General features: G+C 32.7%; 53 protein-coding genes (2 of these 53 only partly in view). 22 read left to right on the forward strand and 31 right to left on the reverse strand.

The window, feature by feature from the left end; genetic code table 11:
- A protein-coding gene (locus tag C1S72_RS01350; protein WP_104733884.1) for a S9 family peptidase crosses the window boundary here: on the reverse strand, positions 1–1,941 show its 5' portion. It extends 117 nt beyond the left edge of the window; only the first 1,941 of its 2,058 coding nucleotides appear in the window; the start codon lies at positions 1,939–1,941; its stop codon lies off the left edge, out of view.
- A 71-nt stretch (positions 1,942–2,012) separates the two neighbouring features.
- On the opposite strand from C1S72_RS01350, the gene C1S72_RS01355 reads away from it, so the two are divergent.
- Together C1S72_RS01355 and C1S72_RS01360 are read left to right on the forward strand one after the other, a co-directional pair.
- Positions 2,013–2,336, forward strand: coding sequence for a YbaB/EbfC family nucleoid-associated protein (locus C1S72_RS01355; RefSeq protein ID WP_104733885.1), 324 nt, complete (start codon positions 2,013–2,015; stop codon positions 2,334–2,336).
- 104 nt (positions 2,337–2,440) lie between these two features.
- Positions 2,441–2,770 (forward strand): YegP family protein, encoded by a 330-nt coding sequence (locus C1S72_RS01360; protein WP_104733886.1) that lies wholly within the window; start codon positions 2,441–2,443, stop codon positions 2,768–2,770.
- Between the two features lie 55 nt (positions 2,771–2,825).
- Here C1S72_RS01360 and C1S72_RS01365 read toward each other — a convergent pair whose 3' ends face one another.
- Positions 2,826–3,848: a threonine aldolase family protein gene (locus C1S72_RS01365; RefSeq protein WP_104733887.1), complete on the reverse strand. Its 1,023-nt coding sequence runs from the start codon at positions 3,846–3,848 to the stop codon at positions 2,826–2,828.
- Positions 3,849–3,939: 91 nt separating this feature from the next.
- Between C1S72_RS01365 and prfB the strand changes: the two genes are divergently transcribed.
- The 3 genes from prfB (at position 3,940) to C1S72_RS01380 (ending at position 7,979) form a co-directional block, all read left to right on the forward strand.
- Positions 3,940–5,050 (forward strand): peptide chain release factor 2 gene (gene prfB, locus C1S72_RS01370; RefSeq protein ID WP_121495514.1). Its coding sequence is split into 2 segments (ribosomal slippage): positions 3,940–4,002 and positions 4,004–5,050, totalling 1,110 coding nucleotides; the frame shifts between segments, so codons are not numbered across the junction.
- Positions 5,051–5,059: 9 nt separating this feature from the next.
- Positions 5,060–5,401, forward strand: coding sequence for an arsenate reductase (glutaredoxin) (gene arsC, locus C1S72_RS01375; protein ID WP_104733889.1), 342 nt, complete (start codon positions 5,060–5,062; stop codon positions 5,399–5,401).
- Between the two features lie 115 nt (positions 5,402–5,516).
- Entirely contained in the window at positions 5,517–7,979 is a 2,463-nt protein-coding gene (locus C1S72_RS01380) for a TonB-dependent receptor domain-containing protein (protein ID WP_104733890.1), read from the forward strand.
- 68 nt (positions 7,980–8,047) lie between these two features.
- Here C1S72_RS01380 and C1S72_RS14375 read toward each other — a convergent pair whose 3' ends face one another.
- A complete protein-coding gene (locus C1S72_RS14375) occupies positions 8,048–8,221 on the reverse strand; it encodes a hypothetical protein (protein WP_162919898.1) in 174 nt (57 codons plus the stop codon).
- Between the two features lie 96 nt (positions 8,222–8,317).
- Positions 8,318–8,920, reverse strand: coding sequence for a YrbL family protein (locus C1S72_RS01385; RefSeq protein WP_104733891.1), 603 nt, complete (start codon positions 8,918–8,920; stop codon positions 8,318–8,320).
- A 157-nt stretch (positions 8,921–9,077) separates the two neighbouring features.
- Between C1S72_RS01385 and fumC the strand changes: the two genes are divergently transcribed.
- The 3 genes from fumC (at position 9,078) to hutI (ending at position 13,320) form a co-directional block, all read left to right on the forward strand.
- On the forward strand, positions 9,078–10,475 hold the full coding sequence (fumC, locus tag C1S72_RS01390; protein ID WP_104733892.1) for a class II fumarate hydratase: 1,398 nt from the start codon (positions 9,078–9,080) through the stop codon (positions 10,473–10,475).
- A 79-nt stretch (positions 10,476–10,554) separates the two neighbouring features.
- Positions 10,555–11,991, forward strand: a complete 1,437-nt coding sequence (locus C1S72_RS01395; protein WP_104733893.1) for a T9SS type A sorting domain-containing protein — start codon at positions 10,555–10,557, stop codon at positions 11,989–11,991.
- A 93-nt stretch (positions 11,992–12,084) separates the two neighbouring features.
- On the forward strand, positions 12,085–13,320 hold the full coding sequence (hutI, locus tag C1S72_RS01400; protein ID WP_104733894.1) for an imidazolonepropionase: 1,236 nt from the start codon (positions 12,085–12,087) through the stop codon (positions 13,318–13,320).
- Between the two features lie 117 nt (positions 13,321–13,437).
- On the opposite strand, the gene C1S72_RS01405 is transcribed toward hutI, so the two are convergent.
- The gene (locus C1S72_RS01405; protein ID WP_104733895.1) at positions 13,438–14,322 is read right to left on the reverse strand and encodes a chromosome partitioning protein ParA; all 885 of its coding nucleotides are present in this window, start codon (positions 14,320–14,322) and stop codon (positions 13,438–13,440) included.
- 107 nt (positions 14,323–14,429) lie between these two features.
- Here C1S72_RS01405 and C1S72_RS01410 point away from each other — a divergent pair, with 107 nt between their 5' ends.
- The 4 genes from C1S72_RS01410 to C1S72_RS01425 all read left to right on the forward strand — a co-directional run bounded on the left by C1S72_RS01410 (position 14,430) and on the right by C1S72_RS01425 (position 17,178).
- Entirely contained in the window at positions 14,430–15,449 is a 1,020-nt protein-coding gene (locus tag C1S72_RS01410; RefSeq protein ID WP_104733896.1) for a formimidoylglutamase, read from the forward strand.
- Positions 15,439–15,918 (forward strand): GNAT family N-acetyltransferase, encoded by a 480-nt coding sequence (locus tag C1S72_RS01415; RefSeq protein ID WP_104733897.1) that lies wholly within the window; start codon positions 15,439–15,441, stop codon positions 15,916–15,918. Before C1S72_RS01410 ends, C1S72_RS01415 begins: the two co-directional genes overlap by 11 nt.
- 3 nt (positions 15,919–15,921) lie before the next feature.
- A complete protein-coding gene (locus C1S72_RS01420) occupies positions 15,922–16,845 on the forward strand; it encodes an MBL fold metallo-hydrolase (protein ID WP_230401555.1) in 924 nt (307 codons plus the stop codon).
- Positions 16,846–16,989: 144 nt separating this feature from the next.
- Positions 16,990–17,178: a hypothetical protein gene (locus C1S72_RS01425; RefSeq protein WP_230401556.1), complete on the forward strand. Its 189-nt coding sequence runs from the start codon at positions 16,990–16,992 to the stop codon at positions 17,176–17,178.
- 28 nt (positions 17,179–17,206) lie between these two features.
- On the opposite strand, the gene ettA is transcribed toward C1S72_RS01425, so the two are convergent.
- From ettA to C1S72_RS01465, 8 genes are all read right to left on the reverse strand, one after another.
- Positions 17,207–18,898, reverse strand: a complete 1,692-nt coding sequence (gene ettA / locus C1S72_RS01430; protein WP_104733899.1) for an energy-dependent translational throttle protein EttA — start codon at positions 18,896–18,898, stop codon at positions 17,207–17,209.
- Positions 18,898–19,080, reverse strand: a complete 183-nt coding sequence (locus C1S72_RS01435) for a CAL67264 family membrane protein (RefSeq protein ID WP_103052245.1) — start codon at positions 19,078–19,080, stop codon at positions 18,898–18,900. Before C1S72_RS01435 ends, ettA begins: the two co-directional genes overlap by 1 nt.
- A gap of 110 nt (positions 19,081–19,190) precedes the next feature.
- Positions 19,191–19,907 carry a pirin family protein gene (locus C1S72_RS01440; protein ID WP_104733900.1) on the reverse strand — a complete coding sequence of 239 codons (717 nt, stop codon included), beginning with the start codon at positions 19,905–19,907 and terminating at the stop codon, positions 19,191–19,193.
- A gap of 10 nt (positions 19,908–19,917) precedes the next feature.
- Positions 19,918–20,790 carry a pirin family protein gene (locus tag C1S72_RS01445; RefSeq protein ID WP_104733901.1) on the reverse strand — a complete coding sequence of 291 codons (873 nt, stop codon included), beginning with the start codon at positions 20,788–20,790 and terminating at the stop codon, positions 19,918–19,920.
- Positions 20,791–20,821: 31 nt separating this feature from the next.
- Positions 20,822–21,259 (reverse strand): MarR family winged helix-turn-helix transcriptional regulator, encoded by a 438-nt coding sequence (locus C1S72_RS01450; RefSeq protein ID WP_104733902.1) that lies wholly within the window; start codon positions 21,257–21,259, stop codon positions 20,822–20,824.
- A 10-nt stretch (positions 21,260–21,269) separates the two neighbouring features.
- Positions 21,270–21,551, reverse strand: coding sequence for a GNAT family N-acetyltransferase (locus tag C1S72_RS01455; RefSeq protein WP_104733903.1), 282 nt, complete (start codon positions 21,549–21,551; stop codon positions 21,270–21,272).
- A gap of 1 nt (position 21,552) precedes the next feature.
- Positions 21,553–22,083, reverse strand: a complete 531-nt coding sequence (locus C1S72_RS01460; RefSeq protein WP_104735746.1) for an NADPH-dependent FMN reductase — start codon at positions 22,081–22,083, stop codon at positions 21,553–21,555.
- A gap of 1 nt (position 22,084) precedes the next feature.
- Positions 22,085–22,441, reverse strand: coding sequence for a DoxX family protein (locus C1S72_RS01465; RefSeq protein ID WP_104733904.1), 357 nt, complete (start codon positions 22,439–22,441; stop codon positions 22,085–22,087).
- Between the two features lie 142 nt (positions 22,442–22,583).
- Between C1S72_RS01465 and C1S72_RS01470 the strand changes: the two genes are divergently transcribed.
- Genes C1S72_RS01470 through C1S72_RS01480 form a run of 3 tightly spaced genes read left to right on the forward strand, consistent with a single transcriptional unit; the run spans position 22,584 to position 25,954 of the window.
- Entirely contained in the window at positions 22,584–24,227 is a 1,644-nt protein-coding gene (locus C1S72_RS01470) for an acyl-CoA carboxylase subunit beta (protein ID WP_104733905.1), read from the forward strand.
- A gap of 3 nt (positions 24,228–24,230) precedes the next feature.
- The gene (locus tag C1S72_RS01475; protein ID WP_104733906.1) at positions 24,231–25,073 is read left to right on the forward strand and encodes a hypothetical protein; all 843 of its coding nucleotides are present in this window, start codon (positions 24,231–24,233) and stop codon (positions 25,071–25,073) included.
- Positions 25,073–25,954, forward strand: a complete 882-nt coding sequence (locus tag C1S72_RS01480) for a hypothetical protein (RefSeq protein ID WP_104733907.1) — start codon at positions 25,073–25,075, stop codon at positions 25,952–25,954. The genes C1S72_RS01475 and C1S72_RS01480 overlap by 1 nt, the downstream gene beginning before the upstream one ends.
- Before the next feature lie 32 nt (positions 25,955–25,986).
- Here the strand turns inward: C1S72_RS01480 and C1S72_RS01485 are convergent, their stop codons facing one another.
- From C1S72_RS01485 to C1S72_RS01505, 5 genes are all read right to left on the reverse strand, one after another.
- Complete coding sequence (locus C1S72_RS01485; RefSeq protein ID WP_104733908.1) at positions 25,987–28,053, reverse strand: vWA domain-containing protein; 2,067 nt, start codon at positions 28,051–28,053, stop codon at positions 25,987–25,989.
- 96 nt (positions 28,054–28,149) lie between these two features.
- Entirely contained in the window at positions 28,150–29,247 is a 1,098-nt protein-coding gene (locus C1S72_RS01490) for an AMP-binding protein (RefSeq protein WP_230401557.1), read from the reverse strand.
- A complete protein-coding gene (locus tag C1S72_RS01495) occupies positions 29,219–30,178 on the reverse strand; it encodes a CPBP family intramembrane glutamic endopeptidase (RefSeq protein ID WP_104733909.1) in 960 nt (319 codons plus the stop codon). Before C1S72_RS01495 ends, C1S72_RS01490 begins: the two co-directional genes overlap by 29 nt.
- A gap of 1 nt (position 30,179) precedes the next feature.
- Complete coding sequence (locus tag C1S72_RS01500; protein WP_104733910.1) at positions 30,180–31,217, reverse strand: o-succinylbenzoate synthase; 1,038 nt, start codon at positions 31,215–31,217, stop codon at positions 30,180–30,182.
- 145 nt (positions 31,218–31,362) lie between these two features.
- Positions 31,363–32,064 (reverse strand): DUF2490 domain-containing protein, encoded by a 702-nt coding sequence (locus C1S72_RS01505; RefSeq protein ID WP_104733911.1) that lies wholly within the window; start codon positions 32,062–32,064, stop codon positions 31,363–31,365.
- A gap of 86 nt (positions 32,065–32,150) precedes the next feature.
- On the opposite strand from C1S72_RS01505, the gene C1S72_RS01510 reads away from it, so the two are divergent.
- Positions 32,151–33,065 carry a sterol desaturase family protein gene (locus C1S72_RS01510; protein ID WP_104733912.1) on the forward strand — a complete coding sequence of 305 codons (915 nt, stop codon included), beginning with the start codon at positions 32,151–32,153 and terminating at the stop codon, positions 33,063–33,065.
- Here the strand turns inward: C1S72_RS01510 and C1S72_RS01515 are convergent.
- The 4 genes from C1S72_RS01515 to C1S72_RS01530 form a co-directional block, all read right to left on the reverse strand.
- Positions 33,057–33,497 carry an SRPBCC family protein gene (locus C1S72_RS01515; RefSeq protein WP_104733913.1) on the reverse strand — a complete coding sequence of 147 codons (441 nt, stop codon included), beginning with the start codon at positions 33,495–33,497 and terminating at the stop codon, positions 33,057–33,059. The two genes, C1S72_RS01510 and C1S72_RS01515, sit on opposite strands and share 9 nt — an antisense overlap.
- A gap of 9 nt (positions 33,498–33,506) precedes the next feature.
- Complete coding sequence (locus tag C1S72_RS01520) at positions 33,507–34,184, reverse strand: metal-dependent hydrolase (protein WP_104733914.1); 678 nt, start codon at positions 34,182–34,184, stop codon at positions 33,507–33,509.
- A gap of 193 nt (positions 34,185–34,377) precedes the next feature.
- On the reverse strand, positions 34,378–35,280 hold the full coding sequence (menA, locus tag C1S72_RS01525; protein ID WP_104733915.1) for a 1,4-dihydroxy-2-naphthoate octaprenyltransferase: 903 nt from the start codon (positions 35,278–35,280) through the stop codon (positions 34,378–34,380).
- Between the two features lie 9 nt (positions 35,281–35,289).
- Positions 35,290–36,129: a 1,4-dihydroxy-2-naphthoyl-CoA synthase gene (locus C1S72_RS01530; protein WP_104733916.1), complete on the reverse strand. Its 840-nt coding sequence runs from the start codon at positions 36,127–36,129 to the stop codon at positions 35,290–35,292.
- Positions 36,130–36,180: 51 nt separating this feature from the next.
- Between C1S72_RS01530 and C1S72_RS01535 the strand changes: the two genes are divergently transcribed.
- Positions 36,181–37,299, forward strand: a complete 1,119-nt coding sequence (locus C1S72_RS01535; RefSeq protein ID WP_104733917.1) for a C1 family peptidase — start codon at positions 36,181–36,183, stop codon at positions 37,297–37,299.
- On the opposite strand, the gene C1S72_RS01540 is transcribed toward C1S72_RS01535, so the two are convergent.
- The 4 genes from C1S72_RS01540 to C1S72_RS01555 are packed head-to-tail and all read right to left on the reverse strand — an operon-like array spanning position 37,294 to position 41,519.
- Positions 37,294–38,124: a CvfB family protein gene (locus C1S72_RS01540; protein WP_104733918.1), complete on the reverse strand. Its 831-nt coding sequence runs from the start codon at positions 38,122–38,124 to the stop codon at positions 37,294–37,296. The genes C1S72_RS01535 and C1S72_RS01540 overlap by 6 nt on opposite strands.
- Positions 38,125–38,160: 36 nt before the next feature.
- Positions 38,161–39,921 (reverse strand): 2-succinyl-5-enolpyruvyl-6-hydroxy-3-cyclohexene-1-carboxylate synthase, encoded by a 1,761-nt coding sequence (gene menD, locus C1S72_RS01545; RefSeq protein ID WP_104733919.1) that lies wholly within the window; start codon positions 39,919–39,921, stop codon positions 38,161–38,163.
- Positions 39,922–39,970: 49 nt separating this feature from the next.
- On the reverse strand, positions 39,971–41,092 hold the full coding sequence (locus C1S72_RS01550) for a chorismate-binding protein (protein WP_104733920.1): 1,122 nt from the start codon (positions 41,090–41,092) through the stop codon (positions 39,971–39,973).
- A gap of 1 nt (position 41,093) precedes the next feature.
- Positions 41,094–41,519, reverse strand: coding sequence for a PaaI family thioesterase (locus C1S72_RS01555; RefSeq protein ID WP_104733921.1), 426 nt, complete (start codon positions 41,517–41,519; stop codon positions 41,094–41,096).
- A gap of 53 nt (positions 41,520–41,572) precedes the next feature.
- Between C1S72_RS01555 and C1S72_RS01560 the strand changes: the two genes are divergently transcribed.
- From C1S72_RS01560 to C1S72_RS01570, 3 genes are all read left to right on the forward strand, one after another.
- On the forward strand, positions 41,573–42,217 hold the full coding sequence (locus C1S72_RS01560; protein WP_104733922.1) for an alpha/beta hydrolase: 645 nt from the start codon (positions 41,573–41,575) through the stop codon (positions 42,215–42,217).
- 14 nt (positions 42,218–42,231) lie between these two features.
- A complete protein-coding gene (locus C1S72_RS01565; RefSeq protein WP_104733923.1) occupies positions 42,232–42,795 on the forward strand; it encodes a GNAT family N-acetyltransferase in 564 nt (187 codons plus the stop codon).
- Between the two features lie 113 nt (positions 42,796–42,908).
- Positions 42,909–44,981 (forward strand): DUF3857 domain-containing transglutaminase family protein, encoded by a 2,073-nt coding sequence (locus C1S72_RS01570; RefSeq protein WP_104733924.1) that lies wholly within the window; start codon positions 42,909–42,911, stop codon positions 44,979–44,981.
- A 3-nt stretch (positions 44,982–44,984) separates the two neighbouring features.
- On the opposite strand, the gene C1S72_RS01575 is transcribed toward C1S72_RS01570, so the two are convergent.
- From C1S72_RS01575 to dnaK, 5 genes are all read right to left on the reverse strand, one after another.
- On the reverse strand, positions 44,985–45,923 hold the full coding sequence (locus tag C1S72_RS01575) for an NAD(P)H-dependent flavin oxidoreductase (protein WP_394338513.1): 939 nt from the start codon (positions 45,921–45,923) through the stop codon (positions 44,985–44,987).
- A 133-nt stretch (positions 45,924–46,056) separates the two neighbouring features.
- Complete coding sequence (locus tag C1S72_RS01580) at positions 46,057–50,694, reverse strand: T9SS type A sorting domain-containing protein (protein ID WP_104733926.1); 4,638 nt, start codon at positions 50,692–50,694, stop codon at positions 46,057–46,059.
- A 388-nt stretch (positions 50,695–51,082) separates the two neighbouring features.
- Entirely contained in the window at positions 51,083–51,883 is an 801-nt protein-coding gene (locus C1S72_RS01585) for a T9SS type A sorting domain-containing protein (RefSeq protein WP_104733927.1), read from the reverse strand.
- Positions 51,884–52,071: 188 nt separating this feature from the next.
- Positions 52,072–54,384, reverse strand: a complete 2,313-nt coding sequence (locus C1S72_RS01590) for a BspA family leucine-rich repeat surface protein (RefSeq protein WP_104733928.1) — start codon at positions 54,382–54,384, stop codon at positions 52,072–52,074.
- Positions 54,385–54,488: 104 nt separating this feature from the next.
- A complete protein-coding gene (gene dnaK, locus C1S72_RS01595) occupies positions 54,489–56,396 on the reverse strand; it encodes a molecular chaperone DnaK (protein WP_104733929.1) in 1,908 nt (635 codons plus the stop codon).
- A 190-nt stretch (positions 56,397–56,586) separates the two neighbouring features.
- Here dnaK and C1S72_RS01600 point away from each other — a divergent pair, with 190 nt between their 5' ends.
- Together C1S72_RS01600 and C1S72_RS01605 are read left to right on the forward strand one after the other, a co-directional pair.
- Positions 56,587–57,075 carry a hypothetical protein gene (locus C1S72_RS01600; protein WP_104733930.1) on the forward strand — a complete coding sequence of 163 codons (489 nt, stop codon included), beginning with the start codon at positions 56,587–56,589 and terminating at the stop codon, positions 57,073–57,075.
- Between the two features lie 79 nt (positions 57,076–57,154).
- Positions 57,155–57,671, forward strand: partial view of an L-serine ammonia-lyase gene (locus C1S72_RS01605; protein WP_104733931.1) — the 5' end (the start) only. Its footprint extends 908 nt past the window's final position; 517 of the gene's 1,425 nt are visible here — the first part of the coding sequence; its start codon is at positions 57,155–57,157; its stop codon lies off the right edge, out of view.

Consider the following 57,671-nt stretch of genomic DNA (forward strand, 5'->3'; position numbering starts at 1 on the left):
AAGTAAGTTGTTGTTAGTTTTTTTATCTCTCAATTTTGCCACCCACTTTGCAGGCTCCCAATACTGAACTTGGGAATCATGAATGCCAGTAGTCACCAATAAGTTAGGATAGTCTTGGGATTTTACATTGTCATATGGAGAATAAGATAACATATAATCATAATATGTCTTGTCATTGGGATTTCCCCACTCATCATATTCACCAGTAGTTAATGGAATAGAATCGTCGAGCATGGTAGTTACAACATCAACAAAAGGAACGGCTGCTATAACGCCTTTGTAGAGTTTAGGTTCTAAATTAATAACAGTTCCCATAAGTAAACCACCAGCTGATCCGCCGTAAGCAAATAACTTATTGTTTGACGTATAATTCTTGTCGATTAAAAACTTTGAGCAATCAATAAAATCAAAAAATGTATTTTTTTTATTTAATAATTTCCCACTTTCATACCATGATCTTCCAAGGTATTCACCGCCTCTAATGTGAGCAATGGCATAAACAAAACCTCTATTTAATAAACTTAATCTAATGGTTGAAAAATAAGGGTCTATTGTTGAGCCATAAGAACCGTATGCATATAGAAGCAATGGGCTTGAACCATCCTTTTTAATACCTTTTTTATAAACTAGTGAAACCGGGACTTTTACACCATCACGAACCGTAACCCAAACACGTTCAGATGTATAATCATTTTTATCAAACGTGCCTAAAACCTCTTGTTCTTTTTGAATAGTTAGTTCTTTAGTTTTAAAATTATAATCGATTACAGAACTAGGCGTGGTAAGTGAATTAAATGTATAACGCAATATATCACTATCAAATTCAGGATTGTTTCCTACATAAGCCGTATAGGTTTCACTATCAAATGGTAAATAATAGTCTTCATTACCATCCCAACTTATGATTCTTAATTTGTTTAAACCATTTTCTCTTTCATTGAGTACAAAATAATCCTTAAAAATTTCAATATCTTCAATAAGAACATGTTCACGATAAGGCAACACATCCTTCCAATGCTCAATTTCAGTAACGTTCTCACTTGTTTTTTGTAATTTAAAATTACTACAATTATCACGATTGGTAATAATATAAAAAGCATCATTATAATGTGAAATAGCATATTCTAAACCCCTTATGCGTTCTTGAAATACTTTAAAATCGGCATATGGTTTATCCGCATTTAAAAATCTATATTCAGACGTTAAGGTGCTTGAAGAACCAATAACTATATATTTTCGAGACTTTGTTTTATAAACATAGGTGTTGAAAGTCTCATCAGTTTCATGAAACACTACCACATCAGTATTAGGGTTAGTATCTAACTTATGCCTATAAATTTTATGAGCCCGAAGTGTCACAGCATCCTTACGAGAGTAAAATAAGGTTTCATTATCATTCGCCCAAGTGCTCCCTCCGGTTGTGTTTTTTATTTTATTGGCGTAAATCTCACCTGTTTCCAAGTTTTTTATTTGAATAGTATATTGACGCCTACTTATTTTATCAACTGAAAAAGCAGCCAACTTATTATTAGGGCTTATGGATATACCTCCCAACTTAAAATAAGCATGTCCTTTTGCCATTTGATTGCAATCGAACATAACTTCTTCTTGAGAATCTAAACTTCCTTTTTTTCGTGAGTAAATGGGATAATCTTTTCCTTTTTCATATCTGGTAATATACCAGTAACCATTGTAAAAATAAGGTACTGATGAATCATCTTCTTTGATTCGCGCTTTCATTTCCTCAAAAAGAGCTTCCTGAAGTGGTTTCGTATGCTGTAATACAGATTCAGTATAAGCATTTTCAGCTTCTAAATAAGATAAGACTTCTGGATTTTCTCTTTCATTGAGCCAGAAATAATCATCAATACGCACATCACCATGTTTCTCAAGTCTATGCGGTTTTTTTTTGGCAACAGGTAGTTTTAGTGATTTTTTCAAAAAAAGAAATTTACAAGGTGTCAAAAATATAAAAATTAAATAGCTTTGTACTGAATAAAAACAATATAATTATGTTTGGAGATTTAATGGGAATGATGGGTAAATTGAAAGAAACCCAGAAGAAAGTTGAAGAAACTAAAGAGCGTCTAAATTCTGTTTTAATTGATGAATCTAGTAGCGATAACAAACTACAAGTTACCATTACCGCGAATAGAACCATTAAGAATATTTCAATAAATGAAGAACTTCTTCAAGACAAAGAACAACTAGAAGACTATTTAATCCTCACAATTAACAAAGCCATTGAAAGAGCAACCGAAGTAAATGAAACTGAAATTGCAGCAGTAGCCAAAGACGGCATGCCAAATATTCCAGGAATGGATATGTTTAAGTAGTGGTTTCCTCATAAATTAGTTAATATTTGAATTGATTCCGTTAAAGAATTATTAATAGATTTAGTAGAATGTAGATTGAAAATTAACCTTAAATTTAATAAACTATGTTCGAATTATTTCAAAGTGAAAACAATCAAAAATTTTATTTCAATTTAAAAGCTAAAAACGGTCAAGTAATCTTATCTAGTCAAGGCTATACAGATAAATCTAGTGCCAAAAATGGTATTGAATCGATTAAATCTAATTGTGGTGACGACAGCAAATTTGAACGCAAAACTGCTTCAAATGGTAAATTTCATTTTAATTTGAAGGCTGGAAATGGTCAAATTATAGGAAGTAGTCAAATGTATGCTGGTGAATCTGGGATGGAGAATGGTATTCAATCCGTTAAAACTAATGCACCAAGTGCAGAACTTGTTGATAAAACGGCTTAATTAATAATTACTAATAATAAAGGAAAGCATCAGGAAATCTGATGCTTTTTTTACGTCAAAGCTTAAAATTTTTAAGAATGCTAATGAATTTATCATGCATAACATCTGTATAATCCATATGCGTAACTAACCGCAGCTTACCACTTCCCATACCAATTAATTTGATGTCTTTTTGTGATAATTTTAAAATGAATAGTGATTCGTCAACATCGGCTTGTAACTCAAATATAATGATGTTAGTCTCAATAGGCTCAACTGTTTTAATAAAGGTAAGTTTGCTTAAGACTTCTCCTATTTCTTTAGCGCGTTTATGATCCTCGGTTAAACGATTCAAATTATTATCTAATGCGTATAACCCAGCAGCTGCCAAATAACCAACTTGACGCATATTTCCTCCAAAAACTTTTCTAATTCGGACCGCATCTTTCATGATAGCGGTATTTCCTATCAATACAGAGCCAATTGGGCAGCCTAACCCTTTACTCAAACACACTGAAATACTATCAAACAATTCACCATACTGCTTGGGAGTTTCATTTTTCTCCACAAGCGCATTCCAAAGTCGTGCACCATCCAAATGATAACCTAATTCGTGAGCGTTACAAACGGTTTTAATTTTTTTTAGCTCTTCGAAATCCCAAAGTGAACCTCCTCCTCTATTCGCTGTGTTTTCAACTTCTACCAAAGTGGTTTTTGCATAATAAAAGGCATCAGGATTAATAGCTGCTTCAACTTGGTTAGCAGTAAACATACCTCGATTGCCATCAATTAACTTGCAGGATATACCACTATTAAACGAAGCACCTCCAGCTTCATAATTATAAATATGAGCAAACTTATCACATATAACTTGCTCACCTGGGTTTGTGTGTAATTTCAAAGCTGTTTGATTAGCCATACTACCGCTAGGAAAAAACAAAGCTTTCGATTTTCCAAACATATCAGCTAATCGTTCTTCCAACAATTTAACTGTTGGATCTTCATCAAACACATCGTCACCAACTTGGGCAGATAGCATAGCGTCCAACATGCCTTTAGAAGGTTTCGTGACTGTATCACTTCGTAAATCTATAATCATGACAATATTTTAGTTTATAAAACTATAAAATTAAATGATGTTATATTTTAAGAGACTAATAATAATTTTATTTTTGTTGAAAATTAATTCTATGATTACTTCAGATCACATTAAAGATCTTAATACACGCCTAGTCAAGCTACGGCACTATCTTTGACATAGATGCCAAATTGATAGAAATTCAAAACGAAGAAGAACAAACCTTTGATCCTAATTTTTGGAATGACTCTAAAGCTGCAGAAGCTGTCATGCAATCCTTACGAAGCAAAAAGAAATGGGTTGAAGATTACAATGAAGCGAAAATTTTAGTTGAAGATTTAGAAGTTATTTACGAATTCTTTAAAGAAGGTGAATCTACTGCTGAAGATGTTGAAAATCGTTATGAAAAAGCTGAAACACTAATTGAAGATTTAGAATTCAAAAACATGCTTTCAGAAGAAGGTGACAGTTTAAGTGCTGTTCTACAAATTACAGCTGGTGCTGGAGGTACTGAAAGTTGCGATTGGGCAAGCATGCTCATGCGTATGTATTTGATGTATGCTGAAAAAAGTGGTTTTAAAGTTAAAGAACTTAACCTCCAAGATGGTGATGTTGCTGGAATTAAAACCGTTACTTTAGAAATTGAAGGTGAGTTTGCATTCGGTTGGCTCAAAGGTGAAAATGGTGTACATCGCTTGGTTCGTATTTCACCTTTTGATAGTAATGCAAAGCGTCATACCAGTTTTGCTTCTGTATATGTATATCCTTTGGTTGATGACTCTATTGAGATTGAAATAAATCCAGCTGATATTGAAATTACCACAGCACGTTCTAGTGGTGCTGGTGGTCAGAATGTTAATAAAGTAGAAACCAAAGTACAATTATTACACAAGCCATCAGGTATTCAAATTCAATGTTCAGAAACACGTTCACAACACGATAATAGAGCACGTGCCTTACAAATGTTAAAATCACAGCTGTATGAGATTGAACTTCAAAAACAGATGTCACAACGTGATGATATTGAGGCAGAAAAAATGAAGATTGAATGGGGAAGTCAAATTAGAAACTATGTCATGCATCCCTATAAATTAGTTAAAGATGTTCGTTCAGGTCATGAAACAGGAAATGTTGATGCCGTCATGGATGGCAACATCCAACCTTTTTTAAAAGCATATCTTATGATGATGGGACAAAAAGAATCCGAATCAGAAAGCTTATAATTAAAAAACATGATTACAATTTATCACAACAGCCGCTGTAGGAAATCACGCGAAGGATTAGAAATATTAGAAAATTCTGGTAAACCATTTGAAATACGAAAATACCTTGAAGATGTTCCAACTGTAAATGAATTAGAAGAATTAATTGATAAACTAGATATTCAACCTATTGAACTCGTTAGAAAGAACGAAACTATCTGGAAAGACAATTTCAAAGGTAAAGAGTTATCAGACACACAAATTATTGAGGCCATGGTTGAAAACCCAAAGCTCATTGAACGACCAATAGTCATTAATGGTAACAAAGCCATTATTGGCAGACCTCCTGAAATGATTATAGAAATTATCTAAATTGCCAAGCTTCAACCTCTTATGATTGAAGCTTTTTTATTTAACATAGTTTTAACCAAAGCCCCTTAAACCATAGATTATTTTTGCTGTCTTAAAATGAAAAATAACATTTAAGATGCACAAATTTTTATTAGCCCTACTATTAGTTGGAACAACATTTTTATCATTTTCTCAAAATTCAAAAGAAATAACAATTACGGGTAACGTTTTTGACAAAACAACCAATCAGCCATTAGAATATGCAACAGTAGCTTTTGTAAATAAGGCTGAAAATCGTATTGAAACTGGTGGTATAACTGATATGGATGGTGCCTTTAGTATTCCAATCCCTTCTGGAACTTATGATATTACGGTTGAATTTATTGGTTTTGAAAAATTGACCATTCCAAATCAAGAATTATCAGCTGATAGAAATTTAGGTAAAATTGGTTTAGCTGAAGGTGCTGAAGCTCTAGAGGAAGTAGAAATTATTGCCGAAACAACAACCGTTGAAATAAAACTAGATAAAAAAATATACAATGTTGGTAAAGATTTAACTGTAAGAGGTGGAACCGTTAGTGACGTATTGGATAATGTCCCGTCAGTGGCTGTAGATGTTGAAGGGAATGTGTCGTTAAGAGGTAATGATAACGTTCGTATTTTAATAAATGGAAAACCCTCTGGATTAGTAGGTTTAAATTCTACAGATGCTTTACGCCAATTACCAGCTGAATCCATAGAACGTGTTGAAGTGATTACCTCACCTTCTGCTAGATACGATGCCGAAGGCACAGCAGGTATTTTAAATATTATTTTAAGAAGAAGTAAATTACAAGGTTTTAATGGTGCTGTAACTGCAAGTGCAGGTTATCCTAAAGCAGCAGGTATTTCAGGAAATGTTAATTATAGGACAGGTGATGTAAATATTTTCAATACCACTAGTTATAATTATCGCGAAGTACCGGGAAATTCATCGTCTTACACGCAATATTTTAACAACGATTTTGATGAAAATGGTAATGAAATAGCTGATGACCCAGATACTTACGCTAACGAAACTAATGATTATGATCGCGTTAGAAAAGGGTTAAGTACAAACTTTGGTGTAGAGTGGTATGTTACAGATTCAGCTTCGTTAACTGGTGCTATTTCATATCGTGATGGCAATAATGAAAGCAATACAACTAATGTCTTAACCCAATATGATTCAAACGGTAACTTCGAATCTGAAAGTAACCGATTTGATCCAGAATTGGAAGAAGATAAGGTTATTCAATACTCATTAAATTTCCAGAAGAATTTTGATGATGGTGGTCATACGCTCACCATGGATTTTCAGTATGAGGATAATTCTGAAGATGAGTTTTCTGAAGTTCTGCTTGAAGGTGTTAACACAGAAAGAGTTTCTACTCTAGATGACCAACAACGCATATTATTACAAGCAGATTATGTATTACCCATAGGAGAAAAAAGTCAGTTTGAAGCTGGATATCGTGGTAACTTTAATGATCAAGATACAGATTATAAAGTTTGGTTTTTAGATCAGAACAGTAATGAATTTGAATTGAGTACTGGCCTATCAAATTTTTTAAATTATAGAGAATACATTAATGCGGCATACACACAATTTGGAAGTAAAATAGGAGATAAATTTTCTTACTTGTTAGGATTGCGTCTTGAGGAAACAAGAATTACTATAGATCAACCTACAAGCGGAGATTTCAATCAAAATAACTATTTAGGGTTATTCCCAACTGTAAATTTAAGCTATGAAATTAGTGAAAATGAAAATATTACTTTGGGTTACAGTAGGAGAATTCGGAGACCACGTTCTTGGTTTATTAACCCATTTCCATCACGCTCAAGTGTAACCAGCATTTTTAGAGGAAACCCAGAATTAGCGCCTAGCTATTCAGGTTTGTTCGACGTTGGGTATTACAAGAAATTTGGCAAGGTGTCTTTAAATACTTCTGCTTATTACCAACGAGCAACTGATGCCTTTAGTTTTGTAAGTTATGATACCGGTCAAACTGTTATTGTAGGAGGTCAGGAGCTTCCAATTATTGAACGTTCGCCAATTAATCTTGCAGAGGAAGACCGTTTTGGATTTGAATTTACATTAACATACAACCAATCTCGTAAATGGAACGTAAACGCTAATTTTAACATATTCCAACAATCTACAACAGGTACAACACCAAATGGTTTATCATTAGATAATGACAATACCAGTTGGTTTGCAAGAATAAACAATAAATTAACGCTTCCTTGGAGTATAGAATGGCAAACAAGTTTGAATTACAGAGGCCCATCTGCCGATGCTCAAAATAAAAGAGAGGGTGTTTTCTCATCCAACATGGCTTTTAGCAAAGATTTCTTAAATGATAACGCGTCAATAGCTCTTAACATAAGTGACCTATTAAACAGTAGAAAGCGAATTTCAGAAACTAATACACCAACCTTCAGGAGTGATTCAGAATTTCAATGGCGTGAACGTAGCTTAATGCTATCATTAACTTACAGATTTAATCAGCAAAAACAAAGACAGGATAGAAATCGTGGCGAAAATGGTGGAGGCGATTTTGATTTTGAAGGATAATTAAAAATTAAGGACATAAAAAAAGGAAGCCATAAAGCTTCCTTTTTTTATATTTAAAACTAACAAAATTAGTTAGTATGTTTTGCTTTTCTTTCTTCGCGCATTTCTTTCATACGCTCAATTAATGCTCCACCAATCCAATAAGGGATTACAAATGTGATTAAAAATATCATTAACCAAAATCCAATGGTTAAAATGGTTAAAAACGCTAAAAATCCTAAATATTGGTCAAAATCAAACATAAGTTGGTTGCATTTACTATTAATTATGGCAAAGATATAATAAACAGTTTTGTTTTACAACAGTGAATTCTTTTTTATTAACAAGATATTAAAAATTTATTCTACTAAATTTTGTAGATAGGTTCTTTGTGCTTGTATATCATATAACTTATGTTTTATCAATCGTCTTTCTATTTTCTTTTTAGCAAAATAACTAGACCATTCTACAATAGGTATGAAATCTCGATGCCCTATGCCATCTACAATAATCATTTTCATACTTTCATCCTTAAATATCTTACAACATATATTTTTTGAGCGCAAGTCATTAGCTATAATTCTATGTTTTACCATCAAATTTATTAAATCATCAAATGCCTTACGCAAAATATCATCGGTTATTTTTGGATTTGGATTTAAAATATAATATTTCATGGTACGTGAAATTTGACTCGTTGTTTCGTCAGTAATTAAATCAAACACATATCCAATCCCAAGATTTGTATCTACTTGACCATGATATTTTGTGAAAAACATATAGTCGAACTTGTTATAGTTCCTTTTACTTATTTTTTTAAAATGTTTTAATTCGTTTAACAATCGAGATTTACTTAATTCTAGTTTACTGATTTTAATACATAATTTTTTGTTTTCTGGGTGACGATAACAAGCTTGATAAGTCCCATCCTGTATGAAATGTGTGTCTTTAATTTCTATCATTTAAACCTGTAATTATACTTCATTAAACGTAGATTGGTATTAATGATTTAGTGCAATGAGTTTTTTTAAATATAAGTAAAAAATTTAAAGTTAGAATAATTAAACAATTACTCTCAAAATCATAACTTTGTATTTCATTAAAATTATACAATTGATTATGACTTTTAGAATAGAAAAAGATACTATGGGCGAAGTTAAAGTCCCATCAAATAAGCTTTGGGGAGCACAAACTGAGCGTTCAAGAAATAATTTTAAAATTGGTGCACCAGCATCAATGCCATTAGAGATAGTATATGGTTTTGCATATCTAAAAAAAGCTGCAGCCTATACTAATTGTGACCTTGGTGTTCTTTCAGAAGATAAACGTGATTTAATTGCTCAAGTATGCGAGGAAATTTTAGAAGGAAAGCACGATGACCAGTTTCCTCTAGTAATTTGGCAAACTGGTTCTGGTACGCAAAGCAATATGAATGTTAATGAAGTTATTGCAAATAGAGCTCATCAATTAGCAGGAAAAGTTATTGGTGAAGGTGAAAAAACCATACAACCAAATGATGATGTTAATAAATCACAATCATCTAATGATACGTTTCCTACTGGTATGCACATTGCAGCTTATAAAAAGATAGTTGAGACTACTATTCCAGGAATTATTCAATTGCGCAATACGTTACATAATAAATCAATTGAATTTAAAGAGGTTGTAAAAATTGGAAGAACGCATTTAATGGATGCGACGCCATTAACGTTGGGTCAAGAATTTTCAGGTTATGTATCCCAATTAGATCATGGTTTGAAAGCACTTGAAAATACCTTACCACACCTATCGGAATTAGCATTAGGCGGAACTGCTGTTGGAACAGGATTAAATACACCAGAAGGTTATGCTGAATTAGTAGCTGAATTTATTGCTGAATTTACAGGTTTACCATTTATAACTGCTAAAAATAAATTTGAAGCTCTAGCGGCTCATGACGCTCTTGTTGAAACTCATGGTGCTCTTAAACAATTAGCCGTTTCATTAAACAAAATAGCCAATGATATTCGTATGATGGCTTCTGGACCACGCTCTGGTATTGGTGAAATCATTATTCCGGCAAATGAACCTGGAAGTTCTATAATGCCTGGTAAAGTAAATCCAACTCAATGTGAAGCATTAACCATGGTTTGTGCACAAGTAATGGGTAATGATGTAGCCGTAACTGTTGGAGGAACTCAAGGTCACTACGAGTTAAATGTTTTTAAACCTATGATGGCAGCAAACCTATTGCAGTCTGCTCAACTATTGGGCGATGCCTGTGTAAGTTTTGACGAGCATTGCGCATCTGGTATTGAACCAAATCACGACGTAATTAAACAACTTTTAAATAATTCATTAATGTTAGTAACAGCATTAAACACGAAAATTGGTTATTACAAAGCTGCAGAAATTGCCAACACAGCACATAAAAATGGCACTACTTTAAAAGAAGAAGCTATTAATCTAGGTTATGTTACGGCCGAAGAATATGATGAATGGGTAAGACCAGAAAATATGGTTGGCAGTCTAAAATAACGACGAAACGCACAAAAATATCGATATAATACGTTTTTTCATTTAAAAAGTATATATTTGATAATCAAACTTTAAGATTATGAAAAAAACATTACTCGCTTTATTTACAATTATTTCGTTTAGCCATATAGGCATCTCGCAAACAACATTTGTAACACCAATTCAAAATATTGATCCCAATACAGGGGAAGAACCTTACGAATTAGCGTCAGGTGATTTAGACAATGATGGTGATATTGACCTAGTTATGGCTACCTATTGGTTTACTGGTTTTGGTACACCAACTCAAGATTACATTAAATGGTACGAAAATGATGGTTCTGGAAATTTTTCTATTCCCACATCATCTGTGGTTTCTTCAACAATTCGTTATGTTGATGGACTGACAGTAGCAAACATTGACAAACAATTTGGTCTAGATATTGTTGCCACTTCGGCAGATCAAAGCAAATTGGTTTATTACTTAAGTGATGGTTCGGGGGGTTTTGGTTCTGAAGTTGTTGTAAGTAGCTCCATAACTGGTGCAGGTCAAGTTTTTGCAGCTGACATTAATAATGATGGTCATATAGATTTAGCAACAGTTGCTTATGATGATAACAAAGCTGTATGGTTTGCTGGTGATGGAACTGGTGGTTTTGGAACGGAACAAATTATTGAAAATGGAAATACCGATGGCCCTTTTACAATTGAATTGGATGATTTTGATGGAGATACCGATATGGATGTTGTTATTGGGTTTTATAATACTGGTACTATTGAAATATACTATAATCAATATATAGAAAGTGGTACTAGTACAGTTTCCTGGATTAAAGATGCCGTAACTGTTGATTCTGGTAATGTATATTTTTTAGCCACAAAATTTGCTGACGTCAATAATGATGGTACCATGGATGTTGTAAAAGTAGATAATAGTACTGGTGATGTAGAATGGTTTAATAAAATAAAGAATGGCGCCTCTACTGCTAATACTATTTCTAATTCTAGTATAATTGACAGACCGGGTGCTATTGCCATTGCTGACATTGATGGAGATACTTTTAATGATGTTATTTTAACGGATTCAGGAGTTGCAGATGATGCCATTATATGGTTTAAAGGTGCTAATAATGCAAGTCCAAGTGCTACACCAACATTAATTGAAGATCACAACTACCAAAATTTTGCGATAACTGTCGATGATTATGATGGCGATGGTGATTTAGATATTGCCTTCCTAGGAAACCAAAATGATACGTTAGGGTGGTATGAAAATGAATTGATCACTTTAGGAATAGAAGATAATGCTTTATCAAAAATTAGTGTATTCCCAAATCCAGCTAATGATGTACTAAACTTCAAAACTCCAAATTCAGAAAATATAAGTTTAAAAATTTATGATGTACTTGGAAAAGAAATAATTTCAGAATCAATCAATGGAACTAATGCGCAATTGAATGTTTCTGAATTAGCTAATGGTATTTATACCATAAGAATTGACAATAGTAATGAATCTATAAAGTTTATCAAACAGTAATTCTTATTTAAAACTTAATGAAACGTCTTCAAGTTCTTTTGTAGGCGTTTTTTTATTCCCAAAAAAATAAGCAACTTTGAAAAAATTACAGTTTTGACAACACTTATTACCAACATTAAAGAATTAATACAAGTAAGAGAAACCAATCATACTCTAGTTAGCGGACAAGACATGAAAGTTTTACCAACTATCAAAAATGCCTTTTTGTTAATTGACCATGATACCATTGTTGATTATGGTAAAATGTCAGATTCTGTTGGTTTAAAAGCTGATAATATCATTGATGCAAACAACAAATTGGTATTACCTACTTGGTGTGATTCTCATACCCATATTGTTTATGCAGGTAACCGAGAACAAGAATTTGTTGACAGAATAAACGGCTTAAGTTATGAAGATATTGCCAATCGCGGTGGTGGTATTTTGAATTCAGCTGAAAAACTACAGAATACGAGTGAAGATGATTTGTATGAACAATCTGCAGAACGATTACAAAGCGTTATAAATCTGGGTACTGGAGCTATTGAAATTAAATCTGGTTATGGATTAACCGTAGCAGCTGAACTAAAAATGCTACGTATAATTAAACGCCTAAAGAAAAATTTTCCAATTAAAGTCAAAGGCACTTTATTGGCAGCGCATGCAGTACCTAAAGATTTTAAGAATAATAAAGAAGCTTTTGTTGATTTAGTAATCAATGAATTGATACCTGAAGTTTCTAAATTACAATTAGCTAATTACATCGATGTATTTTGTGAAAAAGGTTATTTTGATTTAAAAGACACTGAACGTATTTTGGAATGTGCCTCTCAATTCGGGCTTGTTCCAAAAATTCATGTCAATCAATTTAATGCTTTTGGTGGTGTGGCCTTGGGAGTAAAATTCGGTGCGTTGTCTGTAGATCATCTTGAGGAACTTAATAATGAAGATATTGAGGCACTTAAAAACAGTAGAACCATACCGGTAGCGCTTCCCTCCTGTTCTTATTTTTTAAGTATTCCATACACACCAGCTAGAAGATTAATTGATGCTGGTTTACCTCTCGCATTAGCGACTGATTACAATCCAGGTTCAACACCGAGTGGTAATATGAATTTTGTAATTAGTACGGCATGTATAAAAATGAAAATGACTCCAGAAGAAGCAATAAATGCCGCCACAATAAATGGCGCCTATGCAATGGGTATCAGCAACATGTATGGAAGCATTACTAAAGGAAAAAAAGCTAATGTAATTATAACGAAGCCTGTACCTAGCTATAACTATTTACCTTATGCGTTTGGTGATAACCATATTGATTCTGTAATAATCAATGGACAGGTTCAATAGTGAAATAATTATTTAAACAGCTTACTATTATTAAAAGTTTTAAACAATAAAAACCCGAAAGTTATACTTTCGGGTTTTTCATTATGATAGTTCTATGGATATACTAAAATAATGTACTTATCTTAACGTGAATTCAGATGTAGATACTAAATCTTTTTCATTGTAAACATTAACAATGTAACGTCCCTTCTCAAAATCACTGTCACCTTTGGCCAATACAAATTCACAGATGTTTAAGTTAGCATTTTCATAATTAAACTTACTAACCAAGCTGTAATTAAGCACTTTATCACCAAACTCTACTTGCTCATTAACTCCCAATGTGTTGTTTTTTGGATCAATAACTTGAACATATAATTCATGATCTCCAGCTTGTACTAAACTGTTCTTTGCAACTGTAAAGCACACACGAATTTTATCAGTTCTACCAGCACGCTCCGTTGGAATTAATTTTCCTGAAGTTCTTTCAATAACGCCAAACCCTTTTAATCCAACAGTTGATAATACAGCAGCATTTTCAACTACTTCAGCCAAAGCTGTGTTTTGAACCAATAAAGAATCTGTAAACATGGTACGCTCTTCTAGTCGAACTTTGGTACTATCCAAAGAAGTAGCAAGTAATTCGTTTTCAACCTTTAATTTGTCATTTTCAGCCAATAATACATCCATTTCTTTTTGAAGTGCTGCATATTTTGACTTATAGCGCCATAGGCTTTTTACATTAGTTTCTGACACTTTTAATGAATCAATTAAACCTTGAATACGTTCTTTAGCTTCAACCAATTTCGCATTAGCTACTTCATTTTCACCAATGGCTAAATCATATTGTTTCGCCATATTACTTAAATCATTCATTACCAATTCCTTTTCTTTGGTAAGTTGCGCTTCTGTTTCATTCTTTTCTTTGTACAGCTGAGATGTATAAAAACCTGTTCCAATAAAAAGAACCAAGGCAATACCTAAAGCGACTTTCAATCCTATGCTACTTTTTTTATTTTCCATATTTACTTGTTTTAAGAATTAAATTAATACTATTTTTTGTTTTTTAATTAATAATGTTTTAATAATTAAAAGTATTTTTATATTCACAAATACTAAATACTTTTTAAATGGATAAACTAGTTTTATTTACTGAATCGCAGCTAAAATTGCTCTTAAATAAACGGACTGGTGAATCCAAGTTTGGTGAACATGTGAAACTATTGTCACCAATTACTGATATATACGAGCAACTTTTAAATTTGGATGTTGCCTATGTTATTTTTGGTATTCCGGAGGATGTTGGCGTGTTTGCAAACCATGGAAAAACAGGAACTTCACATGCATGGGACTCAACAATTAAAGTTTTGTTAAATATCCAAAGTAATGACTTCACAAAGGCTAACAAAGTTCTGGTTTTAGGTCATTTAGATTTTAGCTCGTATTCAGAAAAACTTTCAGACCTATCACAAACTAGCAAAAAGGACATCACTAAAGCTAGAAAATTAGTTTCCAAAATCGATAAACATGTAGCAGATTTGGTTTTTAAAATAGTAAAAGCTGGTAAAACACCTATCATTATTGGTGGCGGACATAACAATGCTTATGGCAATATTAAAGGTACTTCATTAGCCTTAAAAAAATCGATAAACGTTGTAAACTTTGATGCTCATACCGATTTCAGAAAAGAAGAAGGCAGACATAGTGGTAACGGCTTTAGTTATGCATATTCTGAAGGTTTTTTAAGTAAGTATTTTGTTTTTGGCTTACATGAAAATTACACCTCTCAATCTATTTTCAAGACTTTAGATTCTAATGAGGATTTACACTATAATACCTATGAGTCTATTGCCGTAAGAAAATCAACATCCTTTAAGTCAGCACTAAAACAAGCCTTATTACATGTTAATTCAAAACCCTATGGAATAGAAATTGATTGTGATGCAATACAAAACGTACCTAGTAGCGCTATGACGCCAAGCGGATTTCAAACGAACAAAGCTAGACGGTTTTTAAACTATTTTGCGCAACATAAAAATGCAACTTATTTGCACATTTGTGAAGCTTCACCAATCACGGAAAATCCTTATCTAATAGGGAAATTACTTACTTACTTTATCACCGACTTCATTCGTGCTCATGACAGTTGATATAATTCCATTTAATGTAAAATATGCGCAAGATTTTTACAATCTCAATGTTGAATGGTTGGAAACACATTTTTACGTCGAAGATTTTGATAGAGAAGTTTTAAGCAAACCAGAAAAGTATATCATTAGCAAAGGTGGTTATATATTTTTTGCTCAAAAAAATAATAGTATCGTTGGTACAGTAGCACTTATGCCAACTGCGAAGCAGAATGTCTTTGAACTTACTAAAATGGCTGTATTGCCAGAGTTAAGAGGTGAGAAAATAGGTCAACAGATTCTAGCATATTGTATAGATTTTGCAAAGACAAATAATTTTGAAGCCCTGATGCTTTATTCAAACACCAAATTAGAAAATGCCATCTATATCTATAAAAAGTTTGGATTCAAAGAACTTCAATTAGAAGAAAACTCACCATATAAGAGAAGTAATATCAAAATGCTTCTTAATTTTAATGTTAAATCTCAATAAATCATGAAAAATATATTTATTACAATAGCTATTACCTTATTACTATTCAACTGTAAGTCAGATAAAAAGCATGAAATTATAGAACCTGTTGAAGAAATTGTAGCCGATACTATTCTTGTTGAAGAAATAGATGAAAAGCCAATAATTGATACCATAATGAAAATTGAAGAGGTCACTGAAAAACCAAAAAAAGAAAATATAAAAGCAGCATCAAAACCAAAAGAACCCTTCAAAAATTATTTGATTGAATCTGATATAAAAATAACACCTATTAAACATGGTACTCTAGTTATTGATTATAATGGAACAACTATATATGTTGATCCCGTAGGTGGTTTAGATGCTTTTAATCAACACAAAGCACCAAATTTCATTCTTATTACCGATATTCATGGTGATCATTTAAGCGTTGAAACCTTAAATGCCGTTAATACTGGCAATACAATTATTATAGGACCAAAAGCTGTTAAAGAGAAACTGCCTCAATCACTTCAAAAAAACTTCACAACCCTTTTTAGCGGTCTGAGTCGTAGTTTTTCTACTTCAAAAATGGCTTTGGAAGTTGAAGGGATTCCCATGTATAACTTACGTGAAGAAGCCAAACAATATCATCCTAAAGGGCGTGGCTTGGGTTATGTAATAAGTATGAATAATAAAAGAATATATATTTCAGGCGATACAGAGGATATTTTTGAAATGCGCCAGCTTAAAAACATTGATATTGCGTTAGTTTGCATGAATTTACCCTACACTATGACTGTTGAAAGTGCAGCAAGTGCCGTACTTGATTTTAAACCCAAAAAAGTGTTACCATACCATTATAAAGGCACCAACGGATTCAGTAATGTAAGTCGCTTTAAAACACTAGTAAATAAGGGTAATAATCAAATAAAAGTGGTGCAGTTAAATTGGTATGAAGGCTCATAATATTTTCATTTTTAATTGATTAATAAAAAATTTAGTTATATTTGATTAGCTATTAACCCAGTCAAATTACCTACTATGTGCCATAAATTAAATATTCTATACCATAAATCATATTTTTTGATAGAGCAATCAAGCATAGTTAAAATGTTAGCAATTACGGTTGTTTTCTTTTTGGTGCTACTTATTCTTGGTATAAGGAAATCTTACAAACTTAAGAAAGAAAATGATCGGTTAAATGAATTAAGCACTTCGTTTGAAGATGACGAGAACAAGCCTTATACAGATTTTACCGAAGGACATTTATACGACAACAGCAACAAAAACAATAAATAAAAAAAGCCTGCAATAGCAGGCTTTTTCTTTATCGTACTAATTTTTTGTATTTAATCCGTTTTGGCATTAAATCGCCACCAAGTCGTTTCTTTTTATTTTCCTCATAATCACTAAAGCTACCCTCAAAGAAGTACACTTGTGAATCTCCTTCAAATGCCAATATATGTGTACATATTCTATCTAAAAACCATCTGTCGTGACTAATAACCACAGCACAACCTGCAAAATTCTCGAGCCCTTCTTCTAGAGCTCTTAATGTATTGACATCAAGATCATTAGTTGGCTCATCTAAAAGTAATACATTACCTTCTTCTTTTAAGGTCATGGCTAAATGCAAACGGTTTCGTTCACCACCAGAAAGCAAGTTTACCTTTTTGTTTTGTTCACTTCCAGAAAAATTAAATCGGCTCAAATACGCACGAGAATTCACTTGTCTTCCACCCATCATAATGAGCTCTTGTTCATCACTGAAGTTTTGCCAAATTGTTTTGTTTGAATCAATATTGGAATGCTTTTGGTCTACGTATGCAATCTTTGCAGTATCACCAACAATAAATTCGCCTTTATCTGGCTGCTCCTCTCCCATTATCATTCTGAAAATAGTGGTTTTTCCAGCACCATTTGGACCAATTACACCAACGATTCCAGCTTGAGGTAAGTTAAAATTTAAATCTTCATATAACAATTTATCACCATAAGCTTTACTCACGCCTTTTGCTTCTATAACATTGGTGCCTAATCGAGGGCCATTTGGAATATATATTTCAAGTTTTTCATCAAGTTGTTTTTGGTCTTGACTCATTAACTTATCATAATTCTTTAAACGCGCCTTTTGTTTGGTTTGACGACCTTTAGCACCTTGCCTAACCCACTCTAACTCACGTTCAAGGGTTTTTTGACGTTTAGAGGCTGTTTTACTTTCTTGTGCCAGACGTTTAGATTTTTGGTCTAACCACGAGGAATAATTTCCCTTCCAAGGTATACCTTCTCCTCTATCAAGCTCTAAAATCCATCCTGCAACATTATCTAAAAAGTATCTATCATGCGTTACTGCAATCACAGTCCCTTTATATTGTGCCAAATGGTGTTCCAACCAATGAACCGATTCAGCATCTAGGTGGTTTGTTGGTTCATCCAATAACAATACATCTGGTTCTTGTAATAATAAACGACATAATGCGACACGTCTTCGTTCTCCACCAGATAAGACACCAATTTTCTTATCACCCTCTGGGGTTCTTAAAGCGTCCATGGCAATTTCAAGTTTGGTGTCTAATTCCCAAGCATTTGCTGCATCTATTTGATCTTGAAGCTCGGCTTGACGATTCATAAGCTTTTCCATTTTGTCTGGATTGCTATATACTTCTTCTAGTCCAAACTGATCATTTATTTTATTGTACTCATCAAGTATAGCAACTGTTTCTGCGGCGCCTTCTCGTACAACTTCCATAACCGTTTTTTCATCATCCAATTGTGGTTCTTGCTCTAAATAACCAACCGTATAGCCAGGAGAGAAAACAACATCTCCTTGGTAGTTTTTATCTACACCTGCTATGATTTTAAGTAAAGTCGATTTACCCGAACCGTTTAGTCCTAAAATCCCAATTTTGGCTCCATAAAAGAAGCTTAAATAAATGTTTTTAAGTACTGGAGTGTTGGCGCTTTGAAATGTCTTGGTTACTCCAGACATTGAAAATATTATTTTTTTATCGTCACTCATTATACTCTACCTTTTAATGCATTAAACACCCAAGCGATACAGAAAAACCCAAAACCAACTGCTGCAAAACCCCAGCCAGCCACGTCATCATATCGAAATGCTCCTAATCCAATTAAACCTAATCCTACAAAAATCATTATCCATGTAGCCCATGCTAGCACAGTATTTTTATTCATCGCCATAATCTAATTTGTTTTATTTTTTTGATAGTTAGTCGAATTACAAATATCGCATATTTATATAAAAAAAGCATCCTGTTTAGGATGCTTTTTCGCTATTAATCAAATATGAGTTAAGACATTGGAACTTCAATTATTATTAACTCGGAATCTTGATGCGCTTGAATTGAAACTTGAGATGTGTCATAAATTCCCATAGCATCTCTACTCGATAATTTATTTTCAGCAATACCAATTTCTCCATCAATAACAAATACAAACAAACCGTTATCAGAAGATTTTAAATCAACGGAAATCTGTTTATCTGAATCTAAATGTGATCTATAGATATAAGCTTTTTGACTAATTGGCAAGGCATTATCTTCTAATTTATCTTTAGGAACCACAATGGTCTGTAATTTATTATGGCGCTCTTCCTTATCAAACTTGCGTTGCTCATAATTTGGTTCAACATTCATTTCTTCTGGGATTATCCATAGCTGAATAAAATTGACCTCATCGGTTTTGCTATCATTAAATTCTGAATGTGTTAAACCTGTTCCAGCACTCATAACTTGGACCTCACCAACTTCAATGGCACGTTTATTCCCCATACTATCTTTGTGCGAAAGCGCACCTTTTAAAGGGATTGAAATAATTTCCATGTTTTGATGCGGATGCGTGCCAAATCCCATTTTAGGCTGAACAACATCATCATTAAATACGCGAAGCATACCAAAATTCATGCGCTCCGGATTTTGATAACCTGCAAAGCTAAAGGTATGATGCGATTTTAACCAACCATGATTAGCAAATCCTCTACTTTCATTTTTATATACTATTGTTTTCATAATTTAAATTTTAACTTGCTGGAAGAAATCCCATTTTGCCCATTTGGTAATCACGCATAGCCTCCAACAATTCAGTTTGTGTATTCATAACATAAGGACCATAAGTAGCAACAGCTTCATTTATGGGCTCGCCTGATAGAAAGAGTAGTAAACTATCTTCTAATGCTTCTATATTAAAACCGTCACCATCTTGATCAAATTGAATAAGTTGGTTTTGATTTAATTCTAAAATATCAGAATAATTAATACTAACTTTTCCCTTTAATAGATATAGCATTCCCGAATGCGTTGAATCAAACTTCAAAGATTCAACTCCTTCTGCTTTCGCTTCAATTGTAAACGCATTAACAGGCGTTTGTGTCGCTATTTTGCCATACATATTTTGTAGCTCACCAGCAATAATTTTGGTTTTAACTTTTTTGTCTTTTGAAATAACCATATTAAACTCATCATGCTTAACATGTTGATAATTAGCTTGTATCATTTTCTTATCTGCTGGTAAATTAAGCCATAGCTGTATGCCTTCAATATAACCGCCTTTTTTAACAAAACTTTTCGTTGGACCTTCAGAATGCACGATGCCTCGACCTGCCGTAGTCCATTGTACATCACCAGCTTTAACAACGCTTTCGTTACCTAATGAATCCCGATGAAGTTGCTCACCTTGAAACAAAAACGTAACAGGCTCAAACCCACGATGTGGATGTGGCCCTAAATCAAACGGATTGTTTTTTTCGCTTATTTCATAAGGTCCATAGTGATGTAATAATATAAATGGATCAACCATTTCTATTGCATTTGTTGGTAATGGTTGACGTAATCTAATTGGTCCCATATTAACAAAATCACTTCGACCTATATGTTTTATTGTATTTAGTTTCATTGTAATTGTCCTTTCTTTTTTGAAACAGTAATTATCTTATTTTATCGAGTAAATCACTTAACTGTTTGGCCTCATCTTCTGTTAAGTTTTCTAGTAAATCGTTTTTTAAATTTTTTGAAATTTCATTAACTAACTCTAATCCATTATTTGTTATTGAAATATACACCACTCGCCTATCTTCAGGACAATGCTCACGATGTATTAAATGTTTAGCACAGAGCTTATCCATTAAACGCGTTGCATTTGGCGAACGTTCTATCATTCGTTCCTTTATAGTTTGAACTTTTAAGGCCTTCTTTGCACCTTTTAAAATTCGCAACACATTGTATTGCTGTGGTGAAATATCATAAGGTTTAAAAAATTGATTCTGAAGACTACTTATCCAGTTAGCTGTATAAATAATATTCAGCGTGGCTTTAACCTTATTATTTGGAAACTTTGAATTAATATCTTTTGAAAAATCACCCATAACTTGTCAATTAAAATAATACATCGTTATAAGCCTCACGCTTTTTAAACACTGTAGCTGCAAAAGGACAGAGCGGTAAAATTTTAACGTCCTTTTCTCGGGCATATTTGACCGCCTCTTCAAGCAGTTTGTAACCGACTCCTTGACCTTTTAATGATTCATCAACTTCCGTATGATCAATGATAATTTTGTCAGGACCTGCCTTTGAATAGGTCATTTCCGCAACATGTTTACCTTCTAAATTGATATAGAAAACACCTTTATTCCCATCAATACTATGTTCAATTTTCATACTATAAAGCGTTTTGAAATTTTTCAACTTTTAACTTCAAATCATTATCCAGCTCTTCATTAGTTATTTTCCCGTCAGAGAAATTACTGCCAAACGATGGGAATGAAAAATGATCTACTATTTCAGCATCATGTCGTGGGAATCTATCTAAAGCAATCTGTAAAACCGATGCGCCTCCTCTTCCTCCTGGTGATGCTGCCATAAGCAACATTGGCTTCCCGAAAAAAGTTTTACCTTCAATTCGTGACATCCAATCAAACATATTTTTAAATACGGTTGCATAAGCACCATTGTGTTCAGCTAGAGATAGTATAATTCCATCTGAATTTTTAATCAGGTTTAAAAACTTGTGCGTATTATCTGGAATACCCGTTTCATTCTCCAAGTCAATACTATAAATTGGTAAGTCAAAATTGTTTAAATCTAAAATTTTTATTTCAGTGTTTTCTACTAAACTAGCTGCATAGGTTACTAACTGTTTATTTATTGAATTTTTACTGTTACTGCCAGCAAAAGCTATAATATTCTTCATTTTATTTGTTTGATTTTTTATTAAATACATACGATACAACAAGTAGTATCAATGCTACCAAAGCTCCTGTTTGCTCACCATCTTCAATCATATAATGTGCGAAAAATGCTAAAATAAATGCAAAGAAAAATCCAGCATAAGCCCACTCTTTAATGGTTTTGAAGTTAGGATTCCAAATTGCAAACAATCCTAAAAGTTTGGCAACAGCATATGGATATATTATATAAGTTGGATACCCAAAATTGGTAAACATATTGGCTACTTCGTCATGATTAAATAAATACATACTAACAGAAAATAACATTAAAGCCGTTAGTAGTCCTGTTGAGATGTAAAAGATAATTTTATTACGTTTCATTATTATTTGTTTTAATTATAGCACAAATCTACAACAAATTATTTTATTTTCCTAGGCAACTATTTCCTTGTATTTTTATTTAACAAAACATTCACTTTTTAAAGACCTTACTCTTTCGTAAATTCGTAGCAAATAAAAATCTATGGACTTAAACTTCAATAAAAACGAAGATCATAATAAACTATTAGTTTCAGAACTTAAAAAGCGATTTGCGAAGGTTAAACTTGGTGGTGGTGAAAAAAGTATTGAAAAGCACAATGCCAAAGGTAAAATGACTGCTAGAGAGCGTATTGATTATTTATTAGATTCGAAAAAAGAATCTATTGAAATAGGTGCTTTTGCAGGTGAAGACATGTATGAAGAACATGGTGGTTGTCCATCTGGAGGCGTTGTCGTTAAAATAGGTTATGTAAAAGGTAAACAATGTATGGTAGTAGCCAATGATGCTACTGTCAAAGCTGGTGCTTGGTTTCCAATAACTGGCAAAAAGAATTTGCGTGCTCAAGAAATTGCAATAGAAAACAGATTACCAATAATATATTTAGTTGATTCCGCTGGCGTTTATTTACCAATGCAAGATGAAATATTCCCAGATAAAGAACATTTTGGTCGTATTTTTAGAAATAATGCCATTATGAGTAGTATGGGAATTACGCAAATTGCCGCTGTTATGGGTAGTTGTGTGGCAGGTGGTGCTTATTTACCAATAATGAGCGATGAAGCGTTAATTGTAGATAAAACTGGTAGTATATTTTTAGCTGGAAGTTATTTGGTGAAAGCGGCCATAGGCGAAACTATTGATAATGAAACATTAGGTGGTGCTTCTACGCATTGTGAAATTTCTGGTGTAACAGATTATAAGGCTAAGGATGACAAAGATGCACTAGATACCATTAAAAATCTTATTGACAAAATAGGTGATTATGATAAAGCAGGATTTAATCGAGTTGCCTCAAAAAAGCCAAAAGAAAAACAAGAAGATATTTATGGTATAATTCCTAAATCTAGAGCTGATCAATACGATATGTTTGAAATCATAAAAAGATTAGTTGATAATAGTGAATATGATGAATACAAAGCAGGCTACGGCAAAACAATCATTACGTGCTATGCCAGAATTGATGGTTGGGCAGTTGGCATTGTGGCGAATCAACGTCATATCGTAAAAACCAAAGGTGCTAAAACCAAACCAGCAGAAATGCAATTTGGAGGTGTTATTTACAATGATAGTGCCGATAAAGCCACACGATTTATAGCTAATTGTAATCAGAAAAAAATTCCTTTAGTTTTTTTACAAGATGTAACCGGGTTTATGGTTGGAAGTAAAAGCGAACATGGAGGGATTATAAAAGATGGAGCTAAAATGGTAAATGCCGTTAGTAATTCAGTTGTACCTAAATTTACCGTTGTAATTGGTAATAGTTATGGTGCTGGAAATTATGCTATGTGTGGTAAAGCCTACGACCCTAGATTGATTTTTGCATGGCCAAGTGCTGAACTAGCTGTTATGAGTGGTAATTCAGCAGCGAAAGTTTTATTGCAAATTGAAACCGCTTCTTTAAAAAAGAAAGGTGAAACGATTACGAAAGAAAAAGAAGAAGAATTATTCAATAAAATTAAAGATCGATATGATAAGCAAGTTTCTCCATATTATGCTGCCGCCAGACTATGGACAGATGCCATTATAGATCCGTTAGATACCAGAACATGGATAAGTATGGGTATAGAAGCTGCTAACCACGCTCCTATTGAGAAGGCTTTTAATATGGGTGTTTTGCAGGTGTAACAAATGAAGAATATCTTATTTTATTTTTTTATTATTTTAACTTTTTCTGTCAAAGCACAAGACAGTTATTTCGAAATTGTTAAACCTCGAATAGAAGTCATTCAGAAAGAAAAAAATGTATTGAATACAGACAACTATATTGCCCTAACGAATGACACACTTTATATTCCTATAAAGTCAGAACCCAATTTAGATTTCGTAAAATCTTCTTATGACCGTAGAAAATTAGTTTATAATTATGAAGCACAGGTATTTAGACTAACAACGGAAAAATCAAAAACCACATATAGATTAAAACAATGGAGTGTACCTATAATCGTATATTTTGATAAAAAAATTTCAAAAGAAGTAAAGAACGATTTTATCATATTTTTTTCTCAAATAAATGATATTCGTAATTTAAACTTTTCTTTTACATCAAAAATTAATGAGGCTAACTACTACATAAAATCCACAAACGAAACAATTAACAGTTATGGAGATGATAATGAATTTGAAACAAAAGAAGAACTTTTAAATTCAACTCACTTTGCTGGCACCTATCTAATAATTACAGATGAGACAGATAAATTCATTGGTGGTGTAATGAAGCTCAATTTAGATGATATGCCAAACCAAGAAAAGCTTTTACGACAGATTAAGCAACTATTTTTCATGAGTTTAGGCAATTTCTATTTATCTTCCCATTATCCAGAAGATAGTATTTTAAGTAAAAATTATAATAATAGTAATGACTTAAGCAAAAATGATTTAGATATTTTGAAAATGCATTATTCTATTATTTATGATCAAAAAATAAATGGTACTATTTTTAATAGACTTCAAAAACTTCAAAAAAGACAATAATGAATAGATTTTTAACTATTATCTCAATTGTATTTATCTGTAATAATGTTACTGCTCAACATAAAAAACAAGATACTTTAAAACGGGTTTATATGTCCCTTGATAGTTACAAAAATCAATATAAAAAACCGCTAACAAAAAATGACTCAATAAATTTTATGATAAGAGGAAATGACACTTTGGTTTTAGTTGAAAATTACGTTAGACCAAAAGGTATTAGTGTTCCTTATGAATACAAAGACTCAACATTTTTAAAATACTATCAGAAAATTGCATTTAGAACAAAAGGAATTGATTCAATAGATAAAAAACAAAAAATGCGTTATTGGAAAGATGATATTAAAATTTATTTTTCTGAAAGTGTATCGAAAAAAACACGAAAAAACTTAATGTCCTTTGCTACTAAAATTGCAAATGAAGTTGATTCTTTAAATATTTCAGAAGTAAAACAAATTGAATCCTCCAATTGTATTATTTATTATTTTGGTGATTATGAATATGAGCCTAGATTAAGGAATAATAAAAAATCTGATTACTATATTTCTTGGAATGGTAATAATCAAATTTATAGATCTAGCATTAAAATTGATACTGAACTCTATTTCAATGAAAAATTAATTGGACAGAAACTTAAAGAACTTTTTATAGGAACTTTAGGTCATTTTTCTAGAATAAACAATTTTGGTTGCGAAAGTTATTTTGCTGATTGTTATTCTGAAAACAAACAACTTACACCTGTAGATATTGAATTATTACAATACCATTACTCATATGGAATATGTAAAGGAACTACACTAGAAAAATTTGAAAAACAACATCAACAAGCAAAAGAATTATTAAAAACTCATAATCGTAAAATGAGTTTTTATCATCCTTTTTAACAAGAGCGACTATTATGTCGCTCTTGTTATAATTATAAATTATTATAAGATTCAACAAGCCTTATAAACTCTGCCCTATAACCATTTTCATCTTTCCCTCTGCCTTTTTCAGCCAATTGAATCACATTATCGATATATGTGTTATTGGTGAATTGTGATTTGCGAATTTGCATTCCAAATAAAGCAACTGCTGAAATAAATTCCATATCTGCTGAAGCATCTTGAACCTTATCTTTATGAATATGTATCATTTCAATACTGTTGTTCTCATCAGGCTTTTTATACCTAAATCTTACAGTAAATAATTCATTACTATAATTATTTGTTAGGTCGGTTTTAGAGTATTTAAGCTCTGGAACAGGTTTAAAAAAATCACTTTTAGAATCTACCAAAATAATCTCATAAAGTGCTGTAACAGAATGACCACTACCTAATTCACCCGCATCTTTGGTATCATCAACAAAATCTTCATCTGCCAACATTCGATTTTCATAACCAATTAAACGATAAGCCTTAACCTTTGATGGGTTAAACTCTACTTGAATTTTCACATCTTTTGCAATGGTAAATAATGTCCCACCAAATTCTTTACCGAAAACTTTTTGCGCTTCTTGCATGGTATCAATGTAGGCATGATTACCATTTCCTTTATCAGCAAGTGTTTCTAATTTTGAATCCTTATAATTACCATACCCGAATCCTAAAACAGATAAAAACACACCAGATCGTCGTTTTTGTTCAATTAAATCTTTCATAGCTAAATCACTTGACGCGCCAACATTAAAATCACCATCTGTAGCTAAAATAACGCGATTATTCCCTTTTCTATTAAAATGCTTTTCGGCCAGGGTATATGCTAATTCAATACCTTGACCACCAGCTGTAGATCCTCCTGATTGTAATTGATTAAGGGCTGCTATAATTTGTTCTTTTTTGTCGCCCGATGTAGGTTTTAAGACAACTCCTGCTGCTCCTGCATAAACGACTATAGATACTTTATCTTGTTTCCGTAATTGATTTACTAATAACTTAAAAGCCGATTTTAATAATGGTAACTTATTTTGAGATGACATAGAGCCTGATACGTCTATTAAGAAGACTAAATTTGAAGGAGGTAATTCTTCATGTAGATAAGTTTTTCCTTGTAAGCCAATTTTAACTAATTGCGTTTCTTTATTCCATGGTGTTTCAACTTGCTCCGTATTAATTGAAAAAGGATGTTCGTCATTAGGTTGCGGATAATTATAATTAAAATAATTTATCATTTCTTCAATTTTAACAGCATCAATAGGAATTTGTTGACCATTATTTATCATACGTCTTATATTACTGTAAGAGGCTTTATCTACATCAATAGAGAATGTTGACAAAGGAGCTGTTTTTACGCCTTTAAAGTCATTTTCGGTAATATGAGCATAAGACTCATCACTCTCTAATCTATAATTACCAGATTTAGTAGTTATAACAACACATCCATTTTTTGCAGCTTTGCCAAAAACCTCTTTTGCCTTGACTGGCTTAATTACTTTTGCAAAATCAATTTGATTTGCATTCATATTTTGTATAACAGAATTATATTCATAAGGTATCGGTACACCGTCAACAATATAAAGAACTGGTCGCTTACCATTTATACCTTTAATAGTTTGACCATTATATAATCCTTTATTAACAACTGCTTTATCATTTAACTGTCGTGATATAGAATTATGATATGCTTGTTGTTTCTGCTTTTTTATTTGAGCTTCAGAAGGTAACCTTCTTGTTCTTGCTAAACCAAATGCAGTAATAACAACTTCTTCTAAACATTCTGAATCAATAGTCATTGCAAAACTTATATTACTTGCCGTACCAACTAATTTTTCTGCTGTTACATACCCCAAATATGAATAGGTCAAAATATCTCCAAGATTAGCTTTGATTTCATAATTGCCATCAAAATCAGTTTGTGTGCCAATAGAAGTTCTTTTTACCATAATATTTACACCGGGTAATGGTAATCCGTTTTCATCTGCTATCGTTCCTGAAATAGTTTTTTCTTGTGAATGTACTTGCACACTAAACATCATTACAAATAAGGCCAGAGTTACTTTTTTCATGATTACGAGTTTTTAAATTCTCTGTAAACCTATAGTGAACACACCATATAAAAAATACGGAATGAGTAAAACAGTAATTTGAATGAGTATACAACCTTAAAGTAACAATTTTAATGTTTCTGATCGTGAAACCTTTCCAGAAGATAATTCTGTAAAGCTTTTAACAAAGCATATTTTTTTAGGGATTTCATAATTGTCTAAACAACTGAAGATTGATCTATCAAACATATAATTGTCACTTTCAAGAATCAGAACCAACTTTTGTCCTAACTCATCATCAGGTACTGATGTCACAAAAAAACGTTCAAAAATAAAATCTTGAAGTTTAGATTCTATAACTTCTGGATGGAGTTTAACACCACCAGAATTGATTACGTTATCATACCTACCTAACCACTCAAAAGTATTTTCTTCATGTACTTTAACAACATCATTAGTAATAACCACTTCATCAGATAAATAAGGTGCTTTTATAACCAGACAACTTCTATCATCTGTTGAAATGCTAATATTAGGCAATACATGAAATAAGGGTTTATTAATTTGGGAGTCAAAATTGTTTAATTTTTTAATGGCAATATGACTTACTGTTTCAGTCATACCATAGGTTTCATAAACATCTGCTTTTAGGGTTTGTATTGCTTTTAACAAAGAACTATTTACAGGAGCTCCACCTACTATAATAGTTTTAATGTTTTTAACCCTATCCAAACTATTATACAATTGCATCGGTGTTAGAGCAATAAAATCATATTGTTTGGCTAAATTAATATCAATTGATTTTTTGGGTTTAACAGCATCCAACTCAAGTCCAAGTATCATGGCTCTTACAAGCATCATTTTCCCAGAAATAGCCTGTGCAGGTAAACATAATAAGGCACTATTTTTTGGTTCTAAATCAAAAAAGTCACCAGTAGCAATGACAGAGTTAACCATTGACTGCTTTTTAATTTTTAAGATTTTTGGCTTACCTGTTGAACCTGAAGTTTTACTAAATATGTAGTCCTTATTATCTAACCAATCTGATAAGAAGTCACCTATTTCTTTTTCAAAAGGCTCTCCTTCCTTTATATAACTATAAGCAAGTTCCTTGAGTGCATCTCTATCAAAAGAAATATCGTTGAACTTAAACCTTACATGTATTTTGTCATAAGTTGGTACCACCTTACTCGATTGTTTTATAATCTTCTTCAATAACTGGTTCTTGAACTCTACCAAATAATTTATCTTTCCAATTAGTCCAATTGTATTTTTTAGAGAAAATAAATAGCATTATAGGAAAGACTACAAAAACTGGCATAAATACATCAAAAAAATCGGCTGTTTCAGGCTCTGAAATATCCTTAAAAATTGAATGAGTTTGCAAGGCTGTCCAATCGGCAGTAACCAACAATGCAGTAAATAAGTTATTAGCAGCATGAAAGCCAAGTGCCAATTCCATACCTTCATCCATAAGTGTAATAATTCCTAAAAATAAACCCGTACCTATATAATAAACCATAAGCACATAGCCTAGCTTTTCTATTTCAGGATTAGCTATGTGTAGCAACCCAAACACTAGAGAAGTTGAAATAAGAGGTATCCATTTATATTTAGTTATTACTCCTATTCCCTGCATCAAGTACCCTCTAAAGAGGTATTCCTCAAAACTGGTTTGAAATGGTATTAGTATGATTGCAATAATGCACAGTATTATAAACGGAACTAATTTAAAGTTATATACATAATCATCAGGAGACATATAATAATCTAAAAAAATAAATCCCGAAGAAATAATGCCCCAGGCAATAAATGCAAACCAAATGCGACTCCAATCAATTTTTGGTCTTGAAGTTGTTACAGAAGTTATACTTTGCTTATGTAAATATTTTACTGCCAAAAACAAACCAATTAAGCCTACAGCAAATGATAACAACATTAAGAATAGGTTTAAATTAGGCTCCAAAATAGACATCATAGCCATTTCATCCATACCTATAATACTTTCACCATTACTAACGGCTTTAGCTAAAACAGCAATAGTGAATGGAATTTGACCAATTATTACTGCAAAAATAATAACTAGTAACCCAACTGCGTAACGCCACCATTCATGTAATACTTTATAAGCTTGTGATATATACATATTATCCTAAATTAAAATGCCATACTTTATTTTTATCATATTGCAAGGTACCGTTTTCTACATGTAATGGACTAACTATATTATTTGTAAATAATCCACCAGTACCCAAACCTTGAGGTAATGAATTACTCAAAGTATAAGTCCACTGTGCTATGGCATTTAATCCAACATTGCTTTCTAAAGCGCTAGTTATCCACCACCCAATGTTTTGGTTTTCAGAAAGATCTATCCATTCCTGACTACCTTGCCAACCTCCAACAAAACTTGGCTTCAAGATAATGTATTGAGGCTTTATAGTTTGTATTAATTTAGCTTTATTTGTTACATCAAAAATGCCAATTAGTTCTTCATCTAAAGCAATTGGTAATGGTGAATCTTCACATAAACGAGCCATTTCCTGTTGCTGACCAGATTTGATAGGCTGTTCAATAGAGTGCAATTCTAAATCAGATAATCGCTTTAATTTTTCTAGAGCTTCATTTTTATTAAATGCGCCATTGGCATCTACACGCAATTCAATATCATTAGCTGAAAAATCCTGTCTGATTGACTGTAATAATTCATATTCAGTTTCAAAGTCAATGGCTCCTATTTTCATTTTTATACAACGAAATCCTGACCGTATTTTCTCCTCAATCTGTGACTTCATAAAAGCTTTAGTACCCATCCAAATTAAGCCATTAATTGGGATGCTAGATCTTCCTAAACTAAAATCAGAGGGAAATAGCTCAAAAGGATTCCTACTATTTAATGATTTTAAAGCCATCTCCAAACCAAATTGAATACTTGGAAACTGTTTTAATTCTTCCATTAAAATGTCTAGACCTAAATGAATATTGCTACAAGTCCATTTAAGTACATCTTCATAATCGGGTCTATCATCAGCACTTAATCCTCTCAAAATACCACATTCACCAATTCCTTTTTTACCATTCGCTTTTAAAATAATAAACCAGGTTTCCTTGGTCTTTAAAACCCCTCGCGAAGTTCCACTTGGCTGTTTAAAATTGAGTATGTACTTATGGTAGGTTGCTTTCATTTAATTTTTAAAAAGTATTTTCCGGACTTTTATTGTCAACAATATTGCTATATAATATGGTTTGAAATTTGAAACTTAAATTGTAAACTATCTAAAACACAGAATTTCTTAAGTTCTCCGTGAAAACCATTCAGTCTAAAAAAAATTAAAATTTATGATGCATACTTACTTGTAGTTGTCCTTTACCTAAAGCATTAGTTTTTTGATTCATCCAACCTAGTTGAAACTTTATTTTTGGATTCAATACAAAACCTAATCCCAGATACGTTCTGTTTCTATCAAAAAACTCTACAGTTCTGCCATCACCAATATCTTGCTGTCCATTAATGAATAATTCATTGTACAATGCTGCATAAAATGTATTCTTTTCAAATGTTTTATTGTTGAATGGAATATTCATAAATAAGTTATATCTATATCGCGTTCTAAAATCTTGATTTTCTACAAAACGCTGTTCATACCGAAAACGGTGAGTTAAATATATTCGACCACCTACTTTTTGAGGTAATAAAGCCTCCTGATAAATACGACTTTCAGTAACACTTTTATCACTTTCACCTAAATCGCCTGTGGTAATGTGTGCATATCCTAAAGTTAACTTAACGGTAGTGTTTTTAGGTCTATAAGTAAAGCCAGATCGTAAAAGTAATTGCTCTAAATCACCAATGATATTCCAATTTCTATATTGAATATCTCCTTGGACACCAAACTGACTTTCCTTAAATTGCGCATCATAAAAGTACATATACCAAGCTCCCATTTGATTGGGATTTTGTGCTTGGGCCTTTTGTAATGAAACAATCGTAAAAAAACTGAAAATAAATAAAAAACGAACCGTTTTGGTCATAGTCGAAAATTTCTTTTGAATGATTTTAATCTAGACTTTAGATTTTAAAAAAAAGCATTATTTTTAAAACACAAATATCCCATTAAATGCCTGAATTTCCAAATATCATTCATTTCGCTATTCCTATTTTTATTGTGTCTATGTTATTGGAATTATTCGTAACCACTCGCGAGAAATTTAAAGAAACAAAAGGTTATGAAACCAAAGACGCGTTTGCTTCCATTGCTATGGGTTTAGGAAATGTATTTCTTGGGTTTTTGAGTAAAGCTATTGTTCTTTGGTCGTTTGTATTAATTTATGAAAATTTCAGGATTTTCACCATCCCAATCGCTTGGTGGAGTTTTATATTAATCTTCTTTGCTGATGATTTATCTTATTACTGTTTTCACCGCATTTCTCATGAATGTCGGTTATTTTGGGCATCGCATGTTGTTCATCATTCATCACAGCATTATAATTTAAGTACTGCGCTACGCCAAACTTGGTCAGGTGGTTTTTACTCCTTTATTTTTTGGTTATGGATGCCATTAGTTGGGTTTCATCCAGCTATGATATTGTTACAAATGTCTATTAGTTTATTATATCAATTTTGGATTCATACTGAAGCTATTAACAAAATGCCACAATGGTTTGAAGCTATTTTTAATACGCCTTCACATCATAGAGTTCACCATGGGAGCAATCCTATTTATCTAGACAGAAATCACGCAGGTATTTTGATTATTTGGGACAAGTTATTTGGCACTTTTCAACCAGAACTATCAGATGAAAAAGTCACCTACGGATTGGTAAAAAACATAAATACTTTTAATCCCATAAAAATAGCATTCATTGAGTGGTATAATATGTTTAAAGATATGTTTAGCGGAAGGAAATCACTTAAAAATAGGCTACTCTATCTAGTTAAACCACCTGGTTGGAAGCATGATGGAACTGGAAAAATTAGCAGTGACTTACGCGATGAATGGAAAGAAACAGTAAATTCTAATAATTCAGTGTGATTCAGCAAAATTCTTAAAATTAACTAGCCATTTATTGACTTGCTTTTTAAATACACTTGGAAAAAACAATGCCATAGTTTTTGGTATAAATCCTCTGAATGCAGTATAATTGATTTCTGAACTATAGCGTGTTGTATCATCGCTTAATGCTTCGAATGTACATAGCATTGTATTATCCATATGCTTATGATGATATTCTGCAAAAAAAGAATCAGGTAATTTGTTTTCAATAATGGTTTCTATTAATTCCATTTCACCTTTACCCATTTTATAAAGCATTCTGGACATAGCACCATTTTCCGCTTCATTCCCAGATATCAACTCTTTACTAATAAAGTTATCTTGATAATTACTCAAATATTTTGGATCAGCAAATAGTTTTACAACGTGATCTTTAGGTTTGTTAATTTCAATAGTACATGTAAATTTCATTTTCCTTTATCAAAGTTCTAAACTCTCTCCAATAGCTAATAGCATCAAATCTTTATCTTTATCAAAAAACTTACGCTTGGCTTCTTCATGATCTATTTCTATATAACCAAACGTATCAAAATGATAGCCCAAAACCTTATCGCATTGCACAAAATCACTAGCAATAATCGCATCATCTATTCCCATTGTAAAATTATCGCCTATTGGTAAAATAGCTAAATCTAAAGTGGTTTGCATTGGTATTAGTTTCATATCCATTGTCAAAGCCGTATCTCCTGCTATATAAATGTTTTTGTGCTCCCCTTCAATAACAAATCCGCCAGGTTGTCCGCCATAACTGCCATCAGGAAATGATGACGTATGGATTGCATTTACGTATTTAACCATTCCGAATTCAAAATCCCATGAGCCACCATGATTCATAGGGTGGACTTCAAAACCTTTATTTTCATAGTGCGTTGCTATTTCATAATTTGAAATAATAATTGCTTTGGTGCGATTTGCAATAGCTTCTACATCTAATATATGATCTTGATGTGCATGTGTAATTAATATATAATCAGCTTTAAGTGAATTAACATCTATTTGCGACGCTTTATCATTGCCGCTAATAAATGGATCAACTAAAATATTGACGTCATTGACTTGAATTCCTAAACTGGCGTGACCGTAAAAAGTAATTTTCATGATGATAAATTTTATTGAAAATATAAAAAAACTCAAGTACATTTAAAAAATTTACTTGAGTTTTCTATCCCGATAATTGAAACTGGTTAATAGCTTCTTTGTTGATTATTCTCTTCAACAACATTAAATTACTTTTTTTTCTACGAAATACAAATATTTACTGATATACAGCCTTACTTTTCCGATAAAGTGCTTAAAGTAAATAACCAACACTTAATAAAACAGCCAAAACAAAGGTTGATAGTGCCACTTTTTTTAGTTCTGAATCTAGGCTAGATGGATTAACTACAGACTTGACTTTTATAACATGTTTGATTAACGGTATATAAACCACAATAAAGATGAAATTGAATAAATTGGTATAATATAAAATGGCAAAAACAAACGATAACACTATAGCACTTATCACTAGGAAATAATGATATTTTTTTGCTTTTTCAAATCCTAACTTTACCGCCAACGTGATTTTATTAGATTCCAAATCTGAATGGATGTCTCTTAAATTGTTCAAATTTAAAACTGCTGTACTTAACAAACCTATAACTATAGCTGGTAGAATAACAACATGGTCAATTTGTTTGGCAAAAAGAAAATAACCTCCAATAGTACTTACCAATCCAAAAAAAACAAAAACATAAAGATCACCTAGCCCTTTATAACCATAAGCGTCGTCACCTATGGTATATTTAATAGAGGCGTAAATAGAAAGCGCTCCTAGTACAAAAAAGGCTAACGCATACCAAAAATGCCTAACTCCAAATGCAGATAGAATTAAAAAGAAAACCAATGCTATGGTAATTAAAATATTAACCTTAATAGCACCAAGCATACTTTGTGGAGTAATCTTCCCTGATTGAATAGCACGTTCTGGACCTATCCGATTGTTATTGTCTGTTCCTTTAACACCATCGCCATAGTCATTTGCCAAATTAGAAAGAACCTGCAAAGCAATCGTAGTCAATAAGGCTAAAACAAATATTGACCATTTAAAAAACCCATTATATTCAGCAAAACAACCTGCCAAAATAATTCCTGATACAGACAAAGGCAATGTTCTTAATCGAGCTGCCTCAATCCAATTTTTTAGACTACTCATATAAGTGTTTTAAGGAATCCACTTTTTAGGAAAATTCGGTTTGCGTTTTTCTAAAAAGGCATCACGTCCTTCTTTGGCTTCTTCGGTCATGTAAGCTAATCTTGTGGCTTCACCTGCAAATACTTGTTGCCCAACCATACCATCATCAGTTAGGTTCATGGCAAATTTTAACATCTTAATTGATGTTGGTGATTTGGCTAATATTTCTTGTGCCCATTCAAAGGCAGTACTTTCTAATTCTTCATGAGGAATTACAGCATTTACCATTCCCATGTCAAAAGCTTCTTGTGCCGAATAATTTCTACCTAAAAAGAAAATTTCCCTTGCTTTTTTCTGCCCTACCATTTTGGCTAAATATGCTGAACCATAACCACCATCAAAACTGGTAACATCGGCATCTGTTTGCTTAAAAATAGCGTGTTCTTTACTTGCCAAGGTTAAATCACAAACCACATGTAAACTGTGTCCGCCACCAACAGCCCAACCAGGAACTACAGCAATGACAGCTTTTGGCATAAAACGAATTAAACGCTGTACTTCCAAAATATTCAATCTGTGATACCCATCTTCACCTACGTAACCTTGATGCCCTCTAGCTTTCTGATCACCACCAGAACAAAAACTCCAAATGCCATCTTTGGTTGAAGGTCCTTCAGCTGATAACAGAACAACACCGATATTTACATCTTCATTAGCATCATAAAAAGCATCATATAATTCACTTGTGGTTTTAGGTCTAAATGCATTTCGAACATTCGGTCTATTAAAAGCGATTCGTGCAACACCATCACATTTTTTATAGGTTATATCCTCATATTCTTTAGCTGTTTTCCAGTTTGCTACACTCATTTTTTATATTTTAGTCAAAAATAAATTATTTTAAATTAACAGCTACTCTACATGAAAAATATTATCTCACTTTCTGTTTTTCTTTTTGTATCATTAGTAAGTTTTTCGCAGTCTTACAAGTTTGAAACTATAATTGATTTGGAAACAACTGATGTTATTAGTCAGGGTAATACAGGAACTTGCTGGAGTTTTTCTGCATCGTCATTTTTAGAAAGTGAAATCATGCGCATTACTGGAAAAAATATTGATATTTCTGAAATGTTTACGGTAAGAAACACCTATCCTGTAAAAGCTGAAAATTATTTAATGCGACAAGGAAAAGCACAATTCAGCGAAGGCGGATTAGCGCATGATGTTATTAATAGCGTTGCCAAATATGGGTTAGTCCCTCAAACGGTTTATTCTGGTTTAAATGACGGTGTAACTAGGCATAATCATGCAGAAATGGTCGCTGTTTTGAATGGTGTTTTGGATGTATATGTTGATAATCCAGGAAAGAGTCTGTCACCAAAATGGAAGCTTGTTGTTGATGCAATTTTGGATACCTATTTAGGAAAAAACATTGAAACGTTTAATTATGAAGGTGTTCCATATACACCTATGACATTTTTGGAAATGACCAAAATAAATCCTAATGATTATGTTAGTATTACGTCGTTTACTCATGAACCGTTTTATTCTGAATTCATCTTAAATATTCCAGATAATTTTTCGAATGGTAGTTTTTATAATGTAAAATTAGATGAAATGATTACAGTCATTAACCATGCTTTAGATAATGGCTATACTGTTGAGTTAGATTGTGATGTGAGCGAAAAAACATTTTCAGCTAAACATGGTGTTGCAGTTATACCAGAAAATGACGAAAAAGCAGCTGAAGCTATTATTAGTGTTAGACCAGAGAAAAATATAACTCAAGCATACAGACAACAAGAGTTTGAAAATTATAATACTACAGATGACCACTTAATGCACATTACTGGTAAACTAAAAGACCAAAATGGTACCGTTTACTACAAAGTGAAAAATTCTTGGGGAACGGATGCTAGTCGTGTTGCTAACGATGGCTATGTATATATGAGTGAAGCGTATATGCGCTTAAAAACCATCTCTGTAATGGTACATAAGGATGCTGTTCCTAAAGCATTAAAAAGCAAGTTAAACTTATAATAAGTAAATACCGTCTGGTTCAATTTTAATCAATTTTTGTTTATATAACGAGCCAACGGCTTTCTTAAAGCTTTTTTTACTCATTTGAAGTACACGCTTTATTTCTTCTGGATCTGATTTATCAGTAAGATTTAAGTAGCCACTGTTATCCTCCAGTTCCTTCATTATTAATTCGGCATTGGGTTCAATGTTTCGGTAACCAACTTGACCTAATGATATATCCAGTTTGTTACCAGGACGAATTTTCTTCACGACACCTTTCAACCTATCACCAATACTGATGTCTTGAAAAATATTATCGTTATAAATTAGCCCTAAATGCTTTTTGTTTACAATAACATTCATCCCAATTTCAGATGGATGGGAAACAATTAAATCAACTTCTTCAAACTGTTCAACAGTTAATTCTTTATTATCTAAAAATCTATTGGTTTTACTCGAAGCAACTAATCGTTCCGTTTTTTCATCTAAATAGCAATGCACCAAATACCAACCACCTTTTTTCATTTTAAAGGCTTGCTCCTTGAACGGACAAAACAATTCTTTAACCATTCCCCAATCCAAAAAAGCACCCATTTGAGTAACAGCGTTACAGCGTAATAGTGCAAAATCTCCTCGCTTGATATAAGGCTTATCAGTTACAGCAACCAATCGTTCGTCATTATCTAGATAGACAAATACTTCAATTTTATCCCAAATTTTAAAATTTTCAGGCACATAACGATTTGGAAGCAATACTTCATTATCGTCTTCATCGGCCAGAAATAAGCCTGGATCTGTTTCTCTTAAAATAGTTAGTGTATTGTATTCTCCAATGTTTATCATGTGGCAAAGGTACGGATATTCCTATAGGAAATAAATCTATTTAATAAACTTAAAATACTCTAAAAGCACCTCGTCATTAACCGTTCTAGGTGTAAAAACTTCAAGTAATTTTGGTGTTTCTGAAGCTTCAAAGAAGGTTTTTAACTGTAATTTCAGCTGCTTTTCGGTTGTTGCTGAATCATATTCAAAATTATACATCTTGCAGAGATGCTTTGCCGTTAAGTTGTGTTTGGTCTCAAAATAGGTGTCAAAATTTTCAGAATCCTTATTTCCAGGCAGTATTCTAAAAATTCCACCACCTTGATTATTAATAACAATAATCCTAAAATTGTTTGGAATATAGTTGTTCCAAAGTGCATTACTGTCATAAAAGAAACTCAAATCCCCAGTAATTAAGGTCGTTTGCTTTTCAGAAGCAACTGCAAACCCTAAAGCCGTTGAAGTACTACCATCTATACCACTTGTACCACGATTACAAAACACATCAATTGTATTATTTAAATTAAATAATTGTGCATATCTAACTGCGGAACTATTGCCAAGTTGTAATACGGATGCACCTGGTAAATATTTGAGAATAGAATCAAAAACCTTAAAATCACTAAACGGAATTTGTTTTATATATTCATCATGCTTTTCTAATCGTTTTACTTTTACTTTATCCCAAGTTGGCTTGTAATCACTTTTTACATAATGTGTGGTTTCAGACAAGAGATTTTCAAAAAAGGTATTTGGGTGTATTTCCAAATGCCTATCTAAACAGAAAAACGTATCATTCGCTTTGCCCTCTCCTATATGCCAATGCTGTTTGGGTTGATAGGTTCTTAAAAAAGCTTTTACTTTTTTAGAAACTATGAGCCCACCGAAAGTGACTAAAATATCTGGCTGTAAAGCTTTAAAGTCGTCTTCTTCAAGTGGTGCAATAAGCTTGTCAATACTGGGAAAGAAATTGTCATGATGAATATTTGATGTCGTTTCAGTAAATACAATCAAACTATTATCCTTTGCCAAATCGTCCAACCATTTTTGTTCTATATCATCAGGATAATTTACACCTACCAAAATCATTTTTTTAGGTGCATTGTTCCAATCGTCTAAACATTCATTGAATATATAATCATCAATTTTTGTCTGATTTACATCTAACTGGATGATTTTAGGCTTCACTGATAAGGTATCCGTTAACTCATATAGAGGTTCCTCAAAAGGAATATTAATATGAATGGGACCTGATTTTTGAATAGCCTTATTAAGTGCCTTATTTATTTCTATTTCATTTTCCTGCTGTAGTTCTTGTTTAATACCTAAAAACCGTTCGATTTTATTCTCAATATTCTTAATTATTGCTGGCTCATCGTCATCCTGATCACTAAAAGAATTATCAATATTCAACTTTAAATTGGCCGAATACAAAATATGGTTTTTATAAACGTCTTTCTGATTAATGGTTTGCCCATCGCCTATTCCAACAAGATGTTTTGGCCTATCAGCAGAAAGTACCACCAAAGGAATTTGACTATAAAACGCTTCGGAAATTGCAGGATAATAGTTTAACAAAGCACTACCCGAAGTACAAACCAAAGCAACTGGCTTTCTTGTTTTTTGGGCTATTCCTAAAGCAAAAAAACCTGCGCATCGCTCATCAACAATACTATAGCAATTAAAAAAATTGTCGTTTGAAAAACCAATTGTTAAGGGAGCATTTCTACTTCCTGGTGAAATTACAATATGACTAATCTGTTTGGCTTTACAAAGCTGAATAATAGTTTGAGCAAGCGGGTTTTTAGGGTGTTGCATATACAATCTAATCTATAACAAAAGTAATAATAAGCAAGATGCTATAAAATTATTGTAGTACCTTTTTTATAGTGGTCGTTTTCGCCACAGTTTCTTCCCATTCCTGTTCAGGATTTGAATCTGATGTAATACCACCTCCAACATAAACTTGAGCCTTATTACCCAATAATTTCATGCAGCGCAAATTGACAAACAAGTTCGTTACTTTCTTTATACTTGAATAAGCATTGTTTTCAATATTTCGGAAGTTCCGATTTCTAGATTGGTTTTTTTCGTAATTTAATTCACCTAAATAGCCTGTATAAAATGCTCTATTGTAGTTTTCATTTTCAAGAATAAAGTGCTTGGCAGCAACTTTAGGAAAACCACACACTGCTGGAGTTGGATGCAATTTATTTATAACGTTTTTTAAACTATTCCCTTTTGATTTTAAAATTCCTGATACCATCGTTTTCAGATGTACCAAATTACCTGCACGAATAGTTTGCGTATCAGAAATTTGTAAACTATCTATTTGATTATCTAACTGTTCTACTAGATAGTCAGTAACAATTTTTTGTTCTTGAATTTCCTTTGCACTCCAGTTCACATTAACAGTGCCTTTGTATGGTTTTGTTCCTGCCAATGACATGGTAGTTAACCTCTTGTTTTCAATTTCCAGCAGTGTTTCTGGAGTTGCTCCAAGCCACAAACCGGTTTCTGGATGAAACCAACAATAAACAAATGCTTGCGGATAACTATCCAGTAACTTTTTAAATAGTTTAAATGGATTACCTTCTTTTATTTCAACATCTTCTTTTCGAGACAGAACTACTTTATCAAATTTTTCGTCCTTTATAGCAACAATTCCTTTGGAAACTAAATCGATATGGGATTGCTTATCTTTTTGATTAGAATCAAACTGTTCTTGATGTTCATTAAAATCAATTTCCTGATAATCATCTGTTTCAATGTGTTTTGCATTTTTTAACGGTATGATTATTGGATCGTTCTCATTATCAAAAGGTGCCATGACAAAACCACTTTCCGTAAAGCTTGAAACAAAGTTAATATCTGTATTATTTTGTAGTAAGCCAATTAAATTGGTTTTGTTGCTTTTTCTATAAACTACAAAAGGTAAGCTTTCATTATAATGACTCTCTAATACGTTAAAAAATAACTCTGAAGTCATGCTATTTTTTTCTTGGAAGTGAAATAGTAGATAATTTACAAATTGAAATTAAATTATCATGATCGTCAGTCACGCGAATATCTAAAAGCTGGGTTGTTCTGCCCTTGTGTAAAAATGTTGCCTTGGCATATACGTGACCATCCGTAACACTTTTTAAATGATTAGCTGTAATCTCTGTACCACGTACAAAGACTTTATCCAAATCTGAAAATATATGCATTGCAAAGCTACCAACACTTTCAGCTAATGCTGCAGTAGCACCACCATGCAATACGCCATCAGGTTGATGAACTTTTGAAGTAACAGGCATTTTAGCTATTAAATAATCATCGCCAAAATCAATTATTGAAATTTCTAAAGTTTCCAATAGTGTGTTTTTACCTACGGCATTTAATTGTTTGAGCCTTTCTTCTTTAGATATTTGCATAAAATTCCTGTATTTTTAAATCGAATTGTAAAAGTACAAAACCCATTCATAAAATGAATCTTACAGAAAAAGAAATATCTTACACAACAACCAACACCTACGCAACACTAAATACGTTAACTTCTGAAACAAAAAATATTTGGCTTGTTTTTCATGGAATGGGTTACTTAAGTCGCTACTTTTTAAAATATTTTGAAGTAATGAATATCAAAGAAAACTACTTTGTTGCTCCACAAGCACCAAGTAAATATTACATAGGCCCAAAATTTAGGCATGTAGGTGCGAGTTGGCTGACTAAAGAAAATACAAAGAAAGAAACGATGAATCTTATGAACTATATTGATGGGGTTTTGGAAAAGGAAAATATACCACATAATGGAAATCTCATAATTTTGGGTTATTCTCAAGGTGTAAGTATCGCTATGCGTTATATGGTATATAGAAAATTACAAGCTGACCGTTTGATTATTCATTCGGGTGGAATTCCTACTGAATTAAATCCTGATGATTTTGAATATTTTAAAGGAAAAGCAACATTAGTCTATGGAAATGAAGATGAATACCTTAATGAAGAGCGTATAGAACAAGAAATTGAAAAGGCCGCTCTATTATTTGGTATTACGTTGGATGTAATTCCTTTTAATGGTAAACACGTTGTAAATACAGAAGTGATTAAAAATATTATCAGCACCATGTAACATCACAAAATATTATGCCTGAAAAAAATTTAGAAAACCCATATGTTAAACTGACACTTCTAGATTTAAGTAATTATAAAGTACTACTTAAGATTGCGCAAGAAAAAGATCTAATTCACTACTCGCCTTCAGATATATCAACACCCGAAAGCTTTAAAAACTATGTGCAAACTGCAGTTGATGGTTATTATCAGAAAAACACTATTCCATATATTATATTCGACAAACGGAAACAAGCATATGCAGGTTCTACAAGGTTTGGATTGATTAATTGGAAAAATAAAACGCTACATATTGGTTGGACATGGATTGGTAAAGATTTTCAAGGAACAGGTTTAAATAAGCAAGTTAAATTTCTAATGCTTCAATATGCCTTTGAAACAATGAACTTTGAAAAAGTTGAATTTAGAATCGATGAGCGTAATACTCGATCTCGAAAAGCCGTTGAAAAAATAGGTGCCACACTCGAAGGAATTTTAAGAAAAGATACTTTAATGAAAGATGGTTTCCGTCGCAATACCTGCTGCTACGGAATTTTAAAAAGCGAATGGGAGAAAATAAAAAAATCCTGCTTTTAAATTTTCATTCAAATTATTGTACTGTCGTTAACTATGAAAATTTGAAAATAATTTTTTCAATTTGTCCATAAAAATTAAAAATCATTATTTTCACGACATTAAATCTTGAAATCTTGAAAAAAAATTACTTTCTATTTCTTTTTTTGGCTTTTTTTATAAAGTCGAATTGTCAGACAAATGTTATAACAAAGAATAAACCTTCTTGGGTAAGCACTCAAAATTTTGAGCAAGACCCAAAAATTCATTTTGATGATATTTCACAAGGCAGTATTCTATTGCTTGCAGATTATCAAGTTCATATTCCAAAACAAGCATCCTTTTTTAGGTTTGTTACGAAAATCACAGATAATGTAGGTATTCAATCAGCTTCAAATATCAATGTATCATATGACCCTCTGTATCAAAAACTCATTTTTCATGAAATTATCATTAAACGAGATGGAAAAACCGTAAACAAACTTGATGTAAATCAATTTCAAGTAATGCGAAGGGAGTTGAATGCAGAAAATCATCTATATGATGGATCACTTTCGGCTATGATAAACCTTTCAGACATAAGATCAAATGATATTATTGATTATAGTTACTCTATAATTGGGTTTAACCCCATACATAATAACAAATTCAGTAATTCATATTACTTGAACGATGTTGTTCCTGTTGGAAAAGTTAATGTCTCTTTAATATCAAATAAGAAATTAAATTACAAAACTATTAACACCAATTTATCTCCAGAAATATCAAAAAAGAATGGTTTGAATTATTATCAATGGTTGGTTATAAACCCAACAAAATTTGAATATGAAGACAGCATACCTATTTGGAAATTAACATATCATACGTTGTTGGTGAGTGAGTATGATAATTGGTCCGATGTTGTAAATTGGGGCGTTAATGTTTATGAAACAAATTCCAGTTTAGATACATCTTTAAAATCTAAAATAAATGAAATTAAAACTGCTAATAAAACGCCTGGTAAAAAAATAAAAGCGGTTTTAGATTTTGTCCAAAATGATATTCGTTATTTAGGTTACGAACTTGGTGTAGGAAGCTATAAACCCAATAATCCTAGCCAAGTATTTAATCAAAGATATGGTGACTGTAAAGATAAAAGTTTGCTGATGGTGACCATGTTGCAAGAGTTAGATATAGAAGCATACCCAATGCTCGTGAATACTAGTTTAAAGCATGTTATTTTAGATCTGCTACCCTCTCCAATATTTTTTGATCATTGTGTCGTAAAAGTTATAGATAAAGCAGGAAATATTTTTTATTATGATCCAACATTAACAAATCAAGGTGGTACTTTTAAAAACACACATTTTCCAAATTATGAATATGGTCTTGTTCTTCAGCCAGAAGAAACAGTATTTGATGAAATCGTTTCAAACTCATCAAATAAAGTAACTACAAATGAAGAATATATTCTTGAAGAAGTTAACAAAGGAGCCACTTTAAAAATTGTTACAACATATAGTGAAGCTGAAGCCGATAATATGCGTAACTATTTTAAAAACAATAGTATGAATGGTATTATTAAGGATTATGAAAATTTCTACGCTAATTATTATTTTAACATCAAATCCTTAAAAACGCCTATAATCAAAGATAATTTAGATAAAAATGAATTCGTAGTATTTGAAGAGTATAAAATCGATAGTATTTGGACACCCATGCAACATAAAGAAAACTATATTGCAGCAACTTTTACACCAACTAGCTTACTAAATATATTATACATTCCGACTAAAGAAAAGCGAGACTATGAGGTTAGTTTACCATATCCAGTTGCCAGGCAACATGATTTTAAGATAAAACTTCCCAAAACTTGGAATGTGGAAAATATGGATGATATAGTAAGTTCCGATATTTTTTACTACGATTGGTATGTTAATTATGATAAGAAAAAAAATGAAGTAGATGTCAAACACTATTTAAAAATTCAAAACAGTCACATATTACCTACTCAATTTAAAGAATATCAAAATAACATAAACAGAGTTGATAAATCTTTTGGTTTTACGTTATACATTCCAAAAACACAGGTAGATTCTGAAAGTAATGGCAGCAACAAAAATATAGTTGATGTTGTTAAGGATTTATTTAAAATTTTTATTTATGTTTTAATAGCAATTATATTACTTCTACTATTATTGTGGCTTTTCAAAAAATATAGAAGCGCTTAAAAGTTAATTAATTAACTTTTTCACAATATCCTTAACAGGTAAAATTGCTTGCGTATATTCAATACTTGGTCCTGCTACCCATACCGTTTTATAAGTTGCTTGTAATGCTGCTTTTTCGGTGGCTTTCATGCCAATATAAAACCGAATCATTTTAACCCACTTTTTTAAAGTTCTATTTTTATTTAAAACTTTTTCCAACCAGGTTGAACGAGTTCCTATTTTTTGAACGTATGGCGTATTAATAACTGTGCATGGTGTTCCAGATATACGCTCTGTCATAACGATGTCTTTTGCACCATAATCAACACAGGCTTGTTTATATTCATCAGTGACACCAGCTTCTATTGATGCAATAAAAGGGCTACCTACTGATACACCTGCAGCACCATAACTTAACATCTTATCAATATCTGATTTGCATCCTACACCTCCAGCTGAAATAACTGGGATTGTTAGATGCTTTGTAAGAAGCGAAATTAATTCTTTGGGTGACAAATTTCCACGGTGACCACCAGCTTGATTATTAACCGCAATGGCTGCATCAGCACAAAGATCTTCCACCTTTTTCGCAAAATGTAAATCCGTAACATCACAGAATACTTTGATTCCTACTGCATGGGCTTCAGTAATAGTTTCTTCAGGATTACCTAGTGAGGTAATTATAAAATCACAGCCTTCTTCGCATAAAACTCGTAATTGGTCTTTGTACTTGACATTAGATTTATTTACAATTAAGTTAAAGCCAAAAGAACCACCTTCAACTTTAGCTTGTTTAAGTTCCTTGATAGCCTCACGTAATTCTGGTAAAGTCCTATAGTTTAGAGCCGGAATACAGCCAGCAATTCCAGATTTCATAGCTTCTATTACCATTTCTGTGTTGGAAACTAAAAACATAGGAGCTTGGATGATAGGATATTTTATATTAAGTAATTTGGTAAGCATATCTGATATGATAATTAATTAATCACAAATATAAGCTAATTTATATGCATGCATAATAAATTTTTTGAGCTCACATAAATATAAAAGCCCAACTAATTAAAGTTGGGCTTTTAATTTAATTAATGATTAATACTTACCTACGTCTAGGGCTTTTTGATACAATTTTCTTAATAACTGTACCTTTATTAGTCGTTATGCGTACAAAGTATAATTGATTATCTGTTTTAGACATATCGATTGTACTTATAGCTTCGACACCTTTGACATAATTTACATTTTTGATTTTTTGAATTAATGTTCCTTTAATATCAAATATTTCAAGGGTTACATCAGTGTCATAATCCATTTCATAAGCAATATTCACTTCCTTATCAAACGGTACTGGATAAGCTCTAAAACTACTGAAAATCGATGAACCTATTGTAGTTGATGCTTCACATTCAAACGCTCCAACAAATTCAGTTTGATTATCATCTTCTGAGCATACATCCTCCATACTCTTGCTGCACATACAAATCACTTCACAAGTCACTGCATGAGCTATAATATAAATACCTTCAGAATTACTTGCAGTTTCATTGTCAACTACTACAGAATAGGTCTGAACATAACCCGAGAATGAAGGGTTAAATGGATATTGTCCTGGAGCCACAGTATAGTTTGCAGCACGACCTCGTCCTCTAGGATAAGGCTCGCATCCTACATAAACATGAGCTTCATTCATAACATATCCTGCTGCTATATTGTAAGTAACAATTACTTCAGATGCGCTATAGCTTACATCTACAGTACCAACAAGATTTCCTCGCCAAGTATCGCAATGTGCGGCTCCAGCCCATAAGTCCATGGTATAATTACCATACTTGTTGAAATAGTTTGTCCAACCCCAACGACTAAAGTCTGGTATAAAGCACTGATCACCTGAATTTGCTTTAGCAAATGCTGTTTCACAATTGCCAATTACGTCAAACTCTCTAATTATAGAACAAGTTTCAGTACCTAAATTACCGCATTCATCATACACTTGGAAATCATAATAACCAATTTCAGAACAACCATCTGGCGCTGTTTCAATTCTAGTTGGACCATCAAGTGTTAATGTTCCACCAGCTGAACAATTATCAGACCAGGTTGCAGTTAATGAAGGAAATTCGTCATTACAAATATCATCCAAATCTTCAGGACATACTATTACTGGCAATTCCGTATCCACTGTCCATGTATAAGTTACACTGACTTCTACTGCCTCATTATCACAAGCATCTGTATAGTTTGCTGTCCATGTCTGACTGTAAGCACAGCCATCATTGGTTGGTCCTGTAGTACTTGGCACTAAATCCATCTCATCATCTAAACAATTATCGTCAACCTTGAATGTTGGTGGTGTTATTTCAGGATTACATCCTAGATCACCACTAACACCATTGGTTGTAATAACTGGTACTTCCGTATCCACTGTCCATGTATAAGTAACACTAACTTCTTCTGCTGCATTACCGCAAGCATCCGTATAGTTCGCTGTCCATGTCTGACTGTAAGAACAACCATTATTAGTTGGACCATTAGTACTTGCTTGAATTGGCATGTCACTATCTAGACAATTGTCATCTACCTTGAAAGATGGTGGAACAACTTCTGGATTACAACCCAAATCACCACTAATACCATTGGTTGTAATAACCGGGTCTTCCGTATCTACTGTCCATGTATAAGTTACACTGACTTCCACTGCTTGATTATCACATGCATCTGTGTAATTAACTGTCCAGGTCTGACTGTAAGCACAACCATTATTTGTTGGTCCTGTTGTTTGTCCAATTACTGGTACATCCTGATCCAAGCAGTTATCACTCGCACTAAAAGTTGGTGGTGTGATCGTTGGATTACATTCGGTGTAATCTATGTTTCCTGTACTGGCTGTTATTACCGGAACTTCTGTATCCTCTGTCCATGTATAAGTTACACTGACTTCCACTGCTTGATTATCACATGCATCTGTGTAGTTCGCTGTCCAGGTCTGACTGTAAGCACAACCATTGTTTGTTGGTCCTGTTGTTTGTCCAATTACTGGTACATCCTGATCCAAGCAGTTATCACTCGCACTAAAAGTTGGTGGTGTGATTGTTGGATTACATTCAGTGTAATCTATGTTTCCTGTACTGGCTGTTATTACCGGAACTTCTGTATCCTCTGTCCATGTATAAGTTACACTGACTTCCACTGCTTGATTATCACATGCATCTGTGTAATTAGCTGTCCAGGTCTGACTGTAAGCACAACCATTGTTTGTTGGTCCTGTTGTTTGTCCGATTACTGGTACATCCTGATCCAAGCAGTTATCACTCGCACTAAAAGTTGGTGGTGTGATCGTTGGATTACATTCAGTGTAATCTATGTTTCCTGTACTGGCTGTTATTACCGGAACTTCTGTATCCTCCGTCCATGTATAAGTTACACTGACTTCCACTGCTTGATTATCACATGCATCTGTGTAATTAGCTGTCCAGGTCTGACTGTAAGCACAACCATTATTTGTTGGTCCTGTTGTTTGTCCGATTACTGGTACATCCTGATCCAAGCAGTTATCACTCGCACTAAAAGTTGGTGGTGTGATCGTTGGATTACATTCAGTGTAATCTATATTTCCTGTACTGGCTGTTATTACCGGAACTTCTGTATCCTCTGTCCATGTATAAGTTACACTGACTTCCACTGCCTCATTATCACATGCATCTGTGTAATTAGCTGTCCAGGTCTGACTATAAGCACAACCATTATTTGTTGGTCCTGTTGTTTGTCCGATTACTGGGACATCCTGATCCAAGCAGTTATCACTCGCACTAAAAGTTGGTGGTGTGATCGTTGGATTACATTCGGTGTAATCTATGTTTCCTGTACTGGCTGTTATTACCGGAATGGTATCATCATCAGCTACTGTAAATGTGGTTTCACAAAATTCTGTTTGCTCACATTCATCACTCACAGTATATCTTATTTTAGCAATACCTCCACCACAAACACTTGGAGCAGCAAATTCGCCTTCCGTTACTTCAACATTATCTATATAATACGTAAATGATTCTGTAACTATTCCACCTCCACCTTCATAAGTGAATCCAGCAGGATTTTTCCAATCGTTAAATCTGGTATCAATATCATCATTACAGTCAACAGAATCAGTATTTGGGCAATCTGGAACTAGCGTTTCAGCTGTGTTTATACTATTTACAGTAAACTCTTCGCTTTCAGCAGTACAACCAGGTTCACCAGCAATCATCACTGTAGCAAAAACTTTATATACTCCAGCTTCTGTAACTGCTAAAGTATTAGAATTAGGATCTGTACCCGGAATTAAAACCCCGTCCTTGTACCATTCATACGTATACGTTCCTGGTGGAGCAGGAGATGCAGTTAATATAACTTCAGATTCAAAGCAATCTAAATCATCACCCGCTAGTGTAACTGTATATTCTGGTGTATCACCTAAATCAAATGGTCCAGCCATATCCTTAAGCTCAGCTGTAAACGAGTCTGAAGAACGTGTTTTAACAATAACACTTCCAAGAGGAGCCTGACAATCACCAGTTGAAGATCTTGTATCTAATCCTAAAAGGGTTGCGTTAATACCAAATTCAGCCAAAGTTGGCATGATATACTCATTGGTGAAACTTCCATTGGGTGCAACTGTACCCCAAGATGGCGCTGCAACATTTGCAGAGGCATTTACTTGAGCAAATATAGCCGCCTCACCAGTAATATCAGACCTTAAAGAAATTCTAGCATACCCGAATGGTATATTATTATCATTATTACAATTGTAAAATTCAAAATTACCATTCTCATCACCAAAGTTAAATGGTCTGAATGGCAAAGTATTGAAAGCAGCATAACCACCTGGGAAATCACTACTATCAATCCAGGCATATAATCTTACATCAGCTACGGCTCCACCATTCGTATAGTTAGCTGATAATATTATATCTCCATGAGTAATAACTATACCGCTAGCAGGATCAAAATCATAAGATGTGTGTCCGCAATCTGTTCCTCCTGTGACTAAAGTTCCATTATTGTTATTATCAGCTGGCACTTCATCTTCATCAGGAATATAGGTCACTTTTTCTCTAAAATATTCAAAATCAATATAGCTTGTACCATTATCGCTTCGGGTAGAAGCTGCAGCAAATGCCCATTGATCATCATTATTTGGAAAAACCGCATCAGAGTCTCTACGTAGATGTGCATAAATATCTATGATATCATTTTTTTGAGGCACATCCCCTTCTTTAATGGTCCAAGTTGTTGGATCATCAAAATTTTTGTCATCACTAGCACCAAACACATTGGAATCCATGTTGCCTCCTTGCGTGTTTTGATCTCGTATATATACGGCATCAATCCATGTATCGCCATTTACAACTGTGTAAACAGGAACCGACATTCTAAATTCTTTTGATACATTGGCACCAGAAGCCAATTCAGCTATATCAGCGGCATTGGTTTCATCAATAACACCCAATCCAGATGCGCCTTGCACCCAATCATCAGTTCCTACACCTGAATCAGGACTAAAAGAAAATAACCCTGAATAGACATCTCCATCCACGGCAAAATTAACGTGTATTGAAGATCCTAGAGGAACTGATTGTGCTTGTACATTTGTGCTTGAATTAAGTAAAAAACCTAAAACCAAGCAACAAAATAATAGCATTTTAAAAGGACTGTTTTTATAAAACAAACCCTTAATTGAAGTAATTTTGTAATTCATCATAACTTACATATTTGTTAATACCCTCGTTTGCATAAACAAGTAAGTTATTGTGTAAAAAAGACAAGTAAATGTGGCGCAAATCGATATGAATACACCTTTTTGTGTAATCAATCAAAGTTTGCTACAACCAATATATTGCTATTAAGAAATTTCTTGAGGAGATTACAAACTTAAGCTATTTATTTTTAATAAGCAAAAAATATTGTTTATAAATATCTAAAAAACAACTAATTAAGGTTTGTAATTCAGAGTAAAACTATTGATAATGCTAGAAAACTAACGCTAAAGATCATTTCATAATATCTCGTTGTTTCAAGGCTTCAATTAGACCAATAAAAAAAGACCCAATGAATTGAGTCTTTTTATTTATGAAATGAAATAGTAATCTTTATTTTTTGATAAACTTATAAGTTTTTGAAACGTCATTAATTTTAACTCTCACCAGATAATTTCCTATTGTCAAGTTTGAAACATCAATCTTGTTATTAATGATTCTATTTGTATTAGCTTTTGCAACTTGCTCTCCAAGAATATTATAAATTTCTACACTAGAAATAGGCTGGCTAGTTTTAAATGATAGTTCATTAACAACAGGGTTTGGAAATATAGAGAAATCATTGAACTCATTATCTACAGTAGAAAGTGTGTTAGTATATTCAACCCTGAAGTCATCTAACAAAAGATAGTCTTGATTACTGCAATTATAGTGTCTAAAAATTAATTTCACAGATTTATTCGCAAAATTATTTGGAATAGTAATTTCTATATCATTAGCAGATGCAGGTCCTCCTTGCGATAATGTTTGTTGAAACAACATCGTGTCATAAGGGCTTCCTACGCCAACTTCTTGAATATATACAGCGTAAGACTCCAAGTAATTTGTAGCACTCGATGATGCTACACGTACATTAAGCTTAATATCGTTGGCATCGTTAGGAATAAAAAATGCTGGAGTAAAAAGTGCATTATCAGGTGTCATAGAAGATGAAGGCGAACCATAAAACCTTCCAGATTGAAAACCAAATGTTTCACCACCAGAATAGTAGAACCAGTTAGAGCCATCACCATCATTATCTTCACCAGACCATCCTGTTAAATCCTCACAATCTGATGACCATATTGTTGTTTGGGCAGAAATTGTCCCAAGTGATACTATAAATACGATTAATAAAAGTAAATTTCGTTTCATAATTTTTGCTATTAAATTGATGGAGTAAATGTATAGAACATGATAAATTTATCTTTGAAATGCTATTTTTTTTCGATAAAATGCAATTTATTTGTAAGAATTATAGATTTTTTGTAGTCTAAATCCTATTTTATAAAAAAGAAAACGCAACCATTTCTAATTGCGCAAATATTTCTGTTTATCGACAGTTATCTAATGATAATCTTCTTGTTTAAAATTCCGAGATTAGTATCAAACTTTATCAAATAAATACCAGATGCTAAATTTTTAAAACTCATGAAGTCTGCTGGGCCCATAAGTTTCACCAATTCTTGACCTTGATATGAATGTAATGATATTGAATTAATTTGAATATTATCATGCTTCTTGATATATACACCAAAATCTGTTGGATTTGGATAGATTGTTATATAATCATTTAAGTTATAGTCTGGCACACTTAAATTATCAATTACAATAGTAGACACTAAGTTTGTAATAATAGGCGAGTTGAAATCAAAAAATATAGCAGCATCTCCTTCCATAATATCTCCAACTTGAATTGACGGTTTGGGTTTTATCTTATAAGCTATATAACCGTTACTACCTTGTTCATCAGTATTTATATCAGGTAAATTAATGTTGTCAAAATTAAATGCCACTTCATTTCCATCTATGATTTCAACATCATATTCATGACTTGAACTAGTAATTTTTATAGTATTCCAGTCTAAATTAGGGTGGAGAATATCTTCAATTCTGACATTAATGGCACTTGCAGTACCTGTATTTTGAAATCTAATTATATAGTCCAAATATTCGCTTGTTTCTTCTAATATAATTTCACTACCCTGTAGGACCTGCTTATCATTAGGATCATAAGAATTTACAACTATTTGCTCCAAAGTGAAATCATTATCATTTGGTGTATAATCATTTAAATCAGGTAAAACTTGGGTATTAAACTCTAAAATATCATCTCCATTAACTGTTGGTGGTGGAAAAGTGGAAAACGTAATGAGTACTTCGTCACTCTGAAAAGGTTCTAAACTACCAACACTAAACTCCAGTAAATCAATTGTTTCATTAGAAGGTGTAGGTAATGAAGAAACGAATGATTGCATGGAACTATCGTAACCAAAGGTTACACTAATATCATTTATAGTTTCTGTTCCCTTATTTTCAATCACTAACTTATAATTAGCTTCAAAACCTGGTCTAGCTTCAGTAGTTGGCAAAATTGTAATACCTAAATCATTAACTGATTGATTGGCTGTTAAACAAAAATCAATTTGTTCTTCAGATGAACTCGAAAAATCTACTATATAACTTAATGGTGATAATGTAAAATATGGAGGTAGATTCAGAATTGATACTGAATAAACCCCATCATGTAATGAAATTTCATAAATACTATTGTTAACAATTGTAGAATACAAGTTTACAGAATTATCTGAAACTACAGTAAATCCTGAAACCTCATAATCAGAATCTGAACATCCATCATTATTTGAATCATAATAAACTGAACCCAATATTAGATTACAATCTTGGGATTGGAAATCACCTTGAATATTCCAGCCTTGATTCAGTAAATAGTTTCTAGAATCAACGTTACAATATTCTAAACCATAAACTCCCAACGTTTCATTCTGAATTCCAGAAACAGATAACGTAGTTAGCAATCTATCATAATTTAAAATGCTCAAATCTGTAAAAGAAAGAAAATCCGAAATATTAAATAAATTTGTATTAAATGTCCAATCAGATATATCTTGATTAAAATTACTGCAATTGTTGAACATTGAATCAAAGTTTAAAACATTTAATGTATTCCAATTATTTAAAGGCTGATTAAATGAACTACACCCTGAAAACATTTGATTCATATAAATGACATTTGAAACATCCCAATTATTTAATGATTGATTAAATGAACTGCAATTATAAAACATTCCTGATAAATTTGTCACATTTGAAATATCCCAATTATCTAAAAATTGGTTGAATGAAGCACAACCACTAAACATTAATGACATGTTGGTAACATTAGACACATCCCAATCACTTAATTGAGTATTTAAAGCACTACAATTAAAAAACATTCTTGACGTGTTTGTTACTTGAGACAAATCAGGGCTATCAGTAGCATTTATAACCAAGTTTTGACACCATTCAAATGTCGATTCCATAGACATCCATTCTATATCACCCCACTGTTCAACAGTTCTGATTTTATCATTACTAACTGTGTTAGCATTAAAATGAGGAAATGTGCCAGAAATTTTTACAGTATAAATGCCGGGAGATGAATAAACATGTTGAATTGTATTCACTGCGTTATTTACTATTGTTCCATCCCCAAAATCTACATTGTAATTATAACTATAATCACTAGGTGAAGTTCCTATTTGAATATTAAGGTCTGTTCCTTGAACCTCCCATGTCGTAATAAATGGTTCTTGAGAATAAGAGGTATTAATTAGAAAAAATAATGCTATAAAAAAGTAACAATGTCTCATAAATTTGACTGGTATAATATTGGTTTAAATATATATAAATATGGTAGAATAAAAAACGCAACCATTTCTGATTGCGCTTTTTCACTTATTATGATAATTTGTACTTACTTCACTTCTTCAAAGTCTACGTCTTCAACATCACTACCTTCATTAGATGCTTCTGCATCACCTTGAGGTTGCTCTGCTCCTGCACCACCTTGTTGTGCTTCAGCTTGTGCTTTGTACATTTCTTCGCTCGCTACTTTCCAAGCTTCGTTTATTTTTTCCAAAGCTGGATCAATAACTGCTAAATCTTTAGTTTCAAAAGCTTTTTTCAATTCTTCCAAGGCTTCTTCAATTGGTTTCTTTTTATCATCTGATAATTTATCACCAAATTCTTGCAACTGACTTTCAGTTTGGAAAATCATAGCATCAGCTTGATTTAATTTATCAGCAGTCTCTTTAGCTTTGGCATCTGCTTCAGCGTTTGCTTCAGCATCAGCTTTCATTTTTTGAATTTCCTCTTCAGTCAATCCTGATGATGCCTCAATACGAATATCTTGAGACTTACCAGTTGCTTTATCAGTTGCTGATACTTTTATGATACCATTGGCATCAATATCAAACGTTACTTCAATTTGAGGCGTACCACGTCTAGCAGGTGGAATACCATCTAAATGGAAACGTCCAATGGTTTTATTATCTGCTGCCATAGCACGTTCACCTTGTAATACGTGAATCTCTACTGAAGGCTGATTATCCGCAGCTGTTGAAAACACCTGTGATTTCTTTGTAGGTATTGTCGTGTTTGCTTCTATTAGCTTGGTCATCACGTTACCCATAGTTTCAATACCCAATGATAATGGTGTTACATCTAGTAATAAAACATCTTTAACATCTCCTGTTAAAACACCACCTTGGATACCTGCTCCTAAAGAAACAACTTCATCTGGGTTAACACCTTTGCTAGGTTTTTTACCAAAGAATTTTTCAACAGCTTCTTGTACTGCAGGAATTCTGGTAGAACCACCTACAAGAATAATTTCATCTATATCACTTTTTGATAATCCTGCCGCTTTAAGTGCAGACTCGCAAGGTTCAATAGTACGCTTTACTAAATCATCAATTAATTGCTCAAATTTTGCTCTTGTTAATGTGCGAACCAAGTGCTTTGGTCCACTAGCAGTAGCAGTAACGTAAGGTAAATTGATTTCAGTTTGAGCAGAAGATGATAATTCAATCTTTGCTTTTTCAGCTGCTTCTTTTAAACGCTGTAAAGCCATTGGGTCTTTACGTAAGTCAATATCTTCATCAGCTTTAAACTCATCAGCCAACCAGTTTATGATTTTCTCATCTACATCATCACCACCAAGATGCGTATCTCCATCAGTTGATAAAACTTCAAATACACCATCTCCCAATTCTAGGATAGAAACATCATGTGTACCACCTCCAAAATCAAAAACAACGATTTTTTGGTCAGTACCTTTCTTATCCATACCGTAAGCTAAAGCTGCAGCAGTAGGCTCATTAATAATACGCTCTACTTTTAAACCTGCAATTTCTCCAGCTTCTTTAGTTGCTTGACGTTGCGAATCATTAAAATATGCAGGTACAGTAATTACTGCACGTGTTACATCTTGTCCTAAATAATCTTCAGCAGTTTTCTTCATTTTTTGAAGAATCATGGCTGATAATTCTTGAGGTGTGTATAAACGACCATCAATATCTACTCGTGGTGTATCATTATCACCTTTTACTACTTTATATGGTACGCGTTCTGCTTCATTTTTAGATTCAGAATATTTATTTCCCATAAAACGTTTGATAGAATAAACCGTTTTTGTCGGGTTTGTTACTGCCTGACGTTTTGCTGGGTCACCAACTTTAATCTCGCCTCCTTCAACAAAAGCAATTACCGATGGTGTTGTGCGCTTACCTTCTGCGTTTGGGATTACAACAGGTTCGTTACCCTCCATAACAGAAACGCAAGAGTTTGTTGTTCCTAAATCGATTCCAATAATTTTACTCATAATACTTGTATTCTTTATTTCTTTAATTTAATTGTGTTGAATTATAAATTTTATTCATCATACTAATGTCAAGTATTGTGCCATGACAAAAAATATGACAGCTTGTCACATTTTTTATAAATTAGGTTAAACATTACTACATCTCTCTAATTATTCATACTTTTAAAAAACGAATCAAAACTTATTTATCATGAAGAAACTTGTAATAGTCATTATATCATTTATTTGTATCCTTACCATTTCTTGCGAAGGTCCTTCTGGTCCACCAGGTCCTGAAGGTGGTCTTATTGTTGCACCTGCCTTTGAAATAGAAATAGATTTTACTTCTGGAAACGACTACGAATATATAGAACCATATGGATTCACAATATATCCATCTGATGTCACTTTGGTTTATATTTTATGGGATGTAATTGATGGTCAGGAAATCTGGCGTTTAGTGCCACAAACTGTTGCATTTAATGAAGGGACTCTTGTTTACAATTATGATTTTACCAGAGAGGATGTTCGATTCTTTTTAGACGGCACCATTGATTTTGGTTTATTAGATTCCGTTTGGACTCAAAATCAGGTATTCAGAGTCGTTATAGTTCCTGCCGATGATGTTGGTAAACACATTTATACAGATTTAGAAGCGGTAATGAATGTTTTTAATATTAAGGAATTTAAAAAGCATTAACAGATGTAATCGTTCCTTTTTTCATGCTATCATTAAGAACTAAATGTATATTTGTGGTTAAATCTAACTAATCATTTTTATGGAGTCAATTTCTGTTTTTGATATGCTGAAAATTGGTGTGGGTCCTTCAAGTTCTCATACTCTAGGTCCTTGGCGCGCAGCTGAACGCTGGATTAAAGAATTAAAAGACAAAAAACGTTTTGACAAAGTTGAAAAAATCACCGTTGATCTTTATGGGTCACTATCTTTAACAGGAAAAGGACATGCAACCGATTTGGCTGTTATGTTGGGTTTAAGTGGAGCCGATCCTGAATTAATTCCAACCGAAACAATTGATGTGGTAATCAGTGCCATTAGCAATTCTGGAAATATTATTTTCAACAATGAAAAAGCTATTCAATTTAATGCCAAAACAGATATTACGTTCAATAGAAAATTTTTACCATTTCATTCCAATGCACTTACATTTACTGCAACCGTAAATGGCCGAAATTACAAATCAACCTACTACTCTATTGGTGGTGGATTTGTAGTTCAGGAAGAGCGAAAAGTTGCAAAAGCCAACAAAATCATTTTTTATTGTACGTTTCCTTATC

The organism is Hanstruepera ponticola (assembly GCF_002940745.1).
Lineage (GTDB): Bacteria > Bacteroidota > Bacteroidia > Flavobacteriales > Flavobacteriaceae > Hanstruepera > Hanstruepera ponticola.

Excerpts from the sequence above, each read along its gene's own strand:
- C1S72_RS01355 (WP_104733885.1), top strand. The coding sequence starts at position 2,013 with ATGTTTGGAGATTTAATGGGAATGATGGGTAAATTGAAAGAAACCCAG.
- C1S72_RS01360 (WP_104733886.1), top strand. The coding sequence starts at position 2,441 with ATGTTCGAATTATTTCAAAGTGAAAACAATCAAAAATTTTATTTCAAT.
- C1S72_RS01365 (WP_104733887.1), bottom strand. The coding sequence starts at position 3,848 with ATGATTATAGATTTACGAAGTGATACAGTCACGAAACCTTCTAAAGGC.
- arsC (WP_104733889.1), top strand. The coding sequence starts at position 5,060 with ATGATTACAATTTATCACAACAGCCGCTGTAGGAAATCACGCGAAGGA.
- C1S72_RS01380 (WP_104733890.1), top strand. The coding sequence starts at position 5,517 with ATGCACAAATTTTTATTAGCCCTACTATTAGTTGGAACAACATTTTTA.
- C1S72_RS14375 (WP_162919898.1), bottom strand. The coding sequence starts at position 8,221 with ATGTTTGATTTTGACCAATATTTAGGATTTTTAGCGTTTTTAACCATT.
- C1S72_RS01385 (WP_104733891.1), bottom strand. The coding sequence starts at position 8,920 with ATGATAGAAATTAAAGACACACATTTCATACAGGATGGGACTTATCAA.
- fumC (WP_104733892.1), top strand. The coding sequence starts at position 9,078 with ATGACTTTTAGAATAGAAAAAGATACTATGGGCGAAGTTAAAGTCCCA.
- C1S72_RS01395 (WP_104733893.1), top strand. The coding sequence starts at position 10,555 with ATGAAAAAAACATTACTCGCTTTATTTACAATTATTTCGTTTAGCCAT.
- C1S72_RS01405 (WP_104733895.1), bottom strand. The coding sequence starts at position 14,322 with ATGGAAAATAAAAAAAGTAGCATAGGATTGAAAGTCGCTTTAGGTATT.
- C1S72_RS01410 (WP_104733896.1), top strand. The coding sequence starts at position 14,430 with ATGGATAAACTAGTTTTATTTACTGAATCGCAGCTAAAATTGCTCTTA.
- C1S72_RS01415 (WP_104733897.1), top strand. The coding sequence starts at position 15,439 with ATGACAGTTGATATAATTCCATTTAATGTAAAATATGCGCAAGATTTT.
- C1S72_RS01420 (WP_230401555.1), top strand. The coding sequence starts at position 15,922 with ATGAAAAATATATTTATTACAATAGCTATTACCTTATTACTATTCAAC.
- C1S72_RS01425 (WP_230401556.1), top strand. The coding sequence starts at position 16,990 with ATGTTAGCAATTACGGTTGTTTTCTTTTTGGTGCTACTTATTCTTGGT.
- ettA (WP_104733899.1), bottom strand. The coding sequence starts at position 18,898 with ATGAGTGACGATAAAAAAATAATATTTTCAATGTCTGGAGTAACCAAG.
- C1S72_RS01435 (WP_103052245.1), bottom strand. The coding sequence starts at position 19,080 with ATGGCGATGAATAAAAATACTGTGCTAGCATGGGCTACATGGATAATG.
- C1S72_RS01440 (WP_104733900.1), bottom strand. The coding sequence starts at position 19,907 with ATGAAAACAATAGTATATAAAAATGAAAGTAGAGGATTTGCTAATCAT.
- C1S72_RS01445 (WP_104733901.1), bottom strand. The coding sequence starts at position 20,790 with ATGAAACTAAATACAATAAAACATATAGGTCGAAGTGATTTTGTTAAT.
- C1S72_RS01450 (WP_104733902.1), bottom strand. The coding sequence starts at position 21,259 with ATGGGTGATTTTTCAAAAGATATTAATTCAAAGTTTCCAAATAATAAG.
- C1S72_RS01455 (WP_104733903.1), bottom strand. The coding sequence starts at position 21,551 with ATGAAAATTGAACATAGTATTGATGGGAATAAAGGTGTTTTCTATATC.
- C1S72_RS01460 (WP_104735746.1), bottom strand. The coding sequence starts at position 22,083 with ATGAAGAATATTATAGCTTTTGCTGGCAGTAACAGTAAAAATTCAATA.
- C1S72_RS01465 (WP_104733904.1), bottom strand. The coding sequence starts at position 22,441 with ATGAAACGTAATAAAATTATCTTTTACATCTCAACAGGACTACTAACG.
- C1S72_RS01470 (WP_104733905.1), top strand. The coding sequence starts at position 22,584 with ATGGACTTAAACTTCAATAAAAACGAAGATCATAATAAACTATTAGTT.
- C1S72_RS01475 (WP_104733906.1), top strand. The coding sequence starts at position 24,231 with ATGAAGAATATCTTATTTTATTTTTTTATTATTTTAACTTTTTCTGTC.
- C1S72_RS01480 (WP_104733907.1), top strand. The coding sequence starts at position 25,073 with ATGAATAGATTTTTAACTATTATCTCAATTGTATTTATCTGTAATAAT.
- C1S72_RS01485 (WP_104733908.1), bottom strand. The coding sequence starts at position 28,053 with ATGAAAAAAGTAACTCTGGCCTTATTTGTAATGATGTTTAGTGTGCAA.
- C1S72_RS01495 (WP_104733909.1), bottom strand. The coding sequence starts at position 30,178 with ATGTATATATCACAAGCTTATAAAGTATTACATGAATGGTGGCGTTAC.
- C1S72_RS01500 (WP_104733910.1), bottom strand. The coding sequence starts at position 31,217 with ATGAAAGCAACCTACCATAAGTACATACTCAATTTTAAACAGCCAAGT.
- C1S72_RS01505 (WP_104733911.1), bottom strand. The coding sequence starts at position 32,064 with ATGACCAAAACGGTTCGTTTTTTATTTATTTTCAGTTTTTTTACGATT.
- C1S72_RS01510 (WP_104733912.1), top strand. The coding sequence starts at position 32,151 with ATGCCTGAATTTCCAAATATCATTCATTTCGCTATTCCTATTTTTATT.
- C1S72_RS01515 (WP_104733913.1), bottom strand. The coding sequence starts at position 33,497 with ATGAAATTTACATGTACTATTGAAATTAACAAACCTAAAGATCACGTT.
- C1S72_RS01520 (WP_104733914.1), bottom strand. The coding sequence starts at position 34,184 with ATGAAAATTACTTTTTACGGTCACGCCAGTTTAGGAATTCAAGTCAAT.
- menA (WP_104733915.1), bottom strand. The coding sequence starts at position 35,280 with ATGAGTAGTCTAAAAAATTGGATTGAGGCAGCTCGATTAAGAACATTG.
- C1S72_RS01530 (WP_104733916.1), bottom strand. The coding sequence starts at position 36,129 with ATGAGTGTAGCAAACTGGAAAACAGCTAAAGAATATGAGGATATAACC.
- C1S72_RS01535 (WP_104733917.1), top strand. The coding sequence starts at position 36,181 with ATGAAAAATATTATCTCACTTTCTGTTTTTCTTTTTGTATCATTAGTA.
- C1S72_RS01540 (WP_104733918.1), bottom strand. The coding sequence starts at position 38,124 with ATGATAAACATTGGAGAATACAATACACTAACTATTTTAAGAGAAACA.
- menD (WP_104733919.1), bottom strand. The coding sequence starts at position 39,921 with ATGCAACACCCTAAAAACCCGCTTGCTCAAACTATTATTCAGCTTTGT.
- C1S72_RS01550 (WP_104733920.1), bottom strand. The coding sequence starts at position 41,092 with ATGACTTCAGAGTTATTTTTTAACGTATTAGAGAGTCATTATAATGAA.
- C1S72_RS01555 (WP_104733921.1), bottom strand. The coding sequence starts at position 41,519 with ATGCAAATATCTAAAGAAGAAAGGCTCAAACAATTAAATGCCGTAGGT.
- C1S72_RS01560 (WP_104733922.1), top strand. The coding sequence starts at position 41,573 with ATGAATCTTACAGAAAAAGAAATATCTTACACAACAACCAACACCTAC.
- C1S72_RS01565 (WP_104733923.1), top strand. The coding sequence starts at position 42,232 with ATGCCTGAAAAAAATTTAGAAAACCCATATGTTAAACTGACACTTCTA.
- C1S72_RS01575 (WP_394338513.1), bottom strand. The coding sequence starts at position 45,923 with ATGCTTACCAAATTACTTAATATAAAATATCCTATCATCCAAGCTCCT.
- C1S72_RS01580 (WP_104733926.1), bottom strand. The coding sequence starts at position 50,694 with ATGATGAATTACAAAATTACTTCAATTAAGGGTTTGTTTTATAAAAAC.
- C1S72_RS01585 (WP_104733927.1), bottom strand. The coding sequence starts at position 51,883 with ATGAAACGAAATTTACTTTTATTAATCGTATTTATAGTATCACTTGGG.
- C1S72_RS01590 (WP_104733928.1), bottom strand. The coding sequence starts at position 54,384 with ATGAGACATTGTTACTTTTTTATAGCATTATTTTTTCTAATTAATACC.
- dnaK (WP_104733929.1), bottom strand. The coding sequence starts at position 56,396 with ATGAGTAAAATTATTGGAATCGATTTAGGAACAACAAACTCTTGCGTT.
- C1S72_RS01600 (WP_104733930.1), top strand. The coding sequence starts at position 56,587 with ATGAAGAAACTTGTAATAGTCATTATATCATTTATTTGTATCCTTACC.